The following is a 57334-nucleotide window of genomic DNA, read 5'->3' on the forward strand; positions in this document are numbered from 1 at the left end:
CGCTGCGCGGCAAGTTTCGTCAAGATGGGGCCTCCGAACGCCGTACCGGTGGTTTTAACACATCGGCACCGGAGGCGACCACTCACGGTCCGGCACGCGTTCAGCGCTGCCGCAACTCCGCGCCTTCGTCCTCCGACAGGCGAACGAAAAACAGCAGCGAACAAAACGTCAACGCGCCGATTGCGAAGAACGCCGGCGAAAAATCGCGCGCCTCGAGTTGCGCCGCACTGCCGCCGTAAAGATGCGCGGTCAAGGCCAGCAGCGACGCGGCAAATGCGACGCCCACGCTGATCGACAACTGCTGCGCCATGCTCGCAAGCGCGGTAGCGCGGCTCATCTTCGGCTTCGGCACATCGGAGTAGCCGAGCGTATTGAGCGTGACCATCGCGAGCGAATTGAACAGCCCGCCGAACAGCAGCACGATGAAAATCAGCAGATGCGGCGTAGTCGGCCGGAACAAGCCATAGCTCGCATAGAAGCAGCCGGTGATCAACGTCGTGCCGATCAGCAGCCGGCGAAAGCCGATGCGGCGGATTGCCGTCTGCATCACCGCGCGCACCGACAGCGAGCCGACCGCGGTCGCCACGCTGATCGAACCGGACGCGAGCGGCGACAGCCCGAAACCGAGCTGCAGCATCAGCGGCATCAGGAACGGCGACGCGCCGAGCGCGATGCGCAGCGGCATGCCGCCGGCCACCGCGGTGCGATACGCGTGATAGCGCAGCAGGCCCGGATCGATGATCGGCTCCGGCTGCCGGCGCGTGTAGAACCCGTACGCGACGATCGACAGCGTGCCGATGCCGATCAGCGCGAACGTGACGATTTGCGGCACGAGGCCGCGCCCAGCGGTATCGAGCCCGCCGACCAGCCCGACCAGACCGGTGGACAGCAACAGGAAGCCGCGCACGTCGAAGCGCTCGTCGTTCGGCTCTTGCGTATCGTCGATAAACAGCAGCGCGCACAACACGCCGACGACGCCGAACGGCACGTTCAGCAGGAAGATCCAGCGCCACGACACGAAGGTCACGACGAAGCCGCCGAGCAGCGGCCCGGCCACGCGCCCGACCGCCCCCGGCACCGTGAACCACACCATCGCGGCCACCATCCGCGCGGGCGGCACGCTGCGCAGCAGGATCAGACGGCCCACCGGCACCATCATCGCGCCGCCCATCCCCTGCACGATGCGGAACAGCACCAGTTGCGGCAGCGACGTGGCCAGCCCGCAGAGCGCGGAGCCGACCGAGAACAATACGATCGCCGCGCAGAACACGCGCCGCGTGCCGAACCGGTCCGCCAGCCAGCCGCTGGCCGGCAGAAACACCGCGAGGCTCAGCAGGTACGACGTGATCGCGAGATTCAGATGGAGCGCCTCGACGCCGAGCGACCTCGCGATCGACGGCAACGCGGTGGCCATGATCGATGTATCGAGGTTTTGCAGCAACAGCGGGCACGCAACGATGATGGGGATGAGTCGGGAGCGGTCGGTCATGCCGATCTTTTACCGCAAATCGCGCCGAGCGACGAGTGATTTGCTTGTCGCCTGGTGTTACGTTACGTTTCGCCTATGCATGCGGAGTCATGGTTGGGAATTTGTCAGCGTGGTTGTGCTCGCGGCCTTGCCGGCTATGCGGTGACTGCCTCGATCGCGCGGCGCAGCGACAGCGCGATGCCGCGCGCGGCCAGCGTCACGTCGTCGAGACTCGGGTATGACGGTGCGATGCGCAGATGCCGGTCTTCAGGATCGCGCCCGTATGGATAAGCAGCGCCGGCCGGCGTCAGCACGAGGCCGGCCGCGGACGCCAGCGCGACGGTGCGCGCCGCGCAGCCCGGCGGCGCGTACAGGCTCACGAAATAGCCGCCGGCCGGCCAGTTCCACGTCACCTGCGGCAGATCCGCGAGCAACTCCGCGAAGACCGTTGCAACCGCATCGAACTTCGGTTGCAGCAGTGCACGGTGCTGCGCCATCAGCGCCTGCAAGCCGGCCTTGTCGCGCAGCATGCGCACGTGCCGCAACTGGTTCAGCTTGTCCGGCCCGATCGTGCGCACGCCGGAACGCTGCTGCCACCATGCAATATTGCGCGCGGAGCTGGCCACAAACGCAACCCCGCTGCCCGCCAGCGTCGCCTTCGACAACGACGCGAACACCAGCGCCCGATCCGCATGGCCGGCCTGCGCGCACGCGTCGACGATATTCGGCGTGGTGAACGCATGGTCGGTCAGATGATGGAAGCGGTATGCATCGTCCCACAACAGCCGGAAATCGGACGCCGCCGCCGGCGTCGCGGCGAGACGCTCGACCGTGCGTGCCGAGTAGATCGTGCCGCTCGGGTTGCTGTACAACGGCATGCACCAGATGCCCTTGATGGCCGCATCGCTGCGCACCTGCGCATCGACGAAATCCATGTCGGGACCGTCGTCGAGCATCGGCACCGGGATCATGCGGATGCCGAGCGCTTCGCAGATCGCGAAGTGCCGGTCGTAACCCGGCACCGGACACAACAGCGCGACGTCGCGCTGGTTGCGCCACGGCTCTCCTGCCGATTCGCCATCGGGCACGCCGAACAACATCGCAAACGACAGCGCGTCGTACATCAGTTCGAGACTCGAATTGCCCGCTGCGATCACCTGCGCGGCCTCGACGTCGAGCAGTTGCGCGCCGAACTCGCGCGCTTCCGGCAAGCCGGCCCCGTAGCCGTAGTTGCGGCAGTCGATGCCGTCGCGCGACAAGTACGCGGCGGTGCCGGCCGGCCCGCCATCCAGCAGCGCGCGCGACAGGTCGAGCTGCTCCGGCGACGGCTTGCCGCGCGACATGTCGAGGCGCATGCCCCGTTGCTTGAATTCATCGTAAGTGGCGGGCATCGACATGGCAGCGGGCTGCATCGGCAGCGAGTGGTTGAACGTGCAACCAGTATGCCGATGCGTATGCCTTCAGACAAACGCGTTATATTGAACGTTTCAATCAGCTTTTCTGATAGCGATGAAAGCCCTCGATCTCGACGTTCTCGCGATGGTGGTCGCGATTGCCGATGCCGGCAGCTTCGTACGCGGCGCGGCGCTGGTGCACCGCTCGCAGTCGGCGCTCAGCATGCAGGTGCGCACGCTCGAAGAAGCGCTCGGCAAGACGCTGTTCGTGCGCGGCCCACGCAGCGTCACGCCGACGCACGACGGTTTGCTGCTGATCGCCTATGCGCGCCGGCTGCTTGCGCTGCGCGACGAAGCGTGGGCTTCGCTGGTGCATCCGGAAGTGAAGGGTCGTGTGTCGATCGGCGTGCCCGACGATTACGCGGCATCGCTGCTGCCTGCGGTGCTGCGCAAGTTTTCGGCCACCTATCCGAAGGTCGAGATTCAGGTAATCGGCTTACCGAGCGTCGCGCTCGCGCCGCTGGTGAAGGACAACAAGGTCGATCTGGCGTGCGTGACGCGCGTCAAGGGCTTGAACGGTGAATTCATCCGCCATGAGCCGATGGTGTGGGCTGGGCCGGCCGCGGGTGCGGGTAAGGAGATCTGGAACGAACGGCCGCTGCCGGTGGCCTTGTTCGGCACCGGCAGCGTTGCGCGGGCCAATGCGATCGCGGCGTTGGAGCGCGCGAAAATTCCGTATCGCACGTCGTATGAGAGCCCCAGTTTGATGGGGCTGTTCAGCATGGTCGAAGCGGGCCTCGCGGTCGCGCCGCTCGCGCGCTGTGCGGTGCCCGCGCATCTGACGACGCTCGGCAAGCCGCATGGGCTGCCGAAGCTGCCTGAACTCGAAATCGTGCTGGCGCGCAGCGCGCGCTCGAAACGTCCGCCGTGCGATTTTCTTGCGGAGCAGATTCTGACCGAATTGCGGGCGTGATGGCGGGCACTATCACTCGTTCTCGCCGAGCCCCGCGAGCAGCGCATGCAGTTTCTCGACATGCCGGATCAACATATGCCGATGCTTTTCGATCTGCTCGAGCCGTCCGGCCAGATCGGCCCGTGCCGGTTCGTCGGGTTCGACCGCGCCGATCACATCTTCGACCCGCGTGCGCACCAGCGCGATGTCGACCGGCGCATGCGTCAGATGACGCTCGAAACGCCGCACTTCCTGCACCGCCAGATCGCGCATCTTGCGCAAGTACACCTGCTTGCGATGCGCTTCGCTATCGAGTGCGTCTTCGTCGGCCTTCTTCGCGGCGGTATGCCCGAAGATCGGCTCCGGCGGCCGCAACACCGCCTTCTTGCGCACCGGATGCGCGGTGCCGCGAAAGCGCGCGAGCGGCGCTTCGTTGTCGATGGCGGCGCGCGCATTGTCGGGCACCTCGGCCGCTTCGTGCGGCGCATCCATCCAGCTGGCCGGCAAGCCGGTCACCGCTTCGACGCCGCGCACGAATTCCTCGCTGAAATCGCGCTGACCGGCCAGCATCAGCTTCAGATACGACTCGGAGAACGTCATCATCCGCGCGAGCCGCGAGGCCGCGCCGACTTCGCGCGTCAGTACCGTCAAATTTGCCCGCCAGACCTGGAGCAGGGATTCGTCGGAATATTCCATCACTGGGTCTTCCTTTCGTTCTTCCTTCTCACGTGCCGCCCGCGCCGCATAGCCACCGATGCCGCGGCGCGGGGCGTGCCCCGTGAAAGAGTAGTCGCTACGATACGCTGCGCGCAAGCCGGCGTGCCGCACGGCTGCGAGGTGCGCAACGGCGCGCGCCGGATGACGCAGATTCATCGTAAGTGGACTCCGGGAAGCACGTAGCGTTCCGCAGCGTCGGTGCGGTGTGGGCGGGCGGTGATGGAGATGGCGCGGCGTCGACGTGATCTGGCGCGTGGCGAGGGCCGCGGCGAGGCCGCGTGGCCGCGATCGTTTGCTGGGGCCGGTCGCTGCCTGGCATGCGGAGACGCCGGCATGAATGCTCACGCGGCCGCTGAGCGTGATTGCAAGGACGCTACGCGCGTGGCATAGCGCCCCAATCATCATCGAAACAGCGCGCTTACGCCGCGGCAACCCGCTCGAGCGCGGTCTGCACCAGCCTCTGCAGCAACGGCTCGACGTTGCGCGCACGCGCTTCGTCATACGCGTACGGCATGTGCTCCTGCATATAAGTGCTCTGCGTCAACTCGAGCTGCACTGCGTGAATCTGCTGCTCAGGCTGCCCGTACTGGCGCGTGATATAGCCGCCCTTGAAACGCCCGTTCGCCACCGCCGTGTACTCGCCATGCTGCGCGACGATCTGCGCGAGCGTCTCGGCGATCCCCGGCGCCGCGCTCGCGCCGTTCGACGTGCCGAAGTTGAAGTCCGGCAGCCGCCCGTCGAAAAAGCGCGGCACCTGCGAGCGAATCGAATGCGCCTCCCACAGCAGCACCTTGCCGTGCTGCGCTTTCAGCGCCGCCAGTTCGCCCGCCAGCGCATCGTGATACGGCTGCCAGTAGGCGGCGCGGCGGCGCGCAAGTTCTGCCTCGTCCGGCAGGCGGCCGTCGCGATACAGCGGTTCCTTGTCGAAGGTGTCAAGCGGCAACAGCCCGGTGGTGTCCTGGCCCGGGTACAGATTGGCGCCGTCGGGTGGGCGATTCAGGTCGATCACGTAGCGCGCATACGTGGGCATCAGCAGCGACGCGCCGAGCCGTTGCGCGAACCCGTAAAGCCGGTCCAGATGCCAGTCGCAATCGTCGACGCGCGCGGCAACCGGCGTCATCGTCGCGGCGATGTCGTCGGGAATGCGCGTGCCCATGTGCGGAATCGAGATCAGCAAAGGCCGGGTTCCCCGCTTCAGCGTGAAAACCGGCAAGATATTCGAAGCAGTCATAGCAGTACAAGCTCCGGTAAGGCGAATTCGGTTATCGATCACAAAGACGCAAGCGCGGGCTTCGCGCGGCGCAGTGCGCGTGACATTCACGCGATGCGCATGTAGCGCCCACGCCATGCGCGCATCACGCACACGTTACGCCAGTAGCGCCGCGAGCGCCGCGCGGTACTGCGCATACGCGTGCGTCTCGTCGCGATGCTGCCGGTTCGTCACGACCTGCGTGCCACCCGCGAACACGTCGCGCACCGGCGTGTCGCCGTGCTCGCAGAACACGATGCCCGACAGCCACGCCTCAGGCCCATGTTCGGCGATGCTCGAATGATCCGCATCGAGCACGATCCAGTCGGCACGACGCCCCACTTCGAGCGCGCCGGTCGCGCGCCCGGTCGCGTGCGCGCCGCCATCCAGCGCGGCGGCAAACAGCCGGTCCGCCACATGCGCGGCGCGCTCGCCCGACAGCACGTTGCGTTGCCGGCGCACCAGCCGTTGACCGTATTCGAGCAAGCGTAGTTCCGCGCGCCAGTCGACGCCGATATGGCTGTCAGACCCCACGCCGAAGCGGCCGCCCGCCTCCAGATAGTCATGCGCCGGAAACACGCCGTCGCCGAGATTCGCTTCGGTGGTCAGGCACAGGCCGGCCACCGCGCCGCTGGTTGCGAGCGCAACGGTTTCGCGCGCATCGACGTGTGTCGCATGCACGACGCACCAGCGCGCGTTCACGTCGAACCGATCGAGCAGCCACTGCACCGGACGCGCGCCTTGTGCCGCGACACACGCATCCACTTCGGCGGTCTGCTCGGCCACATGAATATGCACCGGCGCGCCGGGCAACATCGCGTCGAGCCCGTCGAGCAACGCGCGCAACCCGTCTGCGGATACCGCACGCAGCGAATGCGGCGCGACGCCGTAGCGCAGCGCACCGTGTTCGGGTTGCGCGCGGCGCAGCGCATCGACGATGCGCAGCAAACTGTCCGGTGTATTGATGAAACGCCGCTGATCGTCGCGCGGCGCTTGCTGGTTGAAGCCCGAGTACTGGTACAGCACCGGCAGCATCGTGATGCCGATGCCGCTCGAATGCGCGGCATCGACGACCTGTTGCGCGAGTTCCGCTTCGTTCGCATAGCGGCTGCCGTCCGGCGCGTGATGCACGTAGTGGAACTCGCACACCGACGTATAGCCCGCTTTCAGCATTTCGATGTACAGCCAGCGTGCAATCGCGGCCAGCCCGTCGGGCGTGATGCGCGCGGCGAAGCGGTACATCAGGTCGCGCCAGCTCCAGAACGTGTCGGTGGCGCTCGCGCGATATTCGGTGAGGCCCGCCATCGCGCGCTGGAACGCGTGCGAATGCAGGTTCGGCATGCCGGGCAGCAATGGGCCGGCGGCTTTGCGCACCGCGGCGGGCGCGGCGCTATCGGGCGTCACCGCGGTCAGGGTGCCGTGCTCGTCCCACTGCAGCAGTACGTTGCGGCGCCAGCCGTCCGGCAGGAAGGCGTGGTCCGCGAACAGCGATCGGTTGGTCTGGTTCATGTTCGATGAAAGTTTCAGCTACTGCGTGACGAACCCGGCACGTTGCGTGTACACCGTGGCGCCCGCGCGCACCACGCGCGTACACAGCGGCCGGCCGATCCAGTAGGCCAGTTCGGCCAGCGTATCGACTTGCCACACCGCAAAATCCGCGCGTCGGCCGACTGCCAGCACACCGTGCCGGTCGGCCTTGCCGAGCGCGCGCGCCGCATGCTGCGTGACGCCCTTCAGCACCTCGGGCACGGTCATGCGCAACAGCGTGCACGCCATGTTCAGCATCAGCAGCAGCGAGGTGGCGGGCGACGTGCCCGGGTTGCTGTCGGTGGAGAGCGCGATCGGCACCTCGTAGCGACGCAGCAGATCGAGCGGCGGCAAGCGCGTCTCGCGGATGAAGTAAAACGCGCCCGGCAGCAGCACCGCTACCGTGCCCGCCTCTTTCATCGCGGCCACGCCGGCTTCGTCGAGATATTCGAGGTGATCGGCCGACAGCGCGCGGTAACGTGCCGCCAGCGCCGCGCCGCCGCTGTTCGAGAGTTGCTCTGCGTGCATCTTCACCGGCAGGTTGCGGCGCGCCGCGGCTTCGAATACGCGCTCGCTTTGCGCGAGTGAAAAGCCGATGCGCTCGCAGAACACGTCGACTGCATCGACGAGGCCTTCGTCGGCCAGCGCCGGCAGCATCTGCTCGCATACCAGGTCGATGTAGTCGTCGGCGCGGCCTGCGTATTCGGGCGGTAACGCGTGCGCGCCGAGAAACGTCGTATAGACCGTCACCGGATAGCGTTCGCCCAGTTGCCGCGCGACGCGCAGCATCTTGCGCTCGCTCGCCAGATCGAGGCCGTAGCCCGACTTGATTTCGATCGCGCTGACGCCGTCGGCGATCAGCGGTTCGACGCGCGCAGCGGCGGCGCGCAATAGCGTGGCTTCGTCGGCGGCGCGCGTCGCGCGCACCGTCGAGACGATGCCGCCGCCCTGGCGCGCGATCTCTTCATAGCTGACGCCCGCGAGGCGCTGCGCGAATTCGTCGGCACGCTGGCCGCCATAGACGAGGTGTGTGTGGCATTCGACGAGGCCGGGCGTAACCCATGCGCCGCCGAGATCTTCGCGTGGCCAGTCGCGGTAGCGCTCGGGCAGTCCGGATGCCGCGCCGAGCCATTCAATGCGGCCGTCCTGCACCGCGAGCGTGGCATCGTCGAGCGTGTCGTGCGGATCGCCCTGCGGGCAAAGCTTCAGGTGATGCCAGACGGTTTGCTTCATCGTGAGCTCGTCGGTGGTGACAGCGTGCTTTGGGTTGGCTTCAGGTTGACGTGATGCCGGGGCTCGTTGCAGACGCTTGCGACGGTCGTCGCAGTTCCAGTCGCACCGCAAGCACGGTGCCCATGCCTTCGCAGACGCAATGCAGCGCCTGCGCGTGGTCGATGCGCAGCGTGTCGCCGGTTGCAAGCTCAACAGGTGTCGCGGCGCCGGGTGTCACGCTCAGCGAGCCGGCTGCACAGAACAGCAACAGCGTGTCCGCCGTTACCGTGTGCGTGCCGGCATCGCGCCAGACGTCGATCTCGCCGCTTGCCGCGCCACGTCGCGCCATCAGGTTGAAATCGCGCGTCGCGCCGTCGACGAGGCGCGCATCGATGTTCGCCTCGCCGGTGAAGCGCGCGCTGTCGAACGGCTTCGTCAACGCGTGCGTGTGGAGTTGCGCATCGCCGATGTCACCGGCGTCACCGGTTTCGTCGAGCAACATGCCTGCGCCGGACAGCAGCACCAGCGTCCGGTCGATCCCCGCGAACCGCGAAAACGGCCCCGCCTGCGCAACATCGGCGACGCTGACGCGCCACACGAATGCATCGAGCGCCGCGCCCGGCGGATACGCCGCAATCTCGCGTGTCACGCCGCCGCCGTTCTTCCACGGCGCCGCCACGAGACTCGCGGCCGGAACCAGCGCGATCTGCATCGCAGGCGGTTGCGCGGTGTGCGGCATCGCGTTCAACGGCCGAGCATCGGCAGCTTCAAACCCGCAGTGCGTGCGGTATCGCGCGCCAGCTCGTAGCCGGCATCCGCGTGACGCATCACGCCAGTCGCGGGATCGTTGAACAGCACGCGGCCCAGACGCGCCTTCGCGGCGTCGGTGCCATCCGCGACGATCACCACCCCCGAGTGCTGGCTAAAGCCCATGCCGACCCCGCCGCCGTGATGCAGCGACACCCACGTCGCGCCGCCCGCCGTATTCAGCAGCGCGTTGAGCAGCGGCCAGTCGCTGACCGCATCGGAGCCGTCCTTCATCGCTTCGGTCTCGCGGTTCGGGCTCGCGACCGAACCCGTATCGAGGTGGTCGCGGCCGATCACGACCGGCGCTTTCAGCTCGCCCGTGCGCACCATTTCGTTGAATGCCTGGCCCAGGCGATAGCGGTCGTTCACACCGACCCAGCAGATGCGCGCCGGCAGACCCTGGAATTCGATGCGCTCGCGCGCCATGTCGAGCCAGTTATGCAGATGCGGGTCGTCCGGAATCAGCTCCTTGACCTTCGCATCGGTCTTGTAGATATCCTCGGGGTCGCCCGACAGCGCCACCCAGCGGAACGGGCCCTTGCCTTCGCAAAAGAGCGGCCGGATATACGCCGGCACGAAGCCCGGGAAATCGAACGCGTTTTTCACGCCCATTTCGAGCGCCATCTGGCGGATGTTGTTGCCGTAATCGAGCGTTGCCGCGCCGCGTTCCTGCAGCGTCAACATCGCTTCCACCTGTTTGGCCATCGATTGTTTGGCCGGCGTCACGATGCTTTGCGGATCGGTTTTTTGACGCTCGCGCCACGCATCCACATTCCAGCCCTGCGGCAGATAACCATGGATCGGGTCGTGCGCGCTGGTCTGATCGGTCACGCAGTCCGGCGTGATGTTGCGCTTCACCAGTTCCGCGAAAACATCAGCTGCATTGCCGAGCAGGCCGATCGAAACCGGCTTGCCGTTTTCCTTCGCGGCTTCGATCATCGCCAGCGCTTCGTCGAGCGTCTTCGCCTTTTTATCGACATAGCGTGTTTTCAGGCGCAAATCGATGCGCGTCTCGTCGCATTCCACCGCGATCATCGAGAAGCCGGCCATCGTCGCCGCGAGCGGCTGCGCGCCGCCCATGCCGCCCAGGCCGCCGGTCAGGATCCAGCGCCCTTGCGGCTGGCCGCCGAAATGCTGGTTCGCGACCGAGTAGAACGTTTCGTAAGTGCCTTGCACGATGCCCTGGCTACCGATATAGATCCAGCTGCCCGCCGTCATCTGGCCGTACATCATCAGGCCTTTGCGGTCGAGCTCGTGGAAGTGGTCCCACGTCGCCCAGTGCGGCACCAGGTTCGAATTCGCCAGCAGCACGCGCGGTGCGTCCGCATGCGTGCGGAATACGCCGACCGGTTTGCCGGACTGGATCAGCAGCGTCTCGTCGTCGTTCAGGTCCTTCAGCGACGCGAGGATCTGGTCGTAGCAATCCCAGTTGCGCGCCGCACGGCCAATGCCGCCATATACCACGAGCGCATGCGGATGCTCGGCCACTTCGGCATCCAGATTGTTCTGGATCATCCGGTACGCGGCTTCGGTCAGCCAGCTCTTGCAGGTCTTCTCGCTGCCGCGCGGCGCGCGGATCGTGCGCGATGGGTCCAGGCGCGGATCGACGTGTTTCGGGTTGTTCATGGTGTTAGGCCTCGCGAATAGGGAAAAGCAGCGAAAAGCAATGAAAAGCAAGCGCGCGACAAGCGGCGCGAATTCAGTTCAGAAATGTCCGGTGAAGCGATAGCGGCTGCCCGGATGCCACAGATTGGCTACCGACGCGACCACGCCCTGCGACCACGTGCGCCGGTGCAGCACGAGGCAAGGCTCGGCGGCGTCCATGGTCAGCAGGCTGCGGGTGCCGCTATCGGGCGCGGCCGCTTCGATCCGGTACTCGACGCGCTGCAGCGGCGCCACCCGCACGAGATACTGGTTCGGCGTGGTGTTCGTGAAGTCCTGCAGCGCGTAGTCCGGCGCGACCGCGGGATTGACCCAGCGTTCTTCGAGCTGCACCGGCTCGTCGTTTTCGAAATGCAGCACGCGCGAATGGAAAATGTCGTCGCCGGCGTGCAGTTGCATTTCGGCAGCGAGCTCGGTGCTTGCCGGTGCAATGCCGATCGACAGCACGTTCGCGTGATAACGATGGCCGCGCGCGGCGATTTCATCGGAGATGCTGCGAATCGCTACCAGCGTCGATTCGTACTTCGGCCGCGCGACGAAGGTGCCCGAACCCTGCACGCGCGTGAGCACCTGTTCGGAGGTCAGTTCGCGCAGCGCGCGGTTCACCGTCATGCGCGCGACGCTGAATTCGCGCGCCAGCTCGTTTTCCGACGGCACCTGGTCGCCCTCCGCCCATTCGCCCGCATGAATGCGCGCGAGGATGAAGTCCTTGATGCCCTGATAGGCCGGCGAACTCATCTCAGCGGGCTTCGGAAGGGAATGCGAGCGGGCTGTGAGCGGCGATCGCGCCGGCTTGCACGAGGCGCGCGATGGCCGCGATATCCGGCGCGAAATAGTGATCGAGCTCGTAGTGCGCCACTTCGTTGCGCACCGCTTTCATCACGCGTTGCAGCGCCGGGCTGGTGTGATGCGGTGCGCGCAGATCGACGCCTTGCGCCGCGGCGAGCAGTTCGATCGCGAGAATGTTCGCGGTGTTTTCGGCGATGTCCGCCAGTTTGCGCGCGGCGAAGGTGGCCATCGACACGTGGTCTTCCTGGTTCGCCGACGTCGGCAGCGAATCGACCGAGGCCGGATGCGCCAGCGTCTTGTTCTCCGACGCGAGTGCGGCGGCCGTGACGTGCGCAATCATGAAGCCCGAGTTGACGCCGCCATCCCGCACGAGGAACGGCGGCAGACCCGACAGCGTCGCGTCGATCAGCAACGCGATGCGGCGTTCGGCGAGCGCGCCGATTTCCGCCACCGCAAGCGCGAGATTGTCGGCCGCGAACGCCACCGGCTCGGCGTGGAAGTTGCCGCCCGACAGCACTTCGCCGGTATCCGGGAAGATCAGCGGGTTGTCCGACACGGCATTCGCTTCGATCAGCAGCACGTCGGTGGCGTGGCGCATCTGGTCGAGACACGCGCCCATCACCTGCGGCTGGCAGCGCAGGCTGTACGGGTCCTGCACCTTGCCGCAATCGCGATGCGACAGGTTGATCGCCGAGCCGTCGAGCAGCGACCGGTACGCGGCCGCCGCATCGATCTGCCCTTGATGACCGCGCAATTCGTGAATGCGTGCGTCGAACGGCTTCACCGAACCGGCCGCCGCATCGACCGACAACGCGCCCGCCACCAGCCCGGTGCGGAACAGGTCTTCGATCGCGAACAGGTTGTACAGCGCCAGCGCGGTCGAAGCCTGCGTGCCGTTGAGCAGTGCGAGGCCTTCCTTGGCCTGCAGCGTCAGCGGCTTCAGGCCGACCAGGCGCAGGCCCTCGGTGGCCGGCATCCGCTCGCCCTTGCTGAACACTTCGCCTACGCCCAGCAGTGCTGCCGACATATGCGCGAGCGGCGCGAGGTCGCCCGAGGCGCCGACCGAACCCTTGGCCGGAATCACCGGCAGCACGTCGGCGTTGAACAGCGCAATCAGCGCGTCCATCACTTCGCGGCGAATTCCCGAATGGCCGCGGCCGAGGCTCGACAGCTTCAACGCCATCAGCAGGCGCACCACCGGCCGCGACAGCGGCTCGCCGACGCCGACCGCATGCGACAGCACCAGATTGCGCTGCAGCAGCTCGAGCTGGTCATGCGGAATATGCGTGCTGGCAAGGCGGCCGAAGCCGGTATTGATGCCGTACGCGGGCTCGCCCTTCGCGGCGATGTCGCGCACCGCCGTCGCGCACGCGTCGATCGCGGCGAAGCTGGCGGGGTCGAGTTCGAGCGTGACCTGCTCGCGCGCGATCTGGCGGAGTTGCGGCAGGTCCAGGCGGCCGGGCGTGAGGATCATGATCAGGCGTTCCTGTATAGACAAGTTACGTCGCAGTCTAGCCGCGCGCAGTTGTATATACAAGTTGTTTTTGTGCCGTTCAGCCTGGGGTTTTTACCGAATCGGTATGTCAGCGCGGCACCGCCATTCTTGATTTCAAATCAAGTTTCATTTGTGGCTGGACGGGTTTTTGCACGAATCGCTTCGACCGATACTGTGTGCCATATCGTGTTTCCCGTATTGCTTCCGTATTGCTTCCCTTGTCCAGGAGGACTTGATGAACATCTTCATAACCGGCGCTTCCGGCTTTATCGGTGGTTCGATCGCAGCGGGCCTCGTGCGCGCCGGACATCGCGTGAAAGGCCTGATCCGCAAACCCGAACACGCAGCCGAACTCGAGCGTCTGGGCATCGTGCCCGTGATCGGCTCGCTCGACGACCGCGCGCTGCTGATCAAAGAGGCGCAAGCCGCCGACGCCGTGATCAATGCGGCCGACAGCGATCATCGCGCAGCAGTCGAAGCGCTGATCGAAGGCCTCGCGGATTCCGGCAAACCGCTGCTGCACACCAGCGGTTCGAGCATCGTCGGCGATGCGTCAGGGGGCGAACTCGGCGCGGCCAAAATCTATCGCGAAGACGCATTGCCCGAGCCGACCGCGGACAAGGCGGCACGCGTGGCGATCGACCAGCTGGTGCTGAACGCCGCGCAGCGCGGCATCCGCTCCGCGGTGCTGTGCAATACGCTGATCTACGGCAACGGCGCGGTCAAAGGCAGCGCCAGCGTGCAACTGCCGCGGCTCGTACGTCAGGCGCAAAAAAGCGGCGTGGTGCGGCATGTCGGCAGCGGCGGCAATATCTGGTCGAACGTGCATATCGACGACGTGGTCGAGCTGTATCGCCTCGCCCTCGAGAAAACCCCTGCCGGCACGTTCTATTTTGTCGAGAGTGGCGAAGCGTCGTTCCACGACATGAGCGTGGCGCTCGCCGATGCGCTCGGCCTCGGCGCACCGCAAGCCTGGCCGCTTGACGACGCGATAGAGGAATGGGGCTACGAAATGGCATCGTACGGGCTCGGCTCGAACAGCCGGGTGCGTGGCACGCGCGCGCGTGAGCAGCTCGGCTGGCAGCCGCAGCGCACGTCGGTGGTCGACTGGATCCGGCACGACATGACGCATGGCGCCGCGATTGCTTAGGGATGTTTAGCAGGCTTCTTTAGCAACGGCTTGAGCGGTTGCCTTGCGGCCGTATAACGCGCCTTACATTCGCGCGTTTTCAGCGTTGCAAATCCGTAAGCTCGTCTCGCTAGAATCGTTTGTACTGAATAAACGATTCGACCGGGCGAGCCCGGATTTAATTGATGTTGCTCGCGCTAAACTTCGATTGGCTTACCAACCTGCTTGCGATTCTCTTTCTCGTCGCGTGCCTGTACGACATGCGCTACGACGAGTATGGAACACTTACGCTTGCGGCAGCCGCTATGGGCTTGATCGTCATGGCGATCCATCTGTTTCTGAGGCCCGCTTTCGAAATGTCCTTGTAGGCAGGCAGGCTTTCATCCTTAACACGTCCGTCAAGAAAAATAACGGATGCGATACGCCGCTGCGGCACATCGCATCCGTGGAGGAAACTTCGCGGCCGTGCGCGGCGCATACCGGCAACGCATTGCGACGCACGCACGCATGGCGTGTACCGCGAAGCGCACCGTGCACATCGCACATCACGCAGCACGCGCCACCGCATCAGATCGCCCAGCCGCCCAGATAGAACGCCGCCAGCACGATCGCAATCGCGACCGTTCCGACATTCAGCTTGCGCCATTCGCCTGACACCACGCGGCCGATCACGAGCGTGCAGAAGCCGAGCATGATGCCGGTCACGATGTTCGCCGTCAGTACGATAAACACCGCGCATACGAGGCCGGACATCGCATCGACCGAATCGTCCATATGCAGCTTGCTGACGCTCGACAGCATCAGCAAGCCGACATACATCAGCGCGGGCGCGGTCGCATAGGAAGGCACCAGCGCAGCCAGCGGCGAGAAGAACATCACGACCAGAAACAGCAGGCCGACCACCGCGGCCGCGAGGCCGGTCTTCGCGCCGGCTGCAACGCCGACGGTCGATTCGATATACGCCGCGGCCGGCGCACCACCCATGAAACCGGAAAAGATCGAGCTCAGCGAATCCGCCGTCAGCGCGCGGCCGCCGTTGACGATGCGTCCGTTCGCATCGAGCTGGCCAGCCTGCCCCGCGACCGCGCGGATCGTACCGGTCGCGTCGAACACCGCGGTCATCACGAGGGCGAGTACGCTCGGCAATACCGCGAGCGACAGCGCGCCCTTCAGGTCCATCGCGCCGATCAGCGACGCATGGCCCGGCGCACTCAGCGAAGGCAGCGCGAACACGCCGTGAAACGCGACGGCCGGATCGAGCAGCAGGCCGAGCGCGGAGATTGCGACGATCACGATCAGGATCGCGCCCGGTACGTGGCGCCGCACCAGCCCGAAAATCGCCGCGAGCCCGACCACCGACATCAGCGCCGGCAGCGCATTGAGGTGGCCCAGCGCAACCGGCAGCCCCGGCCCCGGATTCTTCGTGACGAGACCGACTTCGTTGGCCGCGATCAGCAGCAGAAAGAGTCCGATGCCGATGCCCGTGCCATGCGCGACGCCCGCCGGCAAATTGCGCAGGATCCACGCGCGCACGCCGGTCACCGAGATCGCGGTGAACACCACCCCCATCAGGAAGACCGCGCCGAGTGCGACGGTCGGATGCAGCCCCTTGCCGAGCACGAGGCCGAACGCGGTGAAGGCGGTCAGCGAAATCGCGCAACCGATGGCGATCGGCAGGCGCGCCCACAGGCCCATCAGCAACGAACCGAACGCGGTGGTCAGGCATACCGCGACGAACACTGCACTGGTGTCGAAACCGGCCTTGCCGAACATGCCTGGTACGACGAACACCGAATAGACCATCGCCAGAAACGTCGTGATGCCTGCGACGATTTCCTGGCGCTGCGTGCTGCCGCGCGCGGAGATCTGGAAGTAGCGGTCGACCAGACCATCGCCGTAAAGCGTGCCGCTACCGCTTTCGTCTGTGTCTGCGACCGGCCGCGCGGCGACGTAATGCGCCTTTGAATCCATCATGATATGAGTGCCTCCTTTATCAGCAAGCTGAAACGACCTCGAGGGCGGCCGTCGTCAGGTTGGTCTCGTTGAGTTGTGGCGCGCGGTGCACCGCGCTTGTTGTGGCGCGCGGTGCACCGCGCTTGTCGTGTGTTGCTGCGCAGGTTAGGGGAACACAAACAGCGCGCCCATCGCGGCGCGGGCATGCCTGGCATCTCGCGATGCATATAGCCCCGTGCGCACGGCATAGACAGCCCGCAGGCCGGGTGTTTACACCTATCCATGCAACGGGCCAAAACCGCGCGCGCACCGCACGCACAGGCGCGGCCGGCGAGGCGTGGCCGGCGCCGCTGTTACACTCTGTGCGCTGACACGTTTCTGATCGCGACGAATACGATGCCTTCACGCTTCCCCCACTGGCCATGGAGTCCTTGTCGATGAACGGCGGTTCCCTGCGCCCGGTTTTCCGTCTCCTGCTTCTGGCCGTGCTTGCGGCCCTCGCACTATCCGGCTGCAGCGTCTTCGGTCCTGCGGAGCAGTCGCCTGCGCCGATCGTCGAAGCAACCGCGAGCCCGGTCGAACCGCCGGCTCCGCCGCCGGTCGTCGATACCGAACCCGAGCCGACCGAACCCGCCGAGCCCACGCAGCCCAAAAAGCCCAAGCGTGTGATCGTCAAGCCGCATAAGGTCGAGCCGCCTCCGCCTCCGCCGCCCCCACCGCCTCCGCCGCCGCCCCCGCCGCCGCCGCTGGTGGTGACGCGCACGATCGACCGCGCCAGCGTGCGCGGCGTGCTCGACAGCGAAGTGCAGCGGCCCGACAACAAGGTGATCGGCCGCGCGGTCGACCTGACCACCGATGCAAGCGGCACGCCGCGCGAGCTGATCGTGAATCTGCAGGGCTTCATGGGCGTCGGCGACCGCAAGGCCGCGTTCCCGTGGAGCGGATTCCACTTCACGCCATCGTCGAAAGGCCCGCCGATCACGTTGACGCTGCCGCAAAACCAGATCGCGGCATTGAACCGCTCGAAGCCGTCGGCGTCGCTCGGTACGCCGCTGGCCGGCATCGCCGCCACGCCCGACGTGCCGCCCGGTCAGCTGCAACTGCTCGACACCGACGTCGAGCGACCCAACGGCGCCAAGGTCGGCCGCGTGATCGACGTGCTGGTGGACGGCAACGCGCAGCCGCAGGCGGTGGTGCTCGACGTGAGCGGCATCATCAATCCGGACCGGCGCTCGATCGCGGCGAACTGGTCGGCGCTGCATTTCACGATCAAGGACAAGGCGCTGCACGCGCTGATGGATCTGAACGACGCGCAGATCAAGGCATCGCCGAGCTATGAGAGCGGCAAGCCGGTGCTGGCGGTGTCGCCGGCGCCGCCGGCGGCAGCCACGGCGACTGCGGCGGTGAGCGCCAGCGCGGCGCCGGCCAGCAGCACGCCGCCGCCCGCGGCCTCGGGTGCGCCACCGGCTTCGCCGGCTGCGGCGACGGCGTCTTCCGCGCGGCCTGCCCGATGACGAACCGCCTGATGGTCACCGCACGCAGCCTGCGCTCGCTCGACTGGCTCAACTTCTTCGTCGCCAATGTGCAGACGGGCTTCGGTCCGTTCATCGCGTCGTATCTGGCCACCCACAAGTGGACCCAGGGCGAGATCGGCCTCGCGCTCAGCGTCGGCACGATCAGCGCGATGGTGAGCCAGGTGCCGGGTGGCGCCGTGGTCGACGCGCTGCGCAACAAGAAGGCGGCCGCGGCATGGGCCACCATCGCGATCATCGCGAGCGCGATCCTGCTCGCCACCAGTCCGACCGTGCTGCCGGTGATGGCCGCCGAAGTGCTGCACGGCTTCGCGAGCTGCATGCTGGTGCCGGCGATGGCAGCGATCTCGTTCGCGCTGGTGGGCCGCCAGAACCTGGGCGACCGGCTCGGCCGTAATGCGCGCTGGGCGTCGATCGGTAGCGCGGTAGCCGCCGGCTTGATGGGCCTCGTGGGCGAGTATTTCTCGGCGCGCGCGGTGTTCTGGCTGACCGCCGCGCTGGCGATGCCGGCGCTGTTCGCGCTGACGATGATCCGCATGCCGCAGGCACTGCCGCGGCATCAGCATGCGCCGGCGCCGCCGCCTGAAGAGCGTGAAGAACCTGAAGAACGCGACGACCTCGACCAGCGCGACGCGCGCGCCGCTGTGGACAGCGACGACGCATCCGCCGCATCGGTTGCGGCCACGCCTGCCGCCGAGCCGGAACAGCGCGAGTCGATCCTGAATCTGCTGCGCGACCGCCGCCTGCTGATCTTCGCCGCGTGCGTGGTGCTGTTCCATCTGTCGAACGCGGCGATGCTGAACCTCGCGGCCGGCGAAGTGACGGCCGGCATGGGCGACAACGTGCAGCTCGTGATTGCCGCGTGCATCATCGTGCCGCAGGCGATCGTCGCGATGCTGTCGCCGTGGGTCGGGCGCACGTCGCAGCGCTGGGGACGCCGGCCGATCCTGCTGCTCGGCTTCTCCGCGCTGCCGCTGCGCGCGCTGCTGTTCGCGGGTGTCAGCAGCCCGTATCTGCTGGTGCCGGTGCAGATGCTCGACGGCATCAGCGCGGCGGTGTTCGGCGTGATGCTGCCGCTGATCGCCGCCGACGTGGCCGGCGGCAAGGGGCGCTACAACCTGTGTATCGGTCTGTTCGGGCTAGCGGCGGGGATCGGTGCGACCTTGAGCACGGCACTCGCGGGCTTCGTCGCCGACCGCTTCGGTAGTGCGATCAGCTTCTTTGGGCTGGCGGGTGCCGGCGCGCTGGCAGTGCTGCTGGTGTGGACGGCGATGCCGGAGACGCGCGATTCGGATGCGCAGAGCAAGAGCGCGGCGCTGCCGGAGGCGCAGTAAATAGCTGGATCGCTGTGCAGAAACGAGGTGGATGGAAGCCGGGCTTGCGCCCGGCTTTTTTTCGCGCCTGGTTGCGGCTCGGCTACACCTTTTCGATCACGCGCAGGCCGATGTCTTTCGGCTTGCGAAACGCCGAAGCGATCTTGTCGCACTCCGCAACCGTCACGCCGAGCGCTTCGAAATGCATGCGCCATTCGCGCACGACAGCGGACAGATGCACGATGACCTCTGCCGCCGCATGCCGCAAGATGCCGAAGCTCCCCGCCGCCGACAACGCATTGTCCAGTGTCGCAAGGCGCCCTGCCGCTGGGCCGACACCCAGCACCAGAAATCGCTCCGTGCCGAGTTGCGGCTTGGGCACCACATCGTACAGATCGGACAGCCGCCAGCCTTGGTGCGCGCCATCCCAGACGAACGCATGATTGCGCAGGTGATCGTCGTCATTGGTGACCAGGATGTTGAACACCATGCGTCTGAACAGTTCGAGCTTGTCTTCAGCGACGAAGCCGCTTGCGCCCAGCGCGCCGAGCGTGTCGGCCAGATCAGCATAAGCGGCCGCACCCGCATCGAACTCGTGCATTTTCAGCATCGTCAACGCACTCACCACGTGACGCTTGCCGAGTTCTCCCTTTGGCAGCGGCACGCGGTCGAAGCGCTCGATCAGCATCACGTCGCGGCCGTCGGCCAGCTGGATCAGCTGCGTCTGCGGCACGCGCAGCCCGCACAGGCGTGCGAGTTCGAGCGTGGCGCGCTCGACCATGGGCACGTTGAAACTGTCGCGAAACGCCGGGAACTTGGCGACCCATTGCCGGCCGCGGTCGCGCAGCACGGCCTTCGGACGCGCGCCGCCGAGCGTCGCACCGACCGCGAAGAGCGCCTGCAGATTGCGTGGCACGCGTCGCCCCTGCTGAATCAGCATCGCAGCATCGAGCAGATACGACAGTTCCTTCAGCTCCGGCAGCTTGCCGGCCTGAGCGGGCGCGGCAGGCGAATCGCGGAAATCGAGCGCGCCGGTGCGGTGCGGACCTGCGTTAGCAAGGTAAGCGGTTTCCGGCAGGCTATCGGGCTCGGCCTTCAGCATGTTCTCGATGACGCGTCGCCCCCAGGAATCCGGCGCGGCGTCGCGGATCGCGCCGAACAGTGCAAGACCGGGCGGTGGCTGGAACAGCGTTTCCTTGTTGCGGCGCGCTTCGTCGAGCGGCAGGCTGACCGGGTCGACCGCAAGCGCCTGCGCGCGCTGCAGATACTTGTTGCCGTAGACGAATGCCGCCCCGACCGGTTTGATGCCGTCCTCAAAGACCTCGAGCTTGCCTGCGGGTACCGCGTCGGCCATGCCTTCGAGCGCGATGAAGACGTATTTGCTCCATGTCGTGGCGGTAGTGACAGTAGTGGCGTTAGAAATCGTACTCACCTGTATCGGCTGCGGACTTGCTGCGGGCCCGCTTGCGAGCGCCAGCAGCGCGCCGCGCTTCGCCGAGCACGTCGCTCTGCCGGTTGGCGAGCGGCTCCAGCAGGCCTAGCAGGCCGGCCCGCTCGAACGCTTGCAGCCAGGCCGCAAAACCGACGGAAACATCCCCTTTTTCGATGCGCACCAGCGTGCTCGGGCTGATGTTCGCGCGCTCGGAAAAGTCTTGCCGCGTCATGTTGCGCGCGATACGAGCCGCGGCAACCGCGTGCCCGAGGGCGGTAGCGCGGCGCTTTACGTCGGCGGAGGCAAAGTCCTGATTGTTGCGCTTCATTTTGTCATATCTGACATGTAATGGCAGATAAATAGTCAGTATAGACAAAAAATGATGCACGTCAATTAGTCATGGCAAGCCATGTTGTCATATCTGACACATTAAATGGTTTAATTAGTCAGATATGACTAATTTTATGCTTCTGGAGATGCGTGTGCCGAGTCGCAAACCGTCAATCCAGCAACTCCCCCGCCCGCTGGCGCAGCGCGAGCCCGAAATCGTCCAGCCAGCCGATCGCGAGGCGCCAGCTTTGCCAGTACAGATCGACGTCCAGCGGCCGGTCCGGCAAGAGTTCGACCAGTTCGCCGCGCGCCAGGTGCGGCCGCACCATCCGCTCCGGGCACATGCCCCACGCGAGCCCCGCTACGCACATGCGCACGAACCCGTCGACGTGCGGCACCCAGTGCAGCGGCGGATTCACCTCGGCGCGCGTGATCTTGCGCATGAAGCGCGTCTGCAACTCGTCCTTTGGATTGAAATAGACACACGGCGCGCGGCGCAGCGCGTCGCGCGTCGGCCCGTCCGGGAAATGGCGCGCGCGAAATGCCGGTGCGCACACCGCGCGGTAGCGCATCCGCCCAAGGCGCGTCGAACGGCAGCCCTGCACCGGTTCCGCTTCGGTGGTCACCGCGCCTTGCACGCTGCCCTCGCGCATCAGCCGTGCGGTGTGGTCCTGGTCGTCGATCACCAGATCGAGCAGCATCTCGCGCTCGATGCAGAAGCCGGCAATCGCGTCGACAAACCATGTGCCGACGCTGTCGTCGTTGACCGCCACGCGCAGCGTCGGCCAGCGCTGCCCGTGCGCGCCCGGCAAGGCCGGCAGCGGCCCGGCCAGCTCGGCCTCCAGCACCTGCACGCGCTCCGTGTGCCGGCACAGCAGTGCACCCGAAGCGGTCGCCACGCACGGGTTGCCGCGCTTCACCAGCACGCTGCCCATCCGCTCCTCGAGCAGCTTCACGCGTTGCGATACCGCCGATGGCGTGACGTTCAGCTCGCGCGCCGCGCGCTCGAACGAGCCGTGGCGCAGCACGGCTGCAAGCGCATCGAGCAAGGCATAGTCGAGCATTAGCGTTCCTTATGCGGGGTTAAGCAATTTAGGTTTTCTTAGCCGAAAGATTAACGCAAACTGGCCACCTTCCGTAGATTGCCTCGTGCATCTCGCTTCAATCCGTTAGGAAATAACCATGAACTGGCTGTCTTTCTGGCACGGCGCCGCGCTGTGCGCATCGCTGATCGTCACCATCGGCGCACAAAACGCTTTCGTGCTGCGCCAGGGTATCTCGCGCTCGCATGTCGGCAAGATCGTGCTGTTGTGCGCGCTGTCCGATTGCCTGCTGATTGCCGCGGGCGTCGGTGGCGCGGCGGCGCTGGTGGTCCACTATCCGCTGTTCGTCCACGTGGTGCTGTATGTCGGGCTCGCGTATCTGGTGTGGTTCGGCATCGGCGCATTGCGGCGCGCGCTGCGGCCGGGGCATGCGGTGCTCAACACCGCGGCCGGGGGCGCGCCCGCGCAGCGCGCGCTGCCGATCGTGTTGATGACGCTCAGCTTCACATGGCTCAACCCGCATGTGTATCTGGATACGTTTCTGCTGATCGGCACCGCCGGCGCACGCGAGCCGGAAGGCGCGCGCGCAATCTTCGCGGTGGGCGCGATGGCGGTCAGTGTGGTGTGGTTCGTTGCGATCGGCTATGGCGCGCGTCTGCTCGCGCCGCTGTTCAGGCGCGCCGGCGCATGGCGGATTCTGGATGGCGCGATCGGCGGGATGGTGTTGCTGATGGCGTTTGCGCAGCTGCGCTAGAGTCGGTGTGCACCGCTATTGCGTGCAGCAGCGGCATGCGGTCGTGGCCAGCGAACCGTGGCGTTACGGCGTTGCCTGCGTTGCGCGCGGAGTGCCCCGCGTGCTGGCCATCGTCACTGCAGGCTTCTTCACGTCACCGCGCCGCCGTACGTACCCCACCCGCCGCCGCCAGCTTATCGCGGCACGCCTCGTCCGGACCGATGCCCACCGTCTGCAGCAAGCCATCGGTCACATAAGGCATCACGCCCGCCGCGCAGATCTTCGCGGCGATCTCGCGCCGGCAGTCGTCGTCGCCCGGCGCGCAATAGTCGATCGACAGCACCGGCAGCCTGTAACGTTCGCGGATCGTGCGCGCCTGTCCCAGCAACCACGTGCGGTCGTCGTCCGGCACCGCGTCGTAGCGCTGGTTGGTCTGATCCCAGTTGCCATACAGCGATTCGAACGCCACCGCTGCGACGTCGTCATGCACTTGCGGCAGGATCTCGAAGCCACGGTTGAAAATCAGCTGGGCTTCCGGAAAGCGCGCCTTCAGCGCACGGATCGTCGCGATCAGCCCGGCCTGCTGGCGCGCCTTCGCATCGTCCGTTTTGGCGATCAGTTGCCACGAGTCGAGCGTATCGAGGAAAAAGCCCCGATAGCCGCGTGCCCACAGCGGCGCGACGATATGGTCGACAAAGAATTGCGGCCAGCCCGGCGCGCTCTGGTCGATCACTGCCGCAGCCCATGTATCGTTGCGGCCGATCAGCCATTTCTTCGGCATCGCCGCGATATAGTCGCGGTCTTTCGACACTTCGCCGACCGCCACATACGCGTACCAGTTCGTACAGCCGCCATCGGTCGGCGCGCGTAGCGACACCGCGCGTGGATTGAAACCGCTGTCCGCCTCCACCACCACCGTATCGAATTGCGTCAACTGCTCGACCGGTACCTGTTCGCCGTAGTACAGCGCGATACTGCCGAGGCCGCGCTCCGGCGTGCGCTTGCACGCCGCCAGCACCGGTTTCGCGAATACCGCCGACACCAGCAGCAGCCCCACCGCGGCACACGCGGCCAGCACCCACGAGGCGCCAAGCCGCGTCAACAGATTGGTCAGCCCGATCATGCTCAGTTGCGCAGCATGTACGTTTCGTATTCGAGCTTGCTGAACTTGCGATCGAGCACCAGCACGGCGCCCACCACCAGAATCAGCAGCGTCAGCGCGAAGCCGTAGCCGTACGTGTCGGGCGACAGGCGCAGCGTGATGCCGGTCAACACGCCGTTCAGCACGACGAAGGCCGTGCACAGCTTGAGCACCGAGCGCCGCGCGTCGAGATAGAAGAACACGTTCAACAGACCCAGCAGCAACACCTGCAGGCTCGCCGCGATCACGTCGAGCACCAGCAGCGGCATATACAGCGACGAGATGTTCAGCGCATCGAGCACCAGCCGGCCGAATGCGAGGATCAGCAGCAGTACCACCGCCTGGATCTTGACGATCTCATACAGCCCCGCGCGGATGCTCGACACCATCATGTCGCGCATATCGTTGATGTGGCGCAGCGTCGCGCCACTGCGCACCGCGTCGTAGAACGCGTCGTAGTATTCGACGAAGTCCGCTTCGATGCGCACGAGGAAGGTCGCCATACCCGGCATCACGCACACGTACGCGATAAACACCGGAATGTCGTAGATCACCGACGCATGCAGCGGCCCCACCACCGGCGTACCGGTGCTCGGCGCATACCAGAACATGAACTTGTCGAGCCACACGCCGATATTGAACAGCAGGCCGACCAGCGCGAGCGTTGGATACGCGAAACGCCGTTGCAGCACCTCGAACGAGATAAAGCGTTCGCTGCGGTAGTTACGGTAGATCAGCCCGGAGAGCCCTGCCAGCAGCACCACGTGGCCGGCCACGAAGCCGCCCAGCAGGCCTGCAAGGCCGTGCTGGTTCAGCGCCAGCGCGAAGCCGACGGTGCAGCCGTAGCCGATCGCGAACACGATCAGGATCTGCCGGTACTGCTTGACGCTCGACAGGAAGATCACCGCGATCCAGATGTTGCTCATCACGACGAAGCCCGCCACCATCAGCAGCCGGTACAGCAGCGGCTCGGCGCCGAAGCCCAGCCACACCGCGAGCGTGCCGAGCACGCCGGAGGCGGCAGTCGAAATCAGCACCACGCCGTTGTAGTTCGACAGCACGAGGTCGTCGCGCTTTTCGAACAGACGGTCCGAGATAAAGCGCGTAAACGACAGCTGCAGCGGCCCGGTCAGAATCAGGCTGCACGCGATCAGATACGTGACCGACACCTGGAACTGCACGATCGCGTACTTCGGAATGGTGAACGCGAGGCTCATCACACCGATGATCAGAATGCCGAAGATCGACAGGATCAGCGGGCCGGAGCTGATCAGCCCCGCGTACGCGTAAGCGCGCGCAGTGCCGGTCAGCGTCTGGCTCTTGAGGATCTTGCGTAGCTCGAAACCAATGCCGGCCATCAGCGGATCTCCTGCGATTGCGCGTGCTGCGGTGCGCCCGTTGCTGCGGCCGCGGTTGCAGTGGCCGTAGCCGCATGCCCGCCATGCATCGGGCAGCCGAGCGCGGCAGCCGCGTCCGCACCGCCGCTACCCTTGCGGTCCGGCGCGGCGGCCAGCCGCTCGTACAGCACGCGATATTGATCGATCATCTGCGCCTTCGTATAGAAGCGGCTCACCCGCGCGAGGCCCGCCTGCTGCGCGGCACGCCAGCGCGGCTCGTCGCCGAGCAGTTCGAGCACTGCCTGCGCGAACGCAGCCGGATTGGCGATCGGCACCAGCAGGCCGGCCGAGCCGAGCGCGCGGTCTTCGTCGCCGTGACCTTCGATCAGCTGGCGGCACGAACCGACGTCGGTGGTGATCGACGGCACGCCGGCCGCAAAGCCTTCGAGCACCACCAGCGGCAGCGCCTCGCTGATCGACGTCAGCGCGAGCACGTCCACTTGCGGCAGGATCTCGTCGATGCGCTGGAAGCCGAGGAACTTCACATGATTCGCGAGCCCGAGGCTTTGCGCGAGCGCGCGGCATTCCTGCGCGTACGCCGGATCTTCCTCTTCCGGCCCGACGATCCAGCCCTGGATGTCCGGCAGCGTGCGCGACGCGATAAACAGCGCGCGAATAAACGTCTTGATGTCCTTGATCGGCACCACCCGGCCGATCAGCGCGACCACCTTGCCCGGCTGCGGCGCGCGCTTGGCGATCAGTTGCGACAGGTCGTCGACGTCGACGCCGTTCGGAATATTGCGCGTGCGTGCCGCATCCGCGCCGTCGGTGATCTGACGCTGACGGTTGGTCTCGTACAGCGCGACGATCTCATCGGCCGCGTCGTAGGCGAGCTTGCCGAGCGCTTCGAAAAAGCGCACCCACAGTTCGCGGAAGTAGCTGATCTTCGAAATGTCGCGCTCGAACGCGCCGCGGTTATCGCGAATCCACTGGCTTTGCAGCAGGTCGATCTTGCGTTCTTTCGTGTAGATGCCGTGTTCGGACACCAGCAGCGGCCGGCCGGTACGGTAGTGCATCAGCGCGCCGAGAAAGCCCGCATAGCCGGTCGACACCGTGTGATACACGCGCGCCGGCGGCAGATTCGCGGCGATGCGCGCGAGCTGCCACAGCGGCTTGTGCATGATGCGCACCGTCCAGAAGTAATCGGTGAACGACGGATCGGTGCAATGCCGGTGATACTGGTCGACGATGAAATCCCACGCGGCGCGGCTCGATACGAACTGCGCTTCGTTCAGCGGGCCGTCGTCGCCGATCAGCTGCACCATCTCGGCCATCAGCTTCGCTGGATCGGCGCCGTGCGGATTGCGCCACGCGTCGTGCAGCGCGGCCGATTTCGCAAATGCGTCCGGGTCGCCCGGAATTTCGCGCGCGGCCTGTTTATCGGCCGACATCTGTTCGTACAGGTAGTGCGTTTCCAGATGCACGACATTGTCGGGCAGCGCATACGCGGCGCCCTGGTAATCCTCTTCGCGGCTGCCGATAAAGACAATCGAAAAGCGCGTGTCCGGATACGAGCGGACCATCTGGTTGACCCAGCTCGACACGCCGCCGCGCACGTACGGGAACGTGCCTTCCAGCAGCAGGCAGACATCGGCATCAGCGGCGCGGCGTTGCAGTGACGTTTTCATGTTGACCAGTAGCGCACGACAGGATTGAGCATCGGCAGCGAAGCCGCGTTGGTCAGCGACGCAAGCAGCTCGGAGACACGCGGGTAGTTGCCTTGCAGGAACGCGACTTCAGCCATCCATGGCACCAGCCGCTCGCGCGGGAAACCGAGTTCCTGGGCGCGCGCCATATGGTGCTGTGCTTCGTCGGCGGCGCCGTTGGCGAGCGCGAGGCGGCCGCGGATCATCCACAGTGCGGCGTCGCTCGCGTCGGTCTCGAGCGCAGCGCGTGCATAGCGGTCGGCCTGTTCGAGCGTGTGCTTGTACACCGCGCCCTGCACGAGGTTCTGATAAACCAGCTCGAAATACAGCTCCGCGAGCTGCCGGTTGATCGCGTGGCGCTCGCTGTTGGTTTGCGCGTAGTCGAGCGTCTGCGCGGTCTGGAAAATCTTCTGCATCACTTCGTTTTCGGCCTGGTCGAGCGTGCCGTACGCGATCAGGCGCACGTCTTCGACCGGATCGGCCAGCAGTTCGCGCAGCAGCGTGCCGGTAGTACGGGTCGGCATGCTCTGGATCGCGACCAGCGCGGACAGCCGGTCCGACGCGTTCACCTGGGTGTTGATCAGGCGTGCCTGCAGACGCGCGCCGCCGCCGTGCGACACGCGCGACATCAGATACGTGACGAACTGCGGCGTCGGCACTTCCTGCATGTCTTCGTCGCGGCGGCGCGCCGGGAACCATGCGGCCCACAGGCAGCTGACCAGCAGGATCATGCCGCCGAAGAACGGCACGAAGCTGCACACCAGCCACACGAACAGCAGCGTGAAGCCGAGCGGCCTGCGATAGCGCAACGGCAGCAGCACCCAGAACAGCAGCGCCTGCAGCGCGCCGAACACGACGTCGAGCACCAGCGCGGGCTCGAGCGCGCCGACGGCCGTCGAAGTCGGCGCGAGTTGCCACAGTGCCCAGGCCTGGGCGAGCGCCAGCACGACCACGGCGATCAACGCGAGCAGCATCACCAGGCCGCGCAGCACCGGCCGCGCGACGGACGTAGCGACAGGTGCGGCAGACGTAGCGGCAGACGCGGTGGCAGAAGTCGGCTTAGCCATCGAGACCGCTGCGCGTAAGCAGCCCTCGCAGCGCCGGACCCGGCGCATTTGCGCCCAGGTGCAGCGTATGCACGCCGATGCGCGCGCCTTCGAGATCGAGGTTGAACTGCACCCGCAGGCTCGATTCGATCCGTGCCAGATAACCGTCGATACCGGTTTCGTCGGTGGCCGGCATCAGGTTGATCAGCACCGATTGTCCAGCGGCTTTCACCGGCCACAACAGGTCCAGCGAACGGCGCCGGCGCATCACGTGTTCGAAGAACGAATCGCCGGCATCGTCGTGCGGGAACACCAGCGCGACCAGCGACGACGCGATTCCAGCGGAACGCTGCAGGCGTGTCAGGCGGCTCAGGTCGAGCGCGAACTCGTACGGGCAGCCCGGCACGTCGTGCAGGATGTCCTGCACCTGCTGCGAGTGTTCGACACCGTCCGCGTAGTAGCCCAGCAGCACCAGCAGCAGTTGCAGGTTGTCGAAGTTCAGCGACAGGAACGGCATGCGCTTGATCGCCAGCATCGCGAGGATGTCGCCGTCGGCCGAGATCAGCGGCGCGCACACCAGCAGGCTGGTGCTCGCCACCGGCCGATCTTCGCTGCGCAGATGCGCGACGCTGCGGGTCTCGAGTGCACGCTGCACCAGCTCGTCGCGCGGATCGAACTCGAACGGGTCGCCCAGGCGCGCCAGCGCGTCGGTACCGACCTTGCTGTCGCCATGCACCGGATACAGCGCGGCCACTTCGATCTGGCAGGCTTGCGCGACGAACTGCAGCAATTCCTGGGTACCCGGCATATCGTGCCCGACGCGCGCCTGCGGCGCCTCGAGCCCGTGCGCCACCGACAGGCGGCGCAATTCGGTAATCGAATCGCGTAGCGTGGTCGGCTTCGACAGCAGATCCTTCTCGAGCCGCTCGTGCGACAGCCGCATCAGATAGTGGCTGTTGGTGATCGCGACGAGCCGGTCGTTCAGGTAGTCGTTCAGCGCGTTGGCACGCTGCGCGCGGCTACCCCAGATGTCGCCGAAGTGACCCGCGAGGATCGTCTGCAGCACACCGCCGGTGAAGAACAGCGTCGGCCATGCGGCTGCGCTGCTGCCGTGCGCGACCAGCAGCCAGTAATCGCCGGCCACGATCGCGCAGCCGAGCAGACCGAGCAGCGTGCCGTAGCGCAGCGCGACCACGAAGGTCGCGAACCACAGCCACGGATAGCCGGTCGACAGCAGCAGCGGATCGTTGCGGTTGAACGCCCAGCACAGCGCGCACACCGCGGCCACGAACACGATCGTTTCGACGATCGAAAACGGCCGCGTGACGGCAGGCGCCACGAAGCGGCGTACGGCACCGAGATTGCCGAACGGGTGCGCATGCCGCGGCTTCGCGGCCCCTGCGCCGGGTTGAGCAATGGCAGTATTCACAGCCGGCTCCTCAATACCTGTCGAAAACCCGCGGGTTGCGGGCGGACTGCGTTACCCATGCGTGCGCAGCGGGGCCAGCAGCTTGCCGATCAGCGACGATGCAACCGTCGCGAGGCTCGAACGGCTCCAGCCGCTACGCGAGCCCGTGGCGCTCCACACCACCTGGCCCGACGCCACGTCGACCAGTTCGAAGGTCACGCCCGCGACCGGCTCGCCATCCACGCCGGCCTTGTAGCGCCACTCTTCGACGGCGCCGGTCAGCACGTACTTCACGTGCTGGTCGCGCGCCCACGCGAGCTTCTTCTCGCCGACTTCACGCTGTGCGGTGTCGAACATCGCATTCGACGATGCATCGGCCGGCGCAACCCGCACGTCGGTCACGCCGCTCGCGCGCAGCACGTTGGCTGCGATCGCGGTGGCGCTGCTGCCTGCCGCCGGCGTTTCGGTGAAGTTCGCGAGCGGCACCACGGCCACCGCATCGTTCGCCGCCAGCGCAGGACCACCGCTCTGGCTGATCGAACCGCACGCGCCGAGCAACAGCGCTGCCGCCGCTGCCGCGGCTACCCATTGAAGCGGACGTGTCCGTCCTTTCATGCTGCTGATCAAGCTGTTCATCGAACCACTCCTCCGTAACGTCGTCATTTGCTGCATCACACGATGCGTCCCTGTGGCGGCAGACTGCCCGCCGCCCTGCAATCAGTAGTACCAGTTGTACCGCGCGCCCATCAACGTAACCGGCGTGCCAAGGCGCGACACGCGTTGATGCTGGATGAACAGCGACAGGTGATCGCCGCCGAACACGCTGCCCGCCACGCCGACGCTCAAGTCCGGGCCCCAGCCCTGATTCGAGTCGTGCAGGATGCCGACGTCGAGGAACGGACGCCAGCGGTGCGTGTACTGCTCGAGCAGATCGTTGCCAAAACCAAAGTAGAAGCCGTACTGCGTGTACGAGTCGGGCAGGAAATCGCTCGCCAGCGCCGGCTGGTTGGCCACCGGAACGAGGCGCGAGATCAACGGGTCGGCGCCGCCGCTCGCGCCGTAGCCGCCGTGCGTGCCGATCGCGCGCACCGTGTAGTCCGGGTACTCGGTATGAATCCGGTAAATGATTTCGCCGGTCGACAGCACGCCGCTGCCGATGTAGTTGCGCGCCTGGCTGTAGAAGCGGTCCGCTTCGACACTGCCTTGCAGCGACAGATGCTCGTCGATCCGATACGTGAAGTCGCCGATCAGGTTGTCCTTCATCCCGCCAACCTGCAGCGACTGCGTTTCGTCGGCAAGCTGGTTGTGGCCCGCGCGTATGCCGAGTTGCAGCGCCGAGTTGCGGCCGGTTTCGGCGGCCACCGAGAAGGTGTAGAAGCTGTCGAGCGCATCGCGCCGGCCGGCGTTCACCTGGAACGCGGTGTCGCGCGTCTGGCGGCGGCCGTAGACGCTGAACGAGCGGTCCACCGACGGCACGTTGGTCAGCTGCGTGATGTCGGTCGAATGCTGGAAGTTCTGCGTGCCGGTGATGCCGACCATGTAGCGCTCGGCAATCTTGCGGCTTGCCGAAATGGTCTGCTCGATGTAGTCGAGCGGATGCTCGGTGTGGCTCGTCACCGTCGCGTCGATCGATTGCGGCCAGTCGAGCGCGGTTTCCGTGACCCGCGTGTGCAGCTCAGTATCTTCCGGCGCGCCTTCGAGGCCGGCGAACGCGAGTTCCTGCGCGCGGCGCGGGCGGTCGACGGCGATCGTTGCATCGATGCGGTCGTAGATCGGCAGGCGCGAACGTTCCTGCGCGAGCAAGCGCTCCATCTCGGGGACGTCGTTGTTGGCGAGCGCGATGGTCAGCATCGCGTCGTTCGGGCGCGCCAGTTTGGCCGCGTATTGCTGCGCGAGCCAGCGCTTGGCGAGCGGGTTGCTTTCATGCGACATCGCCCACGCAATCGCCACGTCCTTCGCGACGGCATCGTGCAGGCGGTTGTTTACCGGCAGCTGCGCACCCTTTGCAGGTGCCTCGCCCGGCAGACCCTTCGCGCCGCCAAGCAGCGTGCGGCGCACGAACGAGATGTCAGCCGGCGCAGCGTTGGTCGACAGCAGGTCGTTGAGGAGCGCAGCCGAGTCATCGGGGTTCGCAAAATCGGTCGACAGCGTGACGCGCCGGCCGCGCAGGTCCGCCAGCGTTTCGGCATCGGCGGCATTGCGGCCGCGCACTGAGGCACGCGCGGCGCCGTGCAGCTTGGCGAGCTGCGCTTCGTTTTGTTGCATCTGCAGCCACACCTTGTGGCGGATCGTCCATGCGAGGTCCGGGCGGCCTGCCATTTCCTGCGCGTCGGCGTAGGTCAGCAACCACAGCGGGTCGCGCGACATCGACGCCGATTGCCGGCGCAGGTATTCGAGCGCGGCCACCGGCCGGTTCAGGCGCATTTCTGCGGCTGCATACGGCTCCCACATCGCGGCGCTCTGGTCGACGGTGCCGCGCCAGCGGTTCAGCGCTTCACGCAGTTCGGCGTCGCTGCCGTAGTCGACCAGCGTCCACAGGTACGCGGCACGCAGGTCCGAGCTGGCGTTCGGCAGGTCGACCGCGCGCTTCAGGTCTTGCAGCGCTAGCAGCGGCCGGTCGGTCAGCCGGTAGTACTCGGAACGCACGCCGAGCAGCGCCGGCGACGCTTCGGCGGCCTTCAGCTCGTCCGGCTTCAGGCTGGCCAAGAGCGCGGTGATGCGGTCGAAGGCCTGCGCGTCGGTGTAATAGAAGATCGCGTCCTGCAGCGCACGCACCGTGTGATCGCGGCGATAGCGCAGTTCGGCCACGCGGCCCGCGTCGATCGGATACGGATCGTAGAAGTACGTCATCTCGCCGAGATCTTCCGGCGTCGCGGTGCCGCCGGCCACGAGGTTCATGTACGCCTCGTTCGCGTCGTCGTCGCGTTGCAGCAGGCGCGCGAGTTCCGCGTAGTTGCGCCAGAACTCTTCGTCGGTGTCCTTCGCGCCGGCGCGGGCCTGCTTCAGCGCGGCCAGCGAGCCGCGATAGTCGCCGGCGCGATACAGCACGCTGGCGGTGTGCAGTGCGGCGTTCGGATCGTGCGGATGGCGCGCCTGCACCGCACGGTAAGCGGCGAGCGCCTGATCGTCGTGACCTGCGCGTTCCGCGAGGCCGCCGATGCGCTGGTCGAGCGCGTCCGCGTTGGTGCCGCGCGGCAGCGAGCGCAGGAAGGCCAGGCCCTCTTCCGGGCGGCCGAGGCGTTCGTAGGTCGCGATCACGTTGTCGATCAGCTTCAGATCGTTCGGCGTCGCGCGCGCCTGATGCACCAGCGCGGTCAGGTACGCTTCGTCGTCGTTGAGCATCGGCGCGAGGCGCAGCACGTTCTGCCAGCCCACCGGGTCTTCTGATAGCTGCGCGTAGTCGAGCCACGATTTCAGCGCGAGCGGCGCGTTGCGGTTCCATTCGGCCACTTGCGCGAGACGCTTGACCCACAGCACCGAGCGCGGGTCGCGCTGCACTTGCTGTGCGGCGATTTTCTGCGCGCTGGCGAGGTCGCCCGATTCGACGAAGGCCGTGAAGACGGTGTCGGCGACGTTCGGGGTGCCGCTGTTAGCGGTGACGGCTGCGATTGCGTCGGCGGACAGTGCGGCGGCGGCCTTGGCCGACGGTGCCACGGTTGCCGCGGTCGTTGCGGTTGCCGCAGCCGATGCGGGAACCGGTACCACTGCAGGCTTCTGAGCTTGCGCCTGCGGTGCCTTGTCCGCAGTGGTTGCGGCTGCAAGCTTCATGACGGGAGCCGCGGCAGCGGGAGCTGCCGGTGCAACCTTCGTTGCGGAAGCAGCCGCCTCGGCCGCCGAGGTCGATACGCGCATCAGATGCACACCGCCGCGGTAGTCATCCCGACCGCGTTCGCCGCGCGCCCACTTCACCGCATAGCCACGGCCATACGTCACTGGGCCATCCATGTACGCATAGTCGTCATGCGCCGCACCGTCGAGCGTCGCATCGCGCACCACCCTGCTCTCGCCGTTCTGCTCGCGCGGCTCCAGCAGCGCAAAGCGCGCCAGCATCTTCGCGTAGCGGTCGATCGCCGCCGGCCGGTCCGCCGCACGCGCGACCGCCAGCATCACGATCAGGGCCGACGGATCGTCAGCCAGTTTGCCCAGATGCTGGTCGGCTGCCTTCAGCGCATCGTCCAGCAGATTGCCCGACTGCAGCGTACGGATGCCCGCGATAAAGCAGCGGCGCTGCTCTTCCAGCGTCTGCGCGGCAGCCTGGCGGCGGAACCATGCGTCGGCGGCCGCACGATAGTCGCCTACCTGCAGCGCGTAGCGCGTGATCTGCGTGTCCCATTGGCCACGCCCTTGCGGATCGTTGTCGGACAGGCGCGTGTACAGCTGCATCGCCAGCTGCGGCAGCCCTGCCGCAGCCGAACGCTGCGCGAGCCATTCGAGGTCGTGCGGCGCCCACTGATAGTTCGCGGTGGCGTTCAGCTTGGTGCGCAGATCTTCTAGTGCAATCGCGCGCTGCGGGTCGTCTTCCTGCAGCGCGAAGGTGCGCTGCTCAGCCACCGAAAGACGCAGCATCGACGCGGCGCGCCGCATGTCGTCGGTATGCAGCGCATCCATGCGCGCGGCCACGCTTTCCGCGCCCTCTTCACGGCCTAGAAACACGTATTGCGCGCCGAGCAGCGACAGGAATTCCGCGTTGTCAGGCTGTACCCGCGACCAGGCTTCGAGATAGGCGACGCTCAGGTCGCTCGGTGCACCGACCGATGCCACCCGCTGGCGCAGACCGCCACGCGGCGATACCGCGTACATGGTCGCGAGCACGAGCGCGGCAAGCGCGAAGACAAGCCACGTAGAAACGATACGCGGACGTTTAGCGACCACAGGTGACCTCGACTGGCTGGTAGTCCACTTGCAGGGCGGCGGCAGGCGCCGTATCGAAACGCAGCATCGCGCCGTCGCGACGCGTCGCCACCGGGCGGCCCGCGATGCTCACGCTGCAGCTCTGCGCATTGGCGAGTTCGACGAACGGCTGGTAGTAGCCGCCGAAGTCGAACTTCATGCCGCTCGCGGTGCGCTTGAAGCCATGTACGAAACCGTTCGCCTGCGCGATATACGGCAGCTTGTTGCCCGCTGCCGCACCGGCGCTCTGCGGCGCGTCGAAACTCACGCGCGCCGCACCGTCGGTGATGTGGATGTAGGTGCCGTCGGTGCCGGCCGTGTAACCGGTCACCCCGTGCGACACCTGCAGGTTCGGCGCGTTGTTGCCCGGCCAGCGCAACTCGCGCACCTCGCCGTTGCCGCGCACGATCCAGTTGTCGGACGACGTACCCTGCTGCGCACCCTGCGCGTCCGCCGGGCGCACTGCGCGCGCCACCGCGAAGCTGCGCCAGTCGCGCACCTTGCTCGTGTAATCGGTGATCTGCACCGGCAGCACCGGCTGCTTCAGCACGGTGGCGAAAATCTGGTCGAGGGCGCGCAGCGACGCGACCTTGGTGCCGGTGTACATGTGGTAGTAGATGTCGATCGGCTTGAAGCGCAGCGGCTTGTCGGTCAGATCGAAGGTCTCCAGCACACGCGTGAAGCCGTAGAACGGGCCGAGCCAGTCGTTCGTGTAGACGTTTTCATCCTGGTTCGGCGCATAGATCTGATACGCGCCCGGCCCCTTGTCGACACCGATCGGCGCGATGTTGGTCCAGCTGTTCGCGCTCTTCGTGATAACCGTGTCGCCGCCGTTGATGTTGTCGACGCCGGCCGCGTACACCTTGCGCACCACGATCGCGGGCGGCTCGCAGTTGCCCGGCCACTGCAGGATCACGGTCTTCTTGCCCGGCGGCGCGAGACGCGAGTTGATGTAATCGATCGAGCCGGTCACTTCGCGGTCGATGTTGAACTTGTAGTTCGGAATGTTCAGCGAGAACGCGGTGTCGCCGCCGCCGCGGTCGATACGCTCGCCGGTCTTCGCATCGACGTTTTCCCATTCGAACGGATGCGAGTACGTGTGCGTGCCGATCTCGACATACGGCAGCGCAAACATCTTGCGCGCGATCTCTTCGAGACGCGGCGAGATGTTCGGGTACAAGCCCTTCGGACCGACCTCGCCTTCGATCACCGACAAGGTCATCGGCACCTTGTAGCGCGTGAAAATCTGCTCGTACAGCGCCTCGCCCGAATAATCGGCGCCCGGGAATTCGGCGCGCGACGCGAAGCCGTCGCCGTCGACGTGCGTCATGAACAGGCGCCGGCCGTTTTCGGTGGTCACGCTCGGCGACGGCATCGGCGTCAGCCGCAGCGCATCGCCGAGGAACTTGATCGGCTGGATCGCCCAGCGCTCCTGACCAATGCCGTTCAGCGACACGACCGTGTACGGCGCCATCGCGTAGCCGCCCCACGGCGTGGTCGCCACCAGGTCGACGCTCTGCTCGCCGGACTTGACGCGCAGCAGCGAGTGGCTTTTAGAACCGACGCGCACGCCGGTCAGATCGCGCGGCCCAAGCTTCGGCTCGACTTCGAAACCGATGATCGGATCGCGCGACACCGGGGTGATCGCTTCGGTGAACGGGCCGGACACCGGCTGCAGGTCGAGCGCCGGGCCTTCGTCTTCGGCGGCGTCGAAACCGAACTGGCCGAGAAACGCGACCGGCACGTGCGCGGCGATGCGCGCGTCGACCCAGCGGCGCCATGCGCCACTGTCGCGCAGTTCGTCGCCGTCGAGCCATGCGACCACGCCCGCGTAACGGTCCGGCGTGATGTCGGGCAGCGTGGCGTTGGCGTCTGCGAATTCGACGTCGTAGCCGAGATAGTTGAGCGGCGTCGCGACGTCACGCACGCCGGGGGTTTCGTCGAGTGGCAGATCGGGCGCACGGTCCTGCACGATCAGGATGCGGCGCGGCAGCACTTCGATCGCGCCGATGCCGACCACGCTGCGCGCGGCGTTCGTCACGTATGGCGTGACGCCGGTCGCAACCACCTGAGCCGCACGGGCACGGGCGCACGCACGGTCGTCAGCAGCACAGAATTCGATCGATACGACCGGCACGCCGGTGCGTTGCATGAATGCCTGCGCGGCGGCGACCCGCGCGCTGCGCTCGGCCGGCGCGACGTCTTCTTCACGCGTGCCGTCCTGCACCTGGCCGCGGACCAGCGACGGGCCGACCACCGCGTACAGCAGCTGGGCGTGCGCTTGCGCGGCGGCGAGCGCGTCATTGCCGCCAACGACGAGGCGCGCGTCCGGGTGTGCTGCATGGATCGCGTCGAGCGCGGCGATACCGGCCGGCGTGTCGACCATGAAGCCGCGATAGCCGCGCTGCCACAGCGGTTCGACCTGCTGCGCGACGAAGTCGGCCGGCGCCAGGTTTGCATCGGACGCACGGATGCGTGCGATCCAGGTGGTATGGGCAAGCGGATTGGCGGACGGGTCAAAGCCACGCGCGGGGTCCAGCACGACCGCGTCGAATGCCTGCAGCAAGTCGACCGGCGGCGTCGAGCCATCGAAGAAAGCGAGATTGACCGAAGGGGTGCGCGCCGGATTGGCGTTGTGCGTCGCAACGGATGCAGCGGGCGTTTGTGCGTTCTGTGCGTACGACGAGGTCCACGGTGCGGCACATGCTGCCAGCATGGCGAGTATCAGCGGCCACCTGGCGGCAGCCGTACGGCGTACCGGTTGCGCGGGCAAATAACGCCGCGCAATCGCGCCCAACGGTTCCCCAAACCGCGTGTGAATCCCCGTGTACATGATTTCTGTCCGCTCGTTCGTTATTGCTTTTACCGGCCGCCAATTACATGCTTATCGGCGGATTTTGCGTTTCATTGAATCTGATTTCCGCGGCACCGGTTTATTTCTGCGCGTTACCTCCGCGCACGTAAAACTCACACCGGCGACGAACGGACTTCACGAAGCGCTATCCCTTGAATCGGCGCGCATTTTATCGCGTTCTTGCGAAAAGGAAAGGTCTTTTTGGAAAATCAATCGGTAAAAAATCCAACAATGCAATTTCTGCAATCGTTATTCGTCTTACCAGCAAGGACGCGCAAACGTTTAACTTGAAACGGCATAAAACTTAATCCACAAGATCGTTGCGGCTTTTTGACAACGACAATTGGGATTTGCTGTCGTGCGATTTAGGAAAAATCGTCGTGCGAAGTCAGGCACGTCGATTGCTCAATCGGAACACGGCGGCGCCTGATGGGGTCGATTTGCCCGATCCCGCTCGCGAGACCGCCCCACATTTCAAAGACCCACGGTGGGAGGTTCCATGCTTCGATACGCAGCCATCTTCTTCGTCATCGCGATCATCGCCGCCGTGTTCGGCTTCGGCGGCATCGCGGCAGGCGCCGCGGAAATCGCGAAGATCCTGTTCTTCATCTTTATCGTGATCTTCCTCGTTACGCTGTTGATGGGCGTCATCAGACGCTAGCGATATGGCGCGCCGCAGCATCGCGGGCGGCCGCCATCATTGCGCGGTTTGCAAGCTTGACGGATTGCCGCAGCCTCGCCGCCGCAGGGTGCGGCTGCAGCATTCGAAGTGCACCGGGTGGCGGTGCGCACGGAAGCCGCGCGATGAACTTCCGCAATTCGGTGAGAGACGAGCCCTGGCCTCGCGTGGTGCGCGCAAGCGCACCGCTCTCGCCTAACTGCGCGCGCGGGCTTCGAGTGCCTGCAGGGCTTCGTTCAGACGCGCGACGCGGCTGCGTTGCGCGGGCGCGGACACCGACTCGGAAGCGGCCGACGATACATCGTCGACGCGCTTGCGCCAGTAGGAAAGCGGCATACGATCGTCCGCCGAAATGTGCGTGAGCACCTGCTCGAGGTGCTGGAGATCGGTTTCCAGCTGCTGATGATTCATGGCCTATCCCCGTGACGTTCGCGCACTGCCAGACCAACGGCCCGCGCGGGCGTCCGAAAGCTTTCTTATATCGGTGAAAGGAAATGGGCAGACAAATGCTGCACCGCCCTCGGACCGACAATATGCCATTTGTGGAAAACATTGCGCAAGAGGCTCGCACTGTATGCGAGAAATCCTCAGAACTTATCGCCTGACGCAAAGACATCAGACGTGTGATGTGTGCGGCGTTGCCCGCTCTGCTTTCACCATGCTTTCCATCTGCGGGAGTTCGTGGCCGATGAAACCGAGAATCAGACGCAGCATTTCGTCTTCGAAGGCCCGCGTGCCCAGGTATTCGGGCCGCTCGAGCGCGGTGGCGAGCAGCACACCCGAGATCGCGCGAAACAGCACGAAGCGTGCTTCGGGCGCTGCGATCCGCGCGGTAAAGCCCGGGTTGTCGCTGTGCAGCGTCGTCGAGATCAACTCGAAGTAGCACTGCATGCCCGCACCGATCCGCGACCCGGGCGCGGCATCGCTCCACTCGGCGCGCAAGATGCCATACAGCCGCGGACGGTCGCCGATGAAAGCAGCCATCGCGCGGATCATCCTTCGTGTATTGATGCCGGCACCGAATGGCGCCGGATCGGCGAGCGCCTGTTGCATCATCTGCGTGAGGCGGTCGAGTTCGCGCCCGGCCAGCGCTTCGATCAGGCCTTCCTTGTTGGGGAAATACTGATACAGCGCGCCAATGCTGAATCCGGCCGTATCGGCGACACGCTGCGTAGTCAGCCCCGCTTTACCGTGGCTTTCGAGTGTGCGCGCGGCCGCTTCGAGAATGCTGTCGAGTGCAAACGACGCGCGCGCCTGTTTGGGCCGGCGGCGCCCGGAGGTCGAATTGGGCAAAACGGCTCCGCGTGCGAGAACACGGCTATCTTAGTTGAGATGGGAACTTGTTTCAGCGATGCCATGCGTAAAATGGCATGCCTGACATAATTCCCATGTTGGACATTAACGTCAAACTCGATTGCCGCAGATGACCCGCTTCAGGCTTGCGGGTCCACACAGACCTGAGTGATAATCAAATCCTGATTCTCCGGGGGGTTTCGTGGTTCTATCGCCTAAATTCGCCAGCCCGAAGCTGGCTGCGAAAATTCTTGGCGCCCGTTCCGAACAACGCGTGGTCGATATATTGAATACGGCTCAAGTCGTGTTTGGTGAACAGGGCTTCGATCGCGGCACTACCGCTGAAATTGCACGGCGTCTGAATATCTCCGAAGCCACCATCTTTACGTACTTCGGCAGCAAGCGCGAACTCTGTCAGGAATTGCTGCACACCTGGTATTCGATGATCACCGCGCAAATGGAACAGGATTTTCCGCGCAGCGGCGGTTTGCGCAGCAAGATCGAATACGTGGTTACCCATCATCTGGATTACCTGCTGCAAGACACCAAGGGTTTTTGCGCGCTGATCCTGAGTGAAGGCCGCGCGTTGCACGGCGAGTTCGCCGACGAACTCGCCGACCTGAAGCGCCGTTATCTCGCGAGCTTCATGGCTGCACTGCGCGACGCGCAAGCAGCCGGCGAACTGGATTCGCAGATTCGCCTGTCGGTGGTGCGTGACATGCTGTTCGGCATGATGGAGCACATCCTGTGGCGCAGCATCGAACGCAACCGCACGCCCGACATCGAAACCGTGGCGGCTGAAGTCACGCGGCTCGTCATGAAGGCGGTCGCGCCGGAAGACGACGAACTACGTCGTCTGCAGCAATTTCACGATGAGGTGAGCGCTTCCCTGAAGCGGGTTGACGAGTAGCAGTGCGCATTATGGACGTCGCCGACGTCAATGCCGCGCGGTCAGCCGGTGAATCGATACGGAGTTCGATGCATGCGGCACGTACGCCGCAAGCCACCTCCGCCGCTTCACCGCTCCTGCGTCACCGCATGCGCCGCACCGGCATCAGATGCAAGGACTCGGTCCGCGCTCCAGATACGTATTCAACGCGATATAGCTGCGCGTGCCGGCGAACCCTTCGATCGAATGAATGCGCTCGAGCAGTTGCTGGAGGCTTTGCGTATCGCGCGTGCGCACCTTCAGCAGCATTGCGCTGTCGCCGGTGACCGTGTGAATCTCTTCGATATCGGGTAGCTCTTCGAGCTGCACCAGCTGCTGCCCCACCATCCAGCTGGACGTGTCGACGTGCACGAACGCAAGCAGCGGCCGCCCTAGCTTGGCCGGATCCATCGTCACGACGGTCGCCTTGACCACGCCGTCCTGGCGAAGCCGCTTGGCACGTTCATGCACCGCCGGAGCGGACAAGTGAAGGCGTTTGCCGAGCTCGGCGTAGGTGAGGCGTGCGTCTTCCGATAACAGCGCCAATAGTTTGCGGTCAGTAGCGTCCAGTGTCGTCGCCGCGCACGATTTTTTGCGATCCTTATCGGTCCCAGAATTCATCTAGCCTCACCCGAACAATCAGAGGCTGGTTGAGCTGCAGTCAAGTTAAAAATGCAAACGTCTACATCTTTTTAATCAACTCCGCTCAACAAGCCGAATTTACCCGCTGTGCGGGGTTGAGTATAGCTCAGGTTATAAAAGTGTGAACACAACATGTCGACACTTTGAGTAACACTTTGGTGTAGTTGCAAGATTGCGCACAACGCGCTTTTCATCCCCCCTGTGGGTGCCCTTCAACTTGCGCGGGATCGGTGTGAAGCCGCGCTGCCGCGGCTGCGCGCTCGTGCAGCGCGGCGCACTACCTTGCCGGTGACGGTCATTCACTGTTCGCGGCAGTGCGTCGACGAAGTAGAGGAGCCCGGGTACCGGTGCACCGCGAGCGCGAATCCTGGCATGTTCCTGAAGTTCACGCAGCCAGGCGGCGCCCGGCACGCAGGCGTCGTTCAGCACCACGAAAGCGCTTACCGTCCCGGTACGTTGCAAGTCCGGCATGCCGACTATCGCGGCGTTGCACACCTTCGCATCGCACAGCAAGTGGTATTTCGATCGGCGCGGGACCGATGCGGTATGACGCGCGGGTGATCACGTCATCGTCGCGGCCGGCCGCGCGGATAAAACCCTTCGCTGTCCGCAACGCCAAGGTCGCCGGTGATCAGCCAGTTACCGTGAAACCTGTCGCGCGTGCCGGCTCGTTGCCCCAGTTGCCGATACCGATAACATCACGAGGTCCCGTGCGGGTACCGCGATATTGCGCAGCGTGCCTGGCGGGCACTCGGCGCCGTGCTTCGTCAACGATTGCGACGCGCTGGCCCGGCACCGCATTGCCGGTCGCGCCGTGCTGCAGCTCGAGCGGTTACGCCCGTTCGCTGCCGCTGCTTCGCTCAATGGTCAATCGCGTTTTCTTCGCGCTTTTTTTCGACGCTGGCCGGCTTCATCGCACGCATGCCGGCAAGAATCCCCAGAGCGATCAGCGTACTGAGGATCGCCGTCGCTTCACGCCCCAGCCCGCAGGCGACACCGACGCCGGCCGCCAGCCACAAGCTGGCCGCTGTCGTCAGCCCGCGCACCTCGCGCGACTCGCTCAGCTTGATGATCGCGCCGGCGCCGAGGAAGCCGATGCCGGACACGAGCCCCTGCAGCACGCGGCTCATATTTTCCTGTGAGAAACCCGCCTGCATCGGCACCAGGACGAACAGCGCGGAGCCGGTTGCCACCAGCATGTGCGTGCGCAGCCCGGCATCGCGGCCCGCCATCTCGCGCTCGAAACCCAGCGCGCCGCCTAGCAGCAGCGCGAGGCCAAGACGCATCACGACCTGGGTAATGCTCGAGGCGTCGCTGAGATCGGAGAACTCGCGTTGCGCGGTGATCCAGACTTCGTGCAGCCAGCCGTTCATGATGGGGGTCTCGGGAAGCGTGCGCCGGCATGAAGCAGACGGCAGCGGCGCGAGTAACCGGGGTGCGAACAGCTGCCAGTATGATGATGTCGCTCGACGGAAGGCAACTGGGAGATCGCCGTGCGATTTTGTACCTATTGCCGACCGCCCGTCGCGCCGCCACAATGCGGCATCCCCGGGAGGAATATGAAGAAATGCGTGCTGCTCGCAGGATTGGGCGTGCTGGCGGCCTGTACGGCAGTGTCGAACGTCGAAGTGCGTCCCAACGGCTCGCTGATGATCACGAGCCGTGCGCGCAATAGCTTCGCGTCGTGGAACAGCGTCCGGAACGCCGGGCTCAAACATGCGACTGCCTACTGCAGCAAGCAGAACAAGCGCATGCATGCAGTCGAGGTGCACACCAACGGTGTGCGCGGCGTCAGCAACGAATCGATCGAGATTACGTTCGAGTGCCTTTAAGGCAGGCGTCGCGCGCCCGGGCTGTTGCAGGCTGCGCAACCGCGCTCCCGGGCCGGTCACGCCGTACGCCCACCACAGCATTCACCCGCTATGCAAAGTCTGAAGGGCCCGGCTCGGGCACCCCCTTCGGCGGATCGGTTTCGCCGATCGGTGTAGCGTCGTCGGCCGCGCTGCGCTTGCTGCCATGCGGGTCATCCCCGTCCGGTGTTTCGCCCTTCTCCGGTAGCGGCTGATCAAGCCCCGGTTCGACGGGCGTCGGAATCGCATCGCCGATCGGCTTTGAGATGGATATGTCGGTTGGCGACGGTTCGGCAGCGTCGGGCGCTGCGTCAGCTTCGTTCGTACCCGGCTTGTGGCTCGTCATGGTCAGCTCCCGCGTCGGTTGACAGAATGCTGACAAGGGCGCAACCGCCATACCCGGAAGCCGCAGTTGTACCGCTTAAGTACGACCGTGGTGCAGCGGCGCCCACGCCGAACATCCGGCCGGCCCTTCCCCACTCAAGCCATCTGCCGGCTCAACTGCTCACTGACGTGGCGCGCGCCGCTTGCGCCACTCCTTGCGGTTTGCGCGCCAGCGACGCGCACCACCGGTTCGCCGCAACCGACCCCGCCACCGCCAGCACGATCGGCACCAGCACCGGATGCGCGACATGCGTGAATTCGGCAACCAGCACGATCGCGGTAAGCGGCATATTCATCGACGAGGCGAGAAACGCTGCCGCACCGATCAGCGCAAACGCGCCGGACGGAATGCTGGCACCGAGCAGGCTCGCCGCACTGCCGAGCACGACGCCAAGCAGCGCGCCGACGGCAAGGCCCGGGGTCAGCAGCCCGCCGTGCGCACCGACCCGCAGGCTGCTGGTCGTGATCAGGACCCGCAGCACCAGCAGCACGGCCGCCAGCCCCAGCGTCAGCTCATTGCTAAAGCCGAGTTGCGCGATGCTCTTGCCGTTGCCGAGCAGTTGCGGGAAGCACACCGCCAGCATGCCGATCGCGGCAAAGTTCAGCACGCTTAGCACCGGCATCAGCCAGCCACCGCGCGGCGCAGCGGCGCTCGCCTTGCTGGTGAGCCACTTGAAACCATACGCCGCGACGCCGAGCAGCGGCCCGGCGACCACCGCGAACATCAACAGGCCCCGGCTCACAGCGAAAGCAGGCAGCGCATATTGCAGTTCGTTGCCCAGACCGACGCGCGCAATCACGGCCGCCAGTGCCGAAGCCGCCAGCGCGGCAGCCGCCGTCGGCGCGCTGAACGAACCGAGCATCACTTCGAGCACGAACACCGCGCCGCCGAGCGGCACGTTATACACCGCTGCCAGACCCGCGCCCGCGCCGCACGCGATCATCAGCCGGGTTTCGCGCGGGCTCAGGTGGGCGACGTCGGACAGCCAGCCGGCCACCAGTGCACCGGCTTCACGGGGCGCAACCTCGCGGCCGAGCGGCGAGCCCATCGCGACGGTGACGATCTGCAGCAACACGTGCACGACCGTGCTGCGCACCGGCATGCGCGCCGTCGACAAAGCCACCGCCTTCTTGACGCCGACCAGCGGCTCGCCGAAGTGCCGCAGCGCCCACCAGCCGAAACCGGCGAGCGCGCCGCACAGCGCCATCACGGCCACGCGCCGCTGCGGCGACGCTGCGCTCACGCCCTGCAGGAAGGTTTGCGCGTCGACCAGCGCATCGAGGCTGTAGCCGTAGGCGACGTGCTGGATCGCGTGCAGCAGCAGCGCGAGCAGCATGCCGGCCAGCCCCGCGCCGACGCCGGTCGCAACCGTGACGGCCGCCACGCGGACGATCGAGCTGCGCACCAGCATGCGCAGCGGCGTAACGCGGAGGGCTGGAGGCGACGACATGGCTGCAATTCCGAAGAGGACTGAATTTGCGCACTATAGGGTTTTTACCTACATGAAGCAAATTACTTTATTAGATCGATTGATGCACAACCTGCATGGCAGCGCTACCTCATGGATCCACCGTCGGTCCAACACATTCCATTACAAAAACGGCCGCACATAACATATCTGCATTACATGCACGCACTACAGTTGGCCCAACAAATAGCAACCATTCTCATTTGCCAACCGAATCGATGCCGAATTTCCTGATGTCTGCGGCGCGTCGCCCGTCTGCCGCCCGTGTCACCCGAGGCACTGTCGCACTGTTGCTCGCCATCTGCGGCGTACTGCTGCACCACGCGCCGGCGCAGGCTGCGACCAGCGCTACGCTCACCGATCTGGCCGGCCGCACGATCCACGTGCCGCAAGCCGAACCGAAACGGATCCTGCTTGGCGAAAGCCGTCTGCTGTCGGCCGTCGCACTGCTCGAAGGCCAGCATCCGCTGGCGCGCATCGTCGGCTGGCAAGGCGATCTGCCGACCATGGACCCGCAAACCTTCGACGCCTACGCGCAGACCTTCCCCGCGATCCGCCAGATTCCGCTGATCGGCAAGGCCACCGAAGACAGCATCAGCGACGAAAAGGCGTTGAGCCTGAAACCCGACGTGGCGATTTTCAGCATCGCCGGGCATGGCCCGAGCCGCTACAACGCGCTCGTCAAACAGCTCGAAGCAACCGGCACGACGGTCGTGTTCGTCGATTTCCGGCTGCATCCGATGCAGAACACGCTGCCGAGTATCAAGCTGCTCGGTGCGGTGCTGCATCGCGAGGCTGAGGCCGATGCGTACGTGCAGTTCTATCAGCAGCATCTGGCGCGCGTCGAAAACGTGGTGCGGAAGATCCCGCAGGACCAGCGGCCGAAGGTGTTCGTCGACCTGCTGGCCGGCGCATGGGACGCGGGCTGCTGCCATACCGCCGGCAACGGCAATTTCGGCGAATTCGTCACCGCGGCCGGCGGCCGCAACATCGCGCAGGGCCTCGTGCCCGGCGTGCTCGGCGACATCAGCCTCGAACAGGTGATCGCCGCGCAACCCGACGTCTATGTCGCAACCGGCAGCCGCACCAAGCCGGGCCTCGCTTCGCTGCGGGTTGGCGCGATGACCAGCGAGCACGATGCGCAGGCAAGCCTCGCGCAACTCACCGAACGCACTGGCTTCAACACGATCAAGGCGATCCACGATGGCCGCGCGCACGGCATTTCGCATAACTACTACGACTCGCCGTACAACATCCTCGTGATCGAAGCGTTTGCGAAGTGGTTCTATCCGCAGCAGTTCAAGGATCTCGACGTGCATGCGACGCAGGCGGAACTGTACAAGCGCTTCCTCGCGCTGCCGCCGAGCGGCGCGCAATGGGTCGATGCGCCGTTGGGTCAGGCACCGCTTGCACAGACCGCTGCACGTTGAAGTCGGCGGGCGCCGAATCCCGCTGTCTGCCTGAGTTGTTCGTTTATCCGCCGTACCTGTTTGCGAGGTCGCTGAACCCGATGTCCGATTCCGTTTCGATGCACCGCACGCGTTCCACGGCGCAAACCGCCGGCATGCTGGGTAACCCAGATCATCCCGGCGCCCATGACACCGCCGCCGCCGCGTTGCAGCCCTACCGGCGGCTCACGCGGCGACGTGCGCTGTGGCTCGCCGCCGTCGCGCTGCTGATCGTCGGCTCGGTGCTGTTCGACTTGCGCTCCGGGCCCTCCGGCCTGCCGCTCGCCACGCTGCTGCACACGCTGTTCGATCGCGCGGCGGCCGACCCTGCGGCGAGTGTGATCGTCTGGCAGATCCGTCTGCCGTACGCGGTGATGGCGGTGCTGGTGGGCGGCGCGCTCGGCCTGTCGGGCGCCGAGATGCAGACCATCCTCAACAACCCGCTGGCAAGCCCGTACACGCTTGGCGTCTCCGCGGCTGCGGCGTTCGGCGCGTCGCTCGCGATCGTGCTCGACATCACGCTGCCCGGGATCGCGCAGAGCTGGATCGTGTCGGCCAATGCGTTCCTGTTCGCACTGTTCTCCGCGCTGCTGCTCGACGGCGTCGCACGCTGGCGCGGCATGAACACGTCCGGTGTGGTGCTGTTCGGCATCGCGCTAGTGTTCGCGTTTCACGCGCTGGTCTCGCTGACGCAGTTCGTCGCTTCTGCCGATGCGCTGCAAGGCCTGATCTTCTGGACGCTCGGTTCGCTCGCACGCGCCGACTGGCCGAAGATCGGCGTGCTCGCGGTGGCGCTCGCACTCGCGTTGCCGCTGGCGCTGCGCAATGCGTGGAAGCTCACCGCGCTGCGTCTGGGCGAAGACCGCGCCGCGAGCTTCGGCATCGACGTGCGCCGCATCCGGCTGATGACGCTGCTGCGCGTGTCGGTGCTGTCGGCACTCGCGGTGTCGTTCGTCGGCACGATCGGCTTTGTCGGGCTGATCGCGCCGCATATCGCGCGCACGCTGTTCGGCGAAGACCATCGCTTCTACTTGCCGGGCAGCATGCTGGTCGGCGCGCTGATGTTGTCGCTGGCGTCGATTGCGTCGAAGCTGCTGGTGCCGGGCGTGCTGATTCCGGTGGGCATCGTCACGGCGCTGGTCGGCATTCCGCTGTTTCTCGGCATCGTCGTGCGCACCCAGGGAGTCTCGTCATGAAGGGGCTGTCGATTCACCAGTTGAGCGTGCGCTACGGCAAGCGGCTGGTGCTGCATTCGCTGTGCGCGGGGCCGTTGCCGCGCGCACAGATCACCGCGCTGCTCGGGCCGAACGGCAGCGGCAAGTCGACGCTGCTGCGCGCGCTCGCGGGGCTGACGCGTGCGCAGGATGGATCGCTCGCGCTGGATGGCGAGCCGCTTGGCTTATCGGCGGCGGCGGCGCGTTCGCATAGCGTCGTGTATCTGCCGCAGGCGCTGCCGGCCGGCGTGCGGCTGCAGGTGCTCGAATCGGTGCTGGTGGCGTGCCGCGCGACGCGCGGTGCGTTCGGCCTGCGCGACGCGCACGGCGGCGATCTGGCGCGCGCGAGTGCGGTGCTCGAGCGGCTCGGCATCGGCGCGCTCGCGGCGCGCTCGCTCGACGAGTTGTCGGGCGGGCAGCGGCAACTGGTCGGCATTGCGCAGGCGCTGGTGCGCGAGCCGCAGGTGTTGCTGCTCGACGAGCCGCTGTCAGCGCTCGATCTGAACCACCAGTTTCATGTGATGTCGGTGCTGCGCGACATTACGCGCGAACGCGATATCGCCACGGTCGTGGTGCTGCACGACATCAACGCTGCGCTGCGCGCGTGCGATCAGGCGATGCTGCTGGATGGCGGGCGCATCGTCGGTTTCGGGCCGGCGGCGCAGGTGATTACCAGCGACAGCCTTGCGCGCGTGTTTGGGGTCGCGGCGCGCATCGAGCAATGCTCGCGTGGGCAGTATCAGGTGCTGATCGACGGCCTGGCGGATAGAGGTGAAACGGCTGTGCAGATGCCGCCGTCGCAGTCCGATGGCGACAGCGGCAACGGCGCTGCAGGCGAACCCGACGACGCGCTGCCGCGCGTCATCAGTCTCGCCGAACGCCGCAGCGGCCATCGTGAGGCTGCTGTGCGCGCGGAACGTGCGAGTTAGCGGTAGACAGGCGCGTCAGGCAGACCAGGCGTTGTTGGGCGGTGCGATCGCTTCCGTATAGCCACGGCACCCGCGAAGCTCAGGCGTTAGCGTCATGCGCGCGCGGCATAAAAGCCTGGTCTCGCCGGACGCTACCGCGGCCGCCATGCAGCCGCAGCGCGCGCGACTCGCACGCTAGCGGCTGCAACACGCGTCGCATCGCGTTGCAAAAACTCACTCTGCCCAAGCGCCACCGCGCTGATCGTGCGGCCGCTACGCGTGCAAAACGCGCCCGTCGGCCCTAGCCGAGCGCGTCGCGCAGACTCTCCAGAAACCGCAGATATGCTGTCGCGCCCGGATCGGGATGCCCGATGCTGCGCTCCTGCACCCACGCCGCGCGTCCCTTCTGCGACTGCAGCGGCGCGGTCGCGTCGATCTGCTCCTGCGCTTTCACAATCATCGCCGCCAGCGACGCCTGCGCATCACCTTGCGACGCTTCAAGCACATCGAGACTCGGCAGCAGCGCATCGAGCACGGTCTTGTCGCCGAGCTTGCTCTTGCCGCGCTCGACGATGCGTGCCGCCACCGCGCGGCCGATCGCGAGCGCCTCGTCCTTGCCGAGCGTGTCTTTGCCCACCATCGTCTTGGCCGCCGCCAGCAGACCGCCGCCGACCAGCGCCGCGAACGTCGACGGATTGGCCGTCGAAAACGCCTTGCCCGCGGCCAGCAGCAACTCGTTCAACGACGCTTGCGCCGGCAGCGCCGCCCACGCCGCCACCACCGCTTTCGCGCCAGCTTGCACGGTAATGCCGAGATCGCCGTCGCCGAGCGCGGCATCGAGGTCGCGCAATTCGTCTGCGTGCGCGGGCAAGGCCTCGAGCGCGCGGCTCACCGTGCCGCGCATTTCGTTGCTGGAAACGCTCATGCAAATCTCCTCGTCAGGCCAGCAGCCAGTCACGGAAGAACGGCGAGCGCGCCGGCGCGGCCAGCAGTCCTTCGAGTTCGTCGTCGACCAGCATCACCGTGATCGATGCACCGGCCATTTCGAGGCTCGTCACATATTCGCCGACGTACGAGCGCGCAATCGTGAGCCCGGCGCCCTTGATCGCGGACGCCGCGCGCCGGTACAGCAGATACAGCTCTTCGAGCGGCGTCGCACCGAGACCGTTGACCAGCACCGCAACCCGCGAGCCTTGCGGCGCCTTCAGATCGCGCAGAATCTCGCTGGTCAGGCGGTCGGCGATCGCATCGGCGCTTTCCAGCGCGCCGCGATGCGTGCCCGGTTCGCCGTGAATGCCGATGCCGATTTCCATCTGCCCTTCCGGCAACTCGAAAGTCGGCTTGCCCGCGGCCGGCAGAATGGTCGGCGACAAACCGACGCCCATCGTGCGGCACTGGTTGTTCGCTTTCGCGGTGATGCGCGCGACTTCCTCCAGCGAGTCGCCGCGCTCGGCCGATGCGCCCGCGCACTTGAACGCGAACACCATGCCCGCCACACCGCGCCGGTCGGCCGCGCGCTCGGCTGGCGCCGATGCGACGTCGTCGGTCAACAACACGGTCTTGATGTCGATGCCTTCAGGTTCGGCAAGATCGGCGGCCAGATCGAAATTGAACACGTCGCCGCCGTAATTGCCGTACACGTACAGCACGCCCGCGCCACCGTTCACCGCCTTGGTCGCTTCGAAAATCTGCTCGGCCGAAGGAGACGAAAACACGTTGCCCACCGCGACGCCGCTGCACAGCCCCTGCCCCACGTAGCCGAGAAAACCCGGCAAGTGCCCTGAACCGCCGCCCGTCACGATACCGACCTGCCCCGCTTTCGGCGCATCGGCGCGCACCAGCGCGCGACGGTCCGCAGTGGCGGCCTTGATCCAGCCTGGATGCGCTTCGAACAGCGAGTCGATCACTTCGTCGACGAATTGGTCGGGCTGATTGATGATCTTTTTCACGCGTTTCTCCTGGGATGTTCAGTCTGAAAAGGTCAGTTCTTGCGCCGCTGGCTAAGCGCGTCGAGCAGCACGGCGGCGAAGATCACGCCGCCCTGGATGAACTGGGTCCAGAAAGGATTGACGCCGAGCAGCGACAGGCCGACGTTGATCACGCCGATCAGCACGACGCCGATAAAGGTGCCGATAATCGAGCCGCGTCCGCCGGCGAGCGATGTTCCGCCGATCACGACGCCGGCGATCACCTGCAATTCGAGGCCGTTGGCCGCGGACGGTAGCGCCGAATTCAACCGCCCCGCCAGTACGATGCCGGCAATCGCCGCGGTCACGCCGGCCAGCGTGTAAGTGAGGAAGATCACGCGCCCGACCGGAATCCCGGCCAGACGTGCGGCCTCCTTGTTGCCGCCGACCGCGAACACCTGATGGCCGAAGGTCGTCTTGCGCAACAGCACATGGCCGATCACGAATACCACCAGCATCACGATCATCGGAGTGGGCAAGCCGCCCAGCGTTTTCGCGCCGAACGCGGTGAAGGTGTTGGGAAAATCGAACTTGGTGCGGCCGTCCGAAATCGCCAGCGTGAGACCACGGGCCATCGCCAGCATCGCCAGCGTGACGATGAACGGCACGAGGCGCAGCCACGACACCGCAAAGCCGTTCAGCGCGCCGACCGCCGCGCCCACCGCCAGCGCGATACCGAGGCCGGCGAGGCCGAGGCCGATATTGTCGGGCGTCGAGCCCGCCATCAGCGTAGCCGCCACCATGCCGCTCAATGCGACCAGCGAGCCGACCGACAGATCGATGCCCGACGTGATGATCACAAAGGTGCTGCCCACCGCCGCAATGCCGACCACCGACACCTGCACCATGATGTTGGTCAGCGTGCTGGTGGTCAGAAATTCCGGCGACGCGAACGACAGCACCACGCAGATAATCACCAATGCCGCGACCAGCGGCCCGATGCCGCTGCGCAATTGCCGGATCACGCGGCTCGAGCGCGCTTCGGCATCCGTCTCTTTTGCTGCCGTCGAATTCATGCTCCCACTCCTGTCGTCGCCCATTGGATTACCGTCTCCGAATCGGCCTTGTCGCGCGGCAGTTCGGTGACGATCCTGCCGCGATACATCACGAGTACGCGATCGGACATGCCGAGCAGTTCCGGCAGTTCCGAACTCACCATCAATACCGCTGCGCCCGCGCGCGCCATCGCCACCATATGCGCGTAGATCTCGGTCTTCGCGCCGACGTCGATGCCGCGCGTCGGTTCGTCGAGCATGATTACGACGGGTTCGGTGGCCGTCGCGCGGCCGAGAATCACTTTCTGCTGGTTGCCGCCAGACAGATTGCCTGTGATCGACAACACCGACGGCGCACGCACCGCGAAACGCGCACTCGCCTGCTGCGCGAGCTTGCGTTTCCTCGCACCGCTGACGAAGCCGCCGGTCGCGAGCGCCTTCAGGCTCGACAACGCGACGTTCTCTTCGATGTTCGCGCCGAGCACGAGGCCTTCGAGCTTGCGGTCTTCGGCGGTGTAGACGAGACCGGCCGCCACGCCGGCGGCCGGCGAATGAATCGATACCTTGTGGCCGCGCACGAAGATTTCGCCTTCGCTCACCTTGTTGGCGCCGAAGATCGCCTTCAACAGTTCGGTGCGGCCGGCGCCTGCAATGCCTGCAATCCCGACGATTTCACCCGCTCGTACGCTGAAGCTCGCGCGCCGCACCATCGGCGGGCTCGCGAGTTCGCGCACTTCGAGCACGACCGGGCCGTATTCGCGCGGCTCCCACGGATAGAACGAATCGAGATTGCGCGCGACCATCGCCTGCACGAGGTCCTGCTCGGTCCACTGCGACATCGGCCGCGCGTCGACGGTCGCGCCGTCGCGCATCACCACCGCCGAATCGGCCAGTTCGAACACCTCTTCGAGGTGGTGCGAGATAAAGATGATGCCCATGCCCGCCTCGCGCAGCCGCCGCACCACGCCATACAGATTCGCGATGTCGTCGTGCTGCAGCGCGGCGGTCGGCTCGTCCATCACGAGGATGCGTGCGTCGCGAGCGAGCGCTTTCGCGACTTCCACCAGTTGCCGTTTGTTGAGTGGCAAGTCGCCGAGGCGCATCGACGGCGACACGTTGTCGAGGCCGACCTGCGCCAGCGCTTCGCGGGTCCGCTGTTCGGCCGCGCGCCGGTTCACGAAGCCGCGCTGCGCCGGCATGCGGCCGAGAAACAGGTTCTCGGCCACCGTCATGTCGTTGACCAGCGACAGCTCCTGGTAAATCACCGCGACGCCTGCGTCGATCGCGGCATGCGTGCCGCGCGCGAGCGGCACGCCGTTGATCTCGATGGCGCCCTCATCGGGTTCGTACGCGCCGGACAGCGTCTTGATCAACGACGATTTGCCCGCGCCGTTCTCGCCGACGATCGCCATCACATGGCCCGCGTGCAGCGTGAGGCTCACGCCGCGCAGCGCCTTCACGCCCGGAAAGCTCTTGACGATGCCTTCCATGTGCAACAGCGGCGGCGCGCCGCCTGGGCTTGCGGCAACCCGTGCGTCGGGTTGGTACTGCGTACTCGTTTGCAGATTCATGAATGAGTCCGTCCTGCGTTGAATGGCGTGCGCGGCGCGCGGCGTGCGTGTGCGGTTTGTTCGCTACGCTGCAGCCGCGCGGCGCACGCCGGCTGCCGGATGCCTGTGTGCGGCCCTGTCAGCTCACTGAGTGGCTTGAGAGGCTCGCTTACTGGCTCACTTCCAGCGACCACAAGCCGTACTTCTTCACCTCGTCGGAATCGATGTTCGCCTTGTCGATCAACAGCGTCGGCCATGCGTAGTTAGCGGGCACCTCCTTCTTCGCATTGCTGTCCGCGATGAACGACAGCGCCTTCGCCGCCATCTGGATCGGGTTCTGCGAGATCGTCGCGTCCTGCTTGCCCGCGCGGATCGCAGAGAGCGCCTGCGCGGTGCCGTCCGCGCCGATCACCATGATGTGTTCCTTGTCGCCGAGCGGCTTGTAGCGGCCTGCGTTGTCGATCGCCTTTTCGGCGCCGACCGTGTTGTCGTCGTTCGCGCCGAACACCGCGTCGATCTGCGGGAATTTCTGCAGGATGTTGGTCATCGCGTTCAGCGATTTCTCCTGGTCGAACGCTCCTTCCTGACGCGCCACCACCTTGATGTCCGGGTACTTCGCGATCTCGTCGCTAAAGCCCTTCTCGCGGTCGGTGGCGGCGGTCGTGCCGACCAGCCCGATCAGATCGACCACGTTGCCCTTCGGCGAGCCATAGCGGGCCTTCAGCTGGTCGGCGATCCACTTCGCACCGGTGGCGCCAAGCGCGACGTTGTCCGACGCGACGAACGACGTGACCTTGCCGCCGTCCGAGCCGCGGTCGAGCGTGAACACCGGGATGCCCATCTGGTTGGCCTTCTCGACAGCCGGGATTATCGCCTTCGAATCGATCGGGTTCAGCACCAGCGCGGTGATGCCCTGGCTCAGCAGATTGTTCGCATCGTTGACCTGCTGCTGCGCGTCGCCGTTGGCGTTGGTCTGCACCAGCTCGAAGCCCTGCTCTTTCGAGCCCTTCTCGACGCCGAGCTTCAGGCCGACGAAGAACGCGTTGTTCAGCGTCGACACCGAGAAGCCGATCTTCGGCTTGCCGCCGTTGCCGGCGGCGGGTGCCGCTGCGGGTGCCGAGGCCGGTGCATTGGCCATCGCCGCTGCACTTGCGCTCGCGTCGCTGGCAGCCGTGCTGCCCGACGACGATTCGTTCTTCGAGCAACCGCTCAACGCAGCGGCCGCGCATAGCAGCAACGTGGCGCCAGTCGATGCGCCGCGCGTGGTCCATCGATCGAATCTTGCTGTGTTCCAGGCCATGAGTGTCTCCAGTCGTTCAAGTTATATGCGCCGTGCCGGCCGTTTCCGATGCGGCGGATGAGCCAGGCAATACTGCGGCAACGAGGAACTGCGGCAAACGGGGACTGCAAACTGCGAACTGCGTTTCAGATGCGAGGTGCGGGTTGTGCGTGCAACGGTGCGGCGTGGGTGCTGGTTCGGTTGCTTCTGCTGCTTCAGTTGCTCCGGTGTTGCTTTGGTTGTGTGGGTGGCGCGGCATGCATGCGCGTCACGATTTCTGTGAGCCGCTGCTGCGCGGGCCATAGTTGCTGAACTGCCTGACCACTGCAGCGATTTCGTCGTCCGACAGCAGCGGCGGCGTGCCGAGCTGGCTGGCGAGCAGATACTGCTTTGCGAGTATTTCCACTTCGTTGGCGAGCCACAGTGCCCGGGCGAGATCGCGGCCCAGCGCGAGCACGCCGTGATGCGCAAGCAGGCATGCAGTGCGGTCCTGCAAGGCAGTGAGAGCGTGATCCGAGAGCGCCTGGCTGCCGAAAATCGCATACGGCGCGCAACGGATCGAATTGCCGCCCGCCGCGGCCACCATGTAGTGATGCGCCGGAATATCCCTGCTGTGAATCGCGATTGCGGTGGCCGCGCACGAATGCGTGTGCACGACTGCATCGATGTCGCGGCGCGCCTGCAGGATGTCGCGATGAATGCGCCATTCGGTCGACGGACGGCGCGCCTCGAAGAGCGGATCGTCAGCGGCGATGTCGAGCGGCAGCCAGACGATCGCGTCCGCGGTCAGCGCGGCAGCGGGTACGCCGCTCGGCGTGATCAGCATGCCTTCGCCGCAGCGCGCACTGACGTTGCCGGACGTGCCCTGGTTGATGCCGAGACGCTCCATCTCGCAAGCGGTGTGGACGATTGCGGCGCGCAATGCGGGCTCGTGGCGGTCGGGCTCGCGGCTGTCCGGTGCGGTGCTGCGGGCTGGATCGCGCACGCCGCTGACCGCGCTCGTGTCGCCTGCACCGCGGACGCCGGCAGCGCGGCTGGTGCCGCTCATGCCGCGGCTCCGAATAGCGCCGCAAGGTTTGTATCGAACGGCGTGCGCACGATGCCGCGCTCGGTGATGTAGCCGGTCACCAGGTCGTGCGGCGTGACGTCGAATGCCGGATTGCGCACCTTGATGCCGTGCGGCGCCATGCGGCGGCCGCCGTGATGCGTCACCTCGTCTTCGCGGCGTTCCTCGATCACGATGTTGCGGCCGTCCGGCGTCTGGAAATCGAGTGTGGAAGACGGGCACGCCACGTAGAACGGCAAGCCGAAATGACGGGCCGCAATCGCGACCGAAAGCGTGCCGATCTTGTTCGCGAAGTCGCCGTTCGCCGCGACGCGGTCGGTGCCGACGATCACCACGTCCACCAGCCGTTGCGCCATCAACGACGCCGCCATGCTGTCGGTGATCAGCGTCACGTCGACGCCGGCCTGCTGCAGTTCGTATGCAGTCAGGCGCGCGCCTTGCAGCAGCGGCCGCGTCTCGTCGGCATACACGCGAAATGCAATGCCCTGACGATGCGCCGCATAGATCGGCGCAGTTGCCGTGCCGAGACCGGTGGTAGCTAGCGCGCCCGCGTTGCAGTGCGTCAGCACGCCGCTGCCGGCCTTGATCAGCGGCAGGCCATGCTGGCCGATCTGCTCGCACAGCTGCTGGTCTTCGTGGTGGGTTCGCTGCGCTTCGTCGACCAGCACGCGATAGAGCGCGGCGCTGTCGGTAGCCGCTGCACGGTCGGCGGCGCGCAACATGCGCTTCAGGCTCCAGCTCAGGTTCACGGCGGTCGGCCGCGCGGTGTCCAGATACGCGGCCTGCTCCTTTAGCGCGGCGACAAACCCGTCGAGCGGCAAATGCCGGGATGCCTGCATCGCGACGCATAGACCGTATGCCGCCGCTACACCGATCGCCGGCGCGCCGCGCACGCGCAGCTCGTGAATCGCGCGCCATACTTCGTGTGCGGTGGTGAGCGTTTCGATCAGCGTTTGCGCAGGCAAGCGGGTCTGATCGATGATCCGCAAAGAGTCGTCCTCCCACGCGAGCGTGGCCGGTAGATTCTGGAAAGGCGACGGCGAAACCATGCGTGCTCCGAAGCTGGATTGAAACGTTGAACAAGTGCTTGTGCTGCGTGTTCGTGTTGCTGTGTTGTGCTGCCTTTGCTGCCTTTGCTGCCTGCGCCGGGTAGTGCCTTTACGCCTGCGCCGGATACGCGAGCTGGATTTCGCGCGCCATCGCAATCACTTCGTCGATGCTGCGCAGCGCCGGCCGTTCGAGCAGCAAACGCTCCGCGCAGCGCAGTGCGCGCACCTCGACGGTGGCACGCAGCTGCTCGTCGGCGATGCTCGTGACATCGGCCACTTTCGCCATGCCGACGATGCGCCGGATCATCTTGCAGCCGGCAAACCCGAGCGACTCCGCGAACAGCCGTTGCAGGAAGCGCGCGCGAAACGCCTCGGCGCACAGGCCACTGCGATCGTCACCGATAAAGTGGCTTTTGCTGCGGCTATCGTGCTCGCGCCACAGCGCAAGAAACTTGTTCGAGAAGCCGTTCCAGATATCGACGGCCTGTGCAAGCAGCCAGTCGCGATAAGGTCTGTCGCCAAGGCCTTCATGACGGTCGTGCCAGTCGCGCGAGTAAAACGCGAGCAGCAGGTTCGCAAGCACCGCGCCGACGTCGAACGCCATCGGGCCGTAGAACGCGAACTCCGGATCGATCACATACGTCTCGGTCTGATTGACCATGATCGAGCCGGTATGCAAATCGCCGTGCAACAGCGACTCCGCATCGTTCATGAAGGCCCATTTCATTTCCGCGACCGCCACGCGCAATGCCGGCGACTTGCGCAGCCGCTCGATCTCGGCGCGCGGAAACGCGGCGCTATACGCATTGGACGGGTGATCTTCGAATGGATAGGTAAAAACAAGGTCTTCGGTAATCTTGCAGAGTTCGCTGTTGACCGCCGCGCTCACCGCCTGCTTCTTCACGTCGGGCGCGAGGTACAGATCGGAGCCGAAAAACAGCGTATGCGCGAGATACGTCGATAGATGGTCGGCGAGCTTCGGATAGACGATGCCGTCCATCAGCCCCTGCCGCAAGATGCGATGCGACGACAGACGCTGCATTACCATCAGGAACAGTTCGTTGTCCGCGTGATAGACACGCGGCACATGCTGCGGACACAGCGCGCCGAAGCGGCGCAACGCAGCCACTTCGCGCTCCATGCGGTGGCGCGTCAACGGCCAGGTCTTGCCGACCAGCCGCAGAAACGGCGGCGCCTGCTTGACCACCACGCTCTTTTCCGGCGTCTTCGCGTTGCTCGCGAAGTACACGAAGTTCAGATTGCCGTCGCCCACTTCGGCAATGTCGAGTTCGCCGGGCTCGTTCAGCAACGCGTACACACACGGCACGCTGCGCAAATACGCCGCCAGCTCCGCAGAACTCAGTGCTTCGAATTCCATGTCTGTCTCCTCCGCGGTCGAGCGGCTTATCCGCCTTTTTTACCGCCTGCCTGCTGCCTTTTTGCTGCCTGCCTACCGCTCGCCTGATACGCACCTGACGCGCTTTCGACACAACC

At 65.7% G+C, this 57334-nt stretch carries 49 protein-coding genes and 1 pseudogene (1 of these 50 running past the window's edge); 12 read left to right on the forward strand and 38 right to left on the reverse strand.

The genetic code is table 11. The features are described 5' to 3' along the window. Positions 1–100: 100 nt before the first annotated feature. Both ACYVNQ_RS06175 and ACYVNQ_RS06180 read right to left on the reverse strand, forming a co-directional pair. A complete protein-coding gene (locus tag ACYVNQ_RS06175; RefSeq protein ID WP_460901476.1) occupies positions 101–1489 on the reverse strand; it encodes a DHA2 family efflux MFS transporter permease subunit in 1389 nt (462 codons plus the stop codon). A gap of 134 nt (positions 1490–1623) precedes the next feature. Then, a complete protein-coding gene (locus ACYVNQ_RS06180; protein WP_460901478.1) occupies positions 1624–2865 on the reverse strand; it encodes an aminotransferase class I/II-fold pyridoxal phosphate-dependent enzyme in 1242 nt (413 codons plus the stop codon). 112 nt (positions 2866–2977) lie between these two features. Between ACYVNQ_RS06180 and ACYVNQ_RS06185 the strand changes: the two genes are divergently transcribed. Further along, on the forward strand, positions 2978–3835 hold the full coding sequence (locus ACYVNQ_RS06185) for a LysR substrate-binding domain-containing protein (protein ID WP_460901480.1): 858 nt from the start codon (positions 2978–2980) through the stop codon (positions 3833–3835). Positions 3836–3847: 12 nt separating this feature from the next. On the opposite strand, the gene ACYVNQ_RS06190 is transcribed toward ACYVNQ_RS06185, so the two are convergent. From ACYVNQ_RS06190 to hutH, 8 genes are all read right to left on the reverse strand, one after another. Next, positions 3848–4510, reverse strand: a complete 663-nt coding sequence (locus tag ACYVNQ_RS06190) for a hypothetical protein (RefSeq protein ID WP_460901482.1) — start codon at positions 4508–4510, stop codon at positions 3848–3850. A gap of 439 nt (positions 4511–4949) precedes the next feature. Further along, on the reverse strand, positions 4950–5762 hold the full coding sequence (gene hutG, locus ACYVNQ_RS06195) for an N-formylglutamate deformylase (RefSeq protein WP_460901484.1): 813 nt from the start codon (positions 5760–5762) through the stop codon (positions 4950–4952). A gap of 135 nt (positions 5763–5897) precedes the next feature. Next, on the reverse strand, positions 5898–7289 hold the full coding sequence (locus tag ACYVNQ_RS06200; protein WP_460901486.1) for a formimidoylglutamate deiminase: 1392 nt from the start codon (positions 7287–7289) through the stop codon (positions 5898–5900). An 18-nt stretch (positions 7290–7307) separates the two neighbouring features. After that, on the reverse strand, positions 7308–8540 hold the full coding sequence (gene hutI, locus ACYVNQ_RS06205) for an imidazolonepropionase (RefSeq protein ID WP_460901488.1): 1233 nt from the start codon (positions 8538–8540) through the stop codon (positions 7308–7310). A gap of 40 nt (positions 8541–8580) precedes the next feature. Further along, on the reverse strand, positions 8581–9258 hold the full coding sequence (locus ACYVNQ_RS06210) for a HutD/Ves family protein (RefSeq protein WP_460901655.1): 678 nt from the start codon (positions 9256–9258) through the stop codon (positions 8581–8583). A gap of 5 nt (positions 9259–9263) precedes the next feature. Beyond that, positions 9264–10952, reverse strand: a complete 1689-nt coding sequence (hutU, locus tag ACYVNQ_RS06215; protein ID WP_460901490.1) for a urocanate hydratase — start codon at positions 10950–10952, stop codon at positions 9264–9266. A 78-nt stretch (positions 10953–11030) separates the two neighbouring features. Beyond that, positions 11031–11726 (reverse strand): histidine utilization repressor, encoded by a 696-nt coding sequence (hutC, locus tag ACYVNQ_RS06220; RefSeq protein WP_460901492.1) that lies wholly within the window; start codon positions 11724–11726, stop codon positions 11031–11033. A gap of 1 nt (position 11727) precedes the next feature. Then, entirely contained in the window at positions 11728–13251 is a 1524-nt protein-coding gene (gene hutH / locus ACYVNQ_RS06225; protein WP_460901494.1) for a histidine ammonia-lyase, read from the reverse strand. Positions 13252–13507: 256 nt separating this feature from the next. Between hutH and ACYVNQ_RS06230 the strand changes: the two genes are divergently transcribed. After that, the gene (locus tag ACYVNQ_RS06230) at positions 13508–14422 is read left to right on the forward strand and encodes an NAD-dependent epimerase/dehydratase family protein (RefSeq protein WP_460901496.1); all 915 of its coding nucleotides are present in this window, start codon (positions 13508–13510) and stop codon (positions 14420–14422) included. A 164-nt stretch (positions 14423–14586) separates the two neighbouring features. Continuing rightward, the gene (locus ACYVNQ_RS06235; protein ID WP_134196596.1) at positions 14587–14769 is read left to right on the forward strand and encodes a hypothetical protein; all 183 of its coding nucleotides are present in this window, start codon (positions 14587–14589) and stop codon (positions 14767–14769) included. Positions 14770–14968: 199 nt separating this feature from the next. On the opposite strand, the gene ACYVNQ_RS06240 is transcribed toward ACYVNQ_RS06235, so the two are convergent. Beyond that, a complete protein-coding gene (locus ACYVNQ_RS06240) occupies positions 14969–16372 on the reverse strand; it encodes an NCS2 family permease (protein ID WP_460901657.1) in 1404 nt (467 codons plus the stop codon). A 419-nt stretch (positions 16373–16791) separates the two neighbouring features. On the opposite strand from ACYVNQ_RS06240, the gene ACYVNQ_RS06245 reads away from it, so the two are divergent. Next, complete coding sequence (locus ACYVNQ_RS06245; RefSeq protein WP_460901498.1) at positions 16792–17868, forward strand: PRC-barrel domain containing protein; 1077 nt, start codon at positions 16792–16794, stop codon at positions 17866–17868. Further along, positions 17865–19220 carry an MFS transporter gene (locus ACYVNQ_RS06250; RefSeq protein WP_460901500.1) on the forward strand — a complete coding sequence of 452 codons (1356 nt, stop codon included), beginning with the start codon at positions 17865–17867 and terminating at the stop codon, positions 19218–19220. The genes ACYVNQ_RS06245 and ACYVNQ_RS06250 overlap by 4 nt, the downstream gene beginning before the upstream one ends. Positions 19221–19302: 82 nt before the next feature. Here ACYVNQ_RS06250 and ACYVNQ_RS06255 read toward each other — a convergent pair whose 3' ends face one another. The 3 genes from ACYVNQ_RS06255 to ACYVNQ_RS06265 all read right to left on the reverse strand — a co-directional run bounded on the left by ACYVNQ_RS06255 (position 19303) and on the right by ACYVNQ_RS06265 (position 22025). Then, on the reverse strand, positions 19303–20631 hold the full coding sequence (locus ACYVNQ_RS06255; protein ID WP_460901502.1) for a type II toxin-antitoxin system HipA family toxin: 1329 nt from the start codon (positions 20629–20631) through the stop codon (positions 19303–19305). Next, positions 20615–21019 (reverse strand): helix-turn-helix domain-containing protein, encoded by a 405-nt coding sequence (locus tag ACYVNQ_RS06260; RefSeq protein WP_460901504.1) that lies wholly within the window; start codon positions 21017–21019, stop codon positions 20615–20617. Before ACYVNQ_RS06260 ends, ACYVNQ_RS06255 begins: the two co-directional genes overlap by 17 nt. A 112-nt stretch (positions 21020–21131) precedes the next feature. Continuing rightward, the gene (locus tag ACYVNQ_RS06265; RefSeq protein WP_460901506.1) at positions 21132–22025 is read right to left on the reverse strand and encodes a LysR family transcriptional regulator ArgP; all 894 of its coding nucleotides are present in this window, start codon (positions 22023–22025) and stop codon (positions 21132–21134) included. 118 nt (positions 22026–22143) lie between these two features. Between ACYVNQ_RS06265 and ACYVNQ_RS06270 the strand changes: the two genes are divergently transcribed. Beyond that, the gene (locus tag ACYVNQ_RS06270; RefSeq protein WP_460901508.1) at positions 22144–22758 is read left to right on the forward strand and encodes a LysE/ArgO family amino acid transporter; all 615 of its coding nucleotides are present in this window, start codon (positions 22144–22146) and stop codon (positions 22756–22758) included. A 133-nt stretch (positions 22759–22891) separates the two neighbouring features. Here the strand turns inward: ACYVNQ_RS06270 and ACYVNQ_RS06275 are convergent, their stop codons facing one another. The 8 genes from ACYVNQ_RS06275 to ACYVNQ_RS06310 form a co-directional block, all read right to left on the reverse strand. Continuing rightward, complete coding sequence (locus ACYVNQ_RS06275; protein WP_460901510.1) at positions 22892–23860, reverse strand: endo alpha-1,4 polygalactosaminidase; 969 nt, start codon at positions 23858–23860, stop codon at positions 22892–22894. Between the two features lie 2 nt (positions 23861–23862). After that, positions 23863–25236, reverse strand: a complete 1374-nt coding sequence (gene pelG / locus ACYVNQ_RS06280; protein ID WP_460901512.1) for an exopolysaccharide Pel transporter PelG — start codon at positions 25234–25236, stop codon at positions 23863–23865. Next, positions 25236–26903, reverse strand: a complete 1668-nt coding sequence (gene pelF, locus ACYVNQ_RS06285) for a GT4 family glycosyltransferase PelF (RefSeq protein WP_460901514.1) — start codon at positions 26901–26903, stop codon at positions 25236–25238. The genes pelG and pelF overlap by 1 nt, the downstream gene beginning before the upstream one ends. After that, positions 26900–27913, reverse strand: a complete 1014-nt coding sequence (locus ACYVNQ_RS06290; protein ID WP_460901659.1) for a tetratricopeptide repeat protein — start codon at positions 27911–27913, stop codon at positions 26900–26902. The genes pelF and ACYVNQ_RS06290 overlap by 4 nt, the downstream gene beginning before the upstream one ends. A gap of 67 nt (positions 27914–27980) precedes the next feature. Beyond that, complete coding sequence (locus ACYVNQ_RS06295; RefSeq protein WP_460901516.1) at positions 27981–29396, reverse strand: PelD GGDEF domain-containing protein; 1416 nt, start codon at positions 29394–29396, stop codon at positions 27981–27983. 51 nt (positions 29397–29447) lie between these two features. Continuing rightward, positions 29448–30011, reverse strand: a complete 564-nt coding sequence (locus tag ACYVNQ_RS06300) for a penicillin-binding protein activator LpoB (RefSeq protein WP_460901518.1) — start codon at positions 30009–30011, stop codon at positions 29448–29450. A gap of 81 nt (positions 30012–30092) precedes the next feature. Next, entirely contained in the window at positions 30093–34247 is a 4155-nt protein-coding gene (locus ACYVNQ_RS06305; protein WP_460901520.1) for a tetratricopeptide repeat protein, read from the reverse strand. After that, positions 34237–36981 (reverse strand): polysaccharide deacetylase family protein, encoded by a 2745-nt coding sequence (locus ACYVNQ_RS06310; protein WP_460901523.1) that lies wholly within the window; start codon positions 36979–36981, stop codon positions 34237–34239. Before ACYVNQ_RS06310 ends, ACYVNQ_RS06305 begins: the two co-directional genes overlap by 11 nt. A 637-nt stretch (positions 36982–37618) precedes the next feature. Here ACYVNQ_RS06310 and ACYVNQ_RS06315 point away from each other — a divergent pair. After that, positions 37619–37780, forward strand: coding sequence for a DUF1328 family protein (locus tag ACYVNQ_RS06315; protein WP_460901525.1), 162 nt, complete (start codon positions 37619–37621; stop codon positions 37778–37780). 213 nt (positions 37781–37993) lie between these two features. Here the strand turns inward: ACYVNQ_RS06315 and ACYVNQ_RS06320 are convergent, their stop codons facing one another. Both ACYVNQ_RS06320 and ACYVNQ_RS06325 read right to left on the reverse strand, forming a co-directional pair. Next, positions 37994–38209 (reverse strand): hypothetical protein, encoded by a 216-nt coding sequence (locus ACYVNQ_RS06320; protein WP_460901527.1) that lies wholly within the window; start codon positions 38207–38209, stop codon positions 37994–37996. Between the two features lie 204 nt (positions 38210–38413). Further along, on the reverse strand, positions 38414–39091 hold the full coding sequence (locus ACYVNQ_RS06325; RefSeq protein ID WP_460901529.1) for a TetR/AcrR family transcriptional regulator: 678 nt from the start codon (positions 39089–39091) through the stop codon (positions 38414–38416). Positions 39092–39293: 202 nt separating this feature from the next. Between ACYVNQ_RS06325 and ACYVNQ_RS06330 the strand changes: the two genes are divergently transcribed. After that, positions 39294–40001, forward strand: coding sequence for a TetR/AcrR family transcriptional regulator (locus tag ACYVNQ_RS06330; RefSeq protein ID WP_460901531.1), 708 nt, complete (start codon positions 39294–39296; stop codon positions 39999–40001). A gap of 144 nt (positions 40002–40145) precedes the next feature. On the opposite strand, the gene ACYVNQ_RS06335 is transcribed toward ACYVNQ_RS06330, so the two are convergent. The 3 genes from ACYVNQ_RS06335 to ACYVNQ_RS06345 all read right to left on the reverse strand — a co-directional run bounded on the left by ACYVNQ_RS06335 (position 40146) and on the right by ACYVNQ_RS06345 (position 42034). Further along, complete coding sequence (locus ACYVNQ_RS06335) at positions 40146–40640, reverse strand: Lrp/AsnC family transcriptional regulator (protein WP_460901533.1); 495 nt, start codon at positions 40638–40640, stop codon at positions 40146–40148. A 132-nt stretch (positions 40641–40772) separates the two neighbouring features. Further along, positions 40773–41156, reverse strand: a complete 384-nt coding sequence (locus ACYVNQ_RS06340; protein WP_460901661.1) for an AMP-binding enzyme — start codon at positions 41154–41156, stop codon at positions 40773–40775. A 365-nt stretch (positions 41157–41521) separates the two neighbouring features. Continuing rightward, the gene (locus ACYVNQ_RS06345; protein ID WP_460901535.1) at positions 41522–42034 is read right to left on the reverse strand and encodes an MgtC/SapB family protein; all 513 of its coding nucleotides are present in this window, start codon (positions 42032–42034) and stop codon (positions 41522–41524) included. 186 nt (positions 42035–42220) lie between these two features. On the opposite strand from ACYVNQ_RS06345, the gene ACYVNQ_RS06350 reads away from it, so the two are divergent. Further along, positions 42221–42493, forward strand: coding sequence for a hypothetical protein (locus ACYVNQ_RS06350; RefSeq protein ID WP_460901537.1), 273 nt, complete (start codon positions 42221–42223; stop codon positions 42491–42493). A gap of 88 nt (positions 42494–42581) precedes the next feature. Here the strand turns inward: ACYVNQ_RS06350 and ACYVNQ_RS06355 are convergent, their stop codons facing one another. Continuing rightward, positions 42582–42857, reverse strand: a complete 276-nt coding sequence (locus tag ACYVNQ_RS06355) for a hypothetical protein (RefSeq protein WP_460901539.1) — start codon at positions 42855–42857, stop codon at positions 42582–42584. A gap of 151 nt (positions 42858–43008) precedes the next feature. After that, positions 43009–44346: a chloride channel protein gene (locus ACYVNQ_RS06360; RefSeq protein WP_460901541.1), complete on the reverse strand. Its 1338-nt coding sequence runs from the start codon at positions 44344–44346 to the stop codon at positions 43009–43011. Between the two features lie 236 nt (positions 44347–44582). Between ACYVNQ_RS06360 and ACYVNQ_RS06365 the strand changes: the two genes are divergently transcribed. The 3 genes and pseudogenes from ACYVNQ_RS06365 to ACYVNQ_RS06375 form a co-directional block, all read left to right on the forward strand. Beyond that, the gene (locus ACYVNQ_RS06365; RefSeq protein ID WP_460901543.1) at positions 44583–45794 is read left to right on the forward strand and encodes an ABC transporter substrate-binding protein; all 1212 of its coding nucleotides are present in this window, start codon (positions 44583–44585) and stop codon (positions 45792–45794) included. Between the two features lie 134 nt (positions 45795–45928). Beyond that, positions 45929–47008 (forward strand): FecCD family ABC transporter permease, encoded by a 1080-nt coding sequence (locus ACYVNQ_RS06370; protein ID WP_460901663.1) that lies wholly within the window; start codon positions 45929–45931, stop codon positions 47006–47008. Next, a pseudogene (locus ACYVNQ_RS06375) lies at positions 47005–47790 on the forward strand (ABC transporter ATP-binding protein); the annotation flags it as partial. The gene ACYVNQ_RS06370 and the pseudogene ACYVNQ_RS06375, both read left to right, overlap by 4 nt. A 445-nt stretch (positions 47791–48235) precedes the next feature. Here ACYVNQ_RS06375 and ACYVNQ_RS06380 read toward each other — a convergent pair. The 9 genes from ACYVNQ_RS06380 to ACYVNQ_RS06420 form a co-directional block, all read right to left on the reverse strand. After that, positions 48236–48859, reverse strand: coding sequence for a DAK2 domain-containing protein (locus ACYVNQ_RS06380; protein WP_460901545.1), 624 nt, complete (start codon positions 48857–48859; stop codon positions 48236–48238). Between the two features lie 13 nt (positions 48860–48872). Then, positions 48873–49883, reverse strand: a complete 1011-nt coding sequence (locus ACYVNQ_RS06385) for a dihydroxyacetone kinase subunit DhaK (RefSeq protein WP_460901547.1) — start codon at positions 49881–49883, stop codon at positions 48873–48875. 32 nt (positions 49884–49915) lie between these two features. Beyond that, entirely contained in the window at positions 49916–50917 is a 1002-nt protein-coding gene (locus tag ACYVNQ_RS06390) for an ABC transporter permease (RefSeq protein ID WP_460901549.1), read from the reverse strand. Further along, the gene (locus tag ACYVNQ_RS06395; RefSeq protein ID WP_460901551.1) at positions 50914–52467 is read right to left on the reverse strand and encodes a sugar ABC transporter ATP-binding protein; all 1554 of its coding nucleotides are present in this window, start codon (positions 52465–52467) and stop codon (positions 50914–50916) included. The genes ACYVNQ_RS06390 and ACYVNQ_RS06395 overlap by 4 nt, the downstream gene beginning before the upstream one ends. Before the next feature lie 148 nt (positions 52468–52615). After that, on the reverse strand, positions 52616–53746 hold the full coding sequence (locus tag ACYVNQ_RS06400; protein ID WP_460901553.1) for a sugar ABC transporter substrate-binding protein: 1131 nt from the start codon (positions 53744–53746) through the stop codon (positions 52616–52618). A 247-nt stretch (positions 53747–53993) separates the two neighbouring features. Next, the gene (locus ACYVNQ_RS06405) at positions 53994–54773 is read right to left on the reverse strand and encodes a class II aldolase/adducin family protein (protein ID WP_460901555.1); all 780 of its coding nucleotides are present in this window, start codon (positions 54771–54773) and stop codon (positions 53994–53996) included. Then, positions 54770–55840, reverse strand: a complete 1071-nt coding sequence (gene mtnA / locus ACYVNQ_RS06410) for an S-methyl-5-thioribose-1-phosphate isomerase (RefSeq protein WP_460901557.1) — start codon at positions 55838–55840, stop codon at positions 54770–54772. The genes ACYVNQ_RS06405 and mtnA overlap by 4 nt, the downstream gene beginning before the upstream one ends. 109 nt (positions 55841–55949) lie before the next feature. Further along, on the reverse strand, positions 55950–57218 hold the full coding sequence (gene mtnK, locus ACYVNQ_RS06415) for an S-methyl-5-thioribose kinase (protein ID WP_460901559.1): 1269 nt from the start codon (positions 57216–57218) through the stop codon (positions 55950–55952). 115 nt (positions 57219–57333) lie between these two features. Next, position 57334, reverse strand: a 1-nt sliver of a protein-coding gene (locus tag ACYVNQ_RS06420; protein ID WP_460901561.1) for a GntR family transcriptional regulator. The gene runs 695 nt beyond the window's last position; just 1 of its 696 coding nucleotides falls inside the window; its start codon lies beyond the right edge, outside the window — the gene reads right to left on this strand; its stop codon straddles the right edge of the window (only 1 of its three bases is visible, at position 57334).

The sequence above is a fragment of the Paraburkholderia jirisanensis genome, from assembly GCF_054782355.1.

Coding starts and splice junctions, on each gene's coding strand:
- ACYVNQ_RS06380 (WP_460901545.1), bottom strand. CDS start 48,859: ATGAGCGTTTCCAGCAACGAAATGCGCGGCACGGTGAGCCGCGCGCTC.
- ACYVNQ_RS06390 (WP_460901549.1), bottom strand. CDS start 50,917: ATGAATTCGACGGCAGCAAAAGAGACGGATGCCGAAGCGCGCTCGAGC.
- ACYVNQ_RS06275 (WP_460901510.1), bottom strand. CDS start 23,860: ATGATCGGGCTGACCAATCTGTTGACGCGGCTTGGCGCCTCGTGGGTG.
- pelF (WP_460901514.1), bottom strand. CDS start 26,903: ATGAAAACGTCACTGCAACGCCGCGCCGCTGATGCCGATGTCTGCCTG.
- ACYVNQ_RS06210 (WP_460901655.1), bottom strand. CDS start 9,258: ATGCCGCACACCGCGCAACCGCCTGCGATGCAGATCGCGCTGGTTCCG.
- ACYVNQ_RS06310 (WP_460901523.1), bottom strand. CDS start 36,981: ATGCTGGCAGCATGTGCCGCACCGTGGACCTCGTCGTACGCACAGAAC.
- ACYVNQ_RS06405 (WP_460901555.1), bottom strand. CDS start 54,773: ATGAGCGGCACCAGCCGCGCTGCCGGCGTCCGCGGTGCAGGCGACACG.
- ACYVNQ_RS06230 (WP_460901496.1), top strand. CDS start 13,508: ATGAACATCTTCATAACCGGCGCTTCCGGCTTTATCGGTGGTTCGATC.
- ACYVNQ_RS06395 (WP_460901551.1), bottom strand. CDS start 52,467: ATGAATCTGCAAACGAGTACGCAGTACCAACCCGACGCACGGGTTGCC.
- ACYVNQ_RS06240 (WP_460901657.1), bottom strand. CDS start 16,372: ATGGATTCAAAGGCGCATTACGTCGCCGCGCGGCCGGTCGCAGACACA.
- hutC (WP_460901492.1), bottom strand. CDS start 11,726: ATGAGTTCGCCGGCCTATCAGGGCATCAAGGACTTCATCCTCGCGCGC.
- ACYVNQ_RS06360 (WP_460901541.1), bottom strand. CDS start 44,346: ATGTCGTCGCCTCCAGCCCTCCGCGTTACGCCGCTGCGCATGCTGGTG.
- ACYVNQ_RS06355 (WP_460901539.1), bottom strand. CDS start 42,857: ATGACGAGCCACAAGCCGGGTACGAACGAAGCTGACGCAGCGCCCGAC.
- ACYVNQ_RS06265 (WP_460901506.1), bottom strand. CDS start 22,025: ATGCTCGACTATGCCTTGCTCGATGCGCTTGCAGCCGTGCTGCGCCAC.
- ACYVNQ_RS06250 (WP_460901500.1), top strand. CDS start 17,865: ATGACGAACCGCCTGATGGTCACCGCACGCAGCCTGCGCTCGCTCGAC.
- ACYVNQ_RS06300 (WP_460901518.1), bottom strand. CDS start 30,011: ATGAACAGCTTGATCAGCAGCATGAAAGGACGGACACGTCCGCTTCAA.
- ACYVNQ_RS06335 (WP_460901533.1), bottom strand. CDS start 40,640: ATGAATTCTGGGACCGATAAGGATCGCAAAAAATCGTGCGCGGCGACG.
- mtnA (WP_460901557.1), bottom strand. CDS start 55,840: ATGGTTTCGCCGTCGCCTTTCCAGAATCTACCGGCCACGCTCGCGTGG.
- hutI (WP_460901488.1), bottom strand. CDS start 8,540: ATGAAGCAAACCGTCTGGCATCACCTGAAGCTTTGCCCGCAGGGCGAT.
- ACYVNQ_RS06320 (WP_460901527.1), bottom strand. CDS start 38,209: ATGAATCATCAGCAGCTGGAAACCGATCTCCAGCACCTCGAGCAGGTG.
- ACYVNQ_RS06185 (WP_460901480.1), top strand. CDS start 2,978: ATGAAAGCCCTCGATCTCGACGTTCTCGCGATGGTGGTCGCGATTGCC.
- mtnK (WP_460901559.1), bottom strand. CDS start 57,218: ATGGAATTCGAAGCACTGAGTTCTGCGGAGCTGGCGGCGTATTTGCGC.
- ACYVNQ_RS06235 (WP_134196596.1), top strand. CDS start 14,587: ATGTTGCTCGCGCTAAACTTCGATTGGCTTACCAACCTGCTTGCGATT.
- ACYVNQ_RS06270 (WP_460901508.1), top strand. CDS start 22,144: ATGAACTGGCTGTCTTTCTGGCACGGCGCCGCGCTGTGCGCATCGCTG.
- hutU (WP_460901490.1), bottom strand. CDS start 10,952: ATGAACAACCCGAAACACGTCGATCCGCGCCTGGACCCATCGCGCACG.
- hutG (WP_460901484.1), bottom strand. CDS start 5,762: ATGACTGCTTCGAATATCTTGCCGGTTTTCACGCTGAAGCGGGGAACC.
- ACYVNQ_RS06245 (WP_460901498.1), top strand. CDS start 16,792: ATGAACGGCGGTTCCCTGCGCCCGGTTTTCCGTCTCCTGCTTCTGGCC.
- ACYVNQ_RS06365 (WP_460901543.1), top strand. CDS start 44,583: ATGCCGAATTTCCTGATGTCTGCGGCGCGTCGCCCGTCTGCCGCCCGT.
- ACYVNQ_RS06200 (WP_460901486.1), bottom strand. CDS start 7,289: ATGAACCAGACCAACCGATCGCTGTTCGCGGACCACGCCTTCCTGCCG.
- ACYVNQ_RS06370 (WP_460901663.1), top strand. CDS start 45,929: ATGCTGGGTAACCCAGATCATCCCGGCGCCCATGACACCGCCGCCGCC.
- ACYVNQ_RS06350 (WP_460901537.1), top strand. CDS start 42,221: ATGAAGAAATGCGTGCTGCTCGCAGGATTGGGCGTGCTGGCGGCCTGT.
- pelG (WP_460901512.1), bottom strand. CDS start 25,236: ATGGCCGGCATTGGTTTCGAGCTACGCAAGATCCTCAAGAGCCAGACG.
- ACYVNQ_RS06175 (WP_460901476.1), bottom strand. CDS start 1,489: ATGACCGACCGCTCCCGACTCATCCCCATCATCGTTGCGTGCCCGCTG.
- ACYVNQ_RS06315 (WP_460901525.1), top strand. CDS start 37,619: ATGCTTCGATACGCAGCCATCTTCTTCGTCATCGCGATCATCGCCGCC.
- ACYVNQ_RS06190 (WP_460901482.1), bottom strand. CDS start 4,510: ATGGAATATTCCGACGAATCCCTGCTCCAGGTCTGGCGGGCAAATTTG.
- ACYVNQ_RS06345 (WP_460901535.1), bottom strand. CDS start 42,034: ATGAACGGCTGGCTGCACGAAGTCTGGATCACCGCGCAACGCGAGTTC.
- hutH (WP_460901494.1), bottom strand. CDS start 13,251: ATGATCCTCACGCCCGGCCGCCTGGACCTGCCGCAACTCCGCCAGATC.
- ACYVNQ_RS06400 (WP_460901553.1), bottom strand. CDS start 53,746: ATGGCCTGGAACACAGCAAGATTCGATCGATGGACCACGCGCGGCGCA.
- ACYVNQ_RS06180 (WP_460901478.1), bottom strand. CDS start 2,865: ATGTCGATGCCCGCCACTTACGATGAATTCAAGCAACGGGGCATGCGC.